The following is a 57671-nucleotide window of genomic DNA, read 5'->3' as shown; positions in this document are numbered from 1 at the left end:
CAGGATTCCGCGAAGACCCTCGCTGACAACCTGAAGTTCGGCGCGCTGCCCATCGGCTTCACCGTGCAGAGCAACGACTCCGTCTCGGCGACCCTCGGGTCGTCACAGCTCCTCAGCGGGCTCATCGCCGGTCTGATCGGGCTGATCCTCGTGGTCATCTACTCGCTCTTCCAGTACCGCGCACTCGGCCTCGTCACAGTCGCCTCGCTCGTGGTCGCCGGCGTCATGACCTATCTCGTGATCGCCCTGATGTCGTGGCGCATCGACTTCCGCCTCTCACTAGCCGGGGTGGCGGGTCTCATCGTGGCGATCGGATTCACGGCCGACTCGTTCATCGTCTACTTCGAGCGAATCAGAGACGAACTCCGCGACGGCAAGGGGCTCGCATCAGCGGTCGAGGCAGGATGGCGCCGCGCCAAGCGCACCATCTACGCGGCCAAGGCGGTCAACCTGCTTTCTGCTGTCGTGCTGTACGTGCTCGCCGTCGGAAACGTGCGCGGCTTCGCACTCACCCTCGGCGTCACGACCGTCATCGACGTGCTCGTCGTGATTCTCTTCACTCACCCCGTGCTGCGACTTCTTGCGTCGACCAAGTTCTTCTCGAGCGGGCACAAGGCATCCGGTCTCGACCCGACAGCGCTCGGAGCGATCTATCGCGGACGCGCCGAGTTCCGCAAGCCGGTCGACTCGATCGCGGCCAAGAAGGCAGGCGCCGGGCGCGAGGCAGAACGTCGGCAGACCATCGCGGAGCGCAAGGCGGCCCAGCTCACGGCTGATAAACCCGCCGATACCAAGAAAGACGGGAAGGATTCCTGATGGCCAGTTTCGCGCAGTTCGGAAATGACCTCTACACAGGCAAGCGATCCTTCGACTTCATCAAGCACCGCCGCATCTGGTATTCCATCGCCATCGTGCTCATGATCGCGTCCGTCGCTATCCCGCTCGTCAAGGGCGGGTTCAACTTCGGCATCGAGTTCCGCGGCGGTTCGCAGTTCGTGGTGAGCGACGTTGCCAACACGCCGCAGTCCGCTGCTGAAGACGCCGTCGCCTCCGTCGTGCCTCAGGCCGTCGCCCGCGTCTCGACGCTGGGCGCTTCCGGTGTGCGCGTGCAGACCGATCAGCTGACGACTGCGGAGACCAACGAGGTCCGCACCGCACTCGCCGCGGCCTACAAGGTTCCCGAGACGGAGATCACGGCCTCGTTCATCGGCGCATCGTGGGGATCCGACGTGACCGGTCAGGCGATCCGAGGTCTCGTCGTCTTCCTGATCCTCGCCGGCATCGCCATGGCGATCTATTTCCGCACCTGGAAGATGTCAGCCGCCGCGATGCTCGCGCTTCTGCACGACCTCGTGCTCACCGCCGGCGTATACGCCGCGACGGGGTTCGAGATCACTCCCGCAGCTGTGATCGGTTTCCTCACCATCCTCGGGTACTCGCTGTACGACACCGTGGTCGTGTTCGACAAGGTTCGTGAGAACACCGCGCGCCTCGGTAAGGATTCGCATCTCACCTTCGGCGAGGCTGTGAACCTGGCAGTGAATCAGACGCTTGTACGCTCCATCAACACGGCTGTGGTCGCGGCATTGCCGGTGGCCGCGATTCTTTTCATCGGTGCCTTCGTTCTGGGCGCAGACACGCTGCGCGACATCTCCCTGGCTCTTCTGGTGGGAATCCTGGTCGGAACCTACTCCACGATCTTCGTCGCGGCCCCCCTCTACGCTCAGTTGCGCGAGCGCGAGCCGAAGATTGCGAAGCAGAACGAGCGGACCCTGGCCGAGCGCGCACGTGCCTCGTCCACTGCTCGGCCGACGGATGCCGTGGTGAAAGGTCAGCCCACGGCGTAACGTCCTGGTTCTCGACAGGGTCTGGCACGGGGGATAATTGACAGTGGAGGCCCCACTATGACGGACAGCACAACGACGTCGAATGCGAGCCTGCGCCGTCTCGTTCCCCGCATCTTCTCGCGAGCCCAGCCGACGGGTGCCGTCGATGCGCTGATCCGCACGGTGCGCCTGAATCATCCCAAGGCCGATCTCACTGTCATCGAGCGGGCGTACGCCGTCGCAGAGAAAGCGCACGACGGTCAGAAGCGGCGTAGCGGCGAGCCGTACATCACGCACCCTGTCGCCGTCGCGCAGATTCTGGCAGACCTCGGCATCGGATCGAAGACCGTGGCCGCAGCACTGCTTCATGACACCGTCGAAGACACGGAGTACTCGCTCGATCAGCTGCGCGTCGACTTCGGCGATGAGGTCGCCATGCTCGTCGACGGCGTGACCAAGCTCGACAAGGTCAAGTACGGCGACAGCGCGCAGGCCGAGACGGTGCGCAAGATGATCGTCGCGATGTCGCGAGACATCCGCGTTCTGATCATCAAGCTCGCCGACCGTCTGCACAACGCACGCACGTGGGGATTCGTGCCCGCGGCATCCGCTGAGCGCAAAGCCAAAGAGACGCTCGAGATCTACGCGCCCCTGGCCCACCGACTGGGAATCCAGACCATCAAGTGGGAGCTCGAAGACCTGAGTTTCGCCGTGCTGTATCCCAAGCTCTACGTCGAGATCGAGAACCTCGTGCGCCAGCGCACACCTCAGCGTGAGGCCTACGTTCAGCAGGTCATCGACTCTGTCAACGACGACCTCAAGAGCTCGAAGATCCGGGGAAAGGTTGTCGGCCGCCCGAAGCAGTACTACTCGATCTATCAGAAGATGATTCTGCGCGGTCGCGATTTCGATGAGATCTACGACCTCGTCGGAATCAGGGTTCTCGTGAACTCGCTTCGCGACTGCTATGCCGTCCTCGGTTCTATCCACGCTCGGTGGAATCCTATTCCCGGGCGCTTCAAGGACTACATCGCGACGCCGAAATTCAACCTCTACCAGTCGCTCCACACGACGGTCATCGGGCCCGACGGGCGCGCCGTCGAGATCCAGATCCGCACGCACGAGATGCACCGTCAGGCCGAGTACGGTGTCGCGGCCCACTGGAAGTACAAGGAGCGGATGAACGGCGGGCGCACAGCTCAGGTCGACCAGACCGCCGACAACGACATGGCGTGGCTCGCCCGCATTTCAGACTGGCAAGCAGAGACGGTCGACCCGGGGGAGTTCCTCGACTCGCTGCGCTTCGAGATCGGCGCCAAGGAGGTCTACGTCTTCACGCCGAAGGGCAAGGTCATCGGCCTTCCCGCGGGCGCGACACCGGTTGACTTCGCGTATGCGGTTCACACTGAGGTGGGGCACCGCACAATGGGTGCCAAGGTCAACGGCCGCCTCGTTCCGCTCGAGTCGACACTCAACAGCGGTGACTCCGTCGAGGTCTTCACCTCGAAGAATCCCGACTCCGGGCCCAGCCAGGACTGGCTCGCCTTTGTGCAGAGCCCTCGTGCCCGCAACAAGATCCGACAGTGGTTCACAAAGGAGCGACGCGACGAGGCGATCGAGCAGGGCAAAGATGCCATCGCTCGTGCCATGCGTAAGCAGAACCTGCCCTTGCAGAAGCTTATGAGCCAGGATTCCTTCGCCGAAGTCGCCTCTCAAATGAGATACGACAGTGTGTCGGGACTCTACGCGGCCGTCGGCGAAGGCCATGTGTCCACCCAGTCCGTGATCGAGAAGGTGCTTGCCGGCCTGCAGAATGAGGCCATCAGCGAGGATTCCGATCTCGACGTCGTGGTGCACGGACGTCGTAGAAGCAAGCTGAGCGACTCCGGTGTGCTCGTCAGGGGTGCCCCCGACATTCTGGTGAAGCTGGCGAAGTGCTGCACTCCAGTGCCCGGCGACAAGATCGTGGGCTTCGTCACCCGCGGATCCGGTGTGTCGGTGCATCAGGCCGACTGCCACAACGTCGCTTCGCTGCTCAACGAGCCTGAGCGCATGATCGACGTGGAGTGGGCCCCGTCGTCGAAGAGTCTTTTCCTCGTGCAGATCCAGGTCGAGGCGCTCGACCGCTCAGGGCTGCTCTCCGATGTGACTCGCGTGCTGTCCGAGCACCACGTGAACATTCTCTCGGCCACAGTCAACACATCGAGCGACCGTCTCGCCATCAGCCGATTCGTCTTCGAGATGGGTGACACCACACACCTCGATCGTGTGCTCAATGCCGTGCGCCGCATCGACGCCGTATACGACGTGTACCGGGTCAGCGACGGCTGATCAGGCCGTCTTGCGGGTTGTCTTGCTTCACCGTGCCATCGCCTCGATGAGCAAGGCATCGGTGATGCGATGAAGGGCGCGCGCCTTATGGGGCAGATTGCGTACGGTGTCGAGGTAGGACCGGCACTCGGGCAGGCCTGACGAGGCTAAGAGCTTCGCGATCACGGGGGAGTCTCTCGAGGCCTCGAATGCTCGATCGCGAGCGAGGTCGACGGCAGTTCGCAGGGGAGTGGTTATCTCGATGCCGTCGATCATCATCGTGTCGCCTGGTCTCAGCGCAACCTCGCGCACCACGGCGAGGTGGCGGGAGGCACTCGACCTGTTGGCGTATCGCACGGCGATCGTGTGCACGCGAGGAGGCGTGGACAGCGCCCCGTGCACCCACGCTGCGCTGTGACGTTCGATGATGGTGCGACGAGCCATGACCGGATGGACGGCGAGCGCCCGAACAGCGGGAGTCTGCGGCACATCGGCGAAGGCGAACGCCGACGACGACAGCGGCACCAGTTCTCCGTCGCGACAGGCCGCCCACAATTCGCTCAACGGCAAGTCGTCTTCGGTGAGAACGGATTCGAGGCGCGTCATACGCCCAGTGTGACGACCGCACGACCGCACAAGCAGTCCCGCGGCAGATCTGTGGAGAACTCGAGACCGGGCGGCGTGTTAGCCCAGCGCGTCGAGCCAGACCTTGCGGGCGTCGAGAGACTCCTGCAGTTCTTTCGCCTTGCGGGTGTCTCCAGCCGCTGTTGCCGCAGCGATCTCTCCTTCGAGCTTCTCGATGGCATCGTGCAGCTGGCCGGCAAGGCCTTCGGCTCGTGCCTTCTTCTCTGGGTTGTTGCGCTGCCAGAAGTCCTCGTCGAGCTTGCGCACCGCCGCCTCGACCTTGCGAAGACGATCCTCGATTGGCTTCACCTGATCGCGGGGCACCTTGCCGATCTCGTCCCACCGGCGTTGGATGCCCGTGAGAAGTTCCTTGGCGCGCGTGCGGTCGGTCTCGGCCAGCAGAGGCTCCGCCTCGGTCAGAAGTGCGAGCTTCAGCTGCAGGTTTCCGGCGAACTCCTCGTCGTCTTTTGCGACGATCTCGCTGCGTGCGCCGTAGAGCACATCGCCCGCAGCCTTGAACTTCTCCCACAGGGAGTCGTCGTAGCGCTTGCCCGCCCGGCCGGCCTTCTTCCATTCGTCGAGGAGGTCGCGATAGGCGTTGACGCCGTCTGCCCCCTTCTCTGCCAGGGCCTCGGCCGCGGCGACGAGCTGCTGCTTCTTGGTGCGCGCATCACGGTGGGCGTTGTCTAGCTCGGAGAAGAACGCCTTGCGGTGCTGTTCGATGATCGTGCGCGCGTCGCGGAATCGCTTCCACAGTTCGTTGGCCTCGGCGCGGGGAAGACGTGGGCCCTCCTGCTGATGCTTCTGCCAGCGGGCGAACAACGATTCGAGCGTGCCGGTCACCTGCTTCCACTGAGCCTTGGCCGGATCTTCGGCGGCCAGAGCTTCGATCTCGGTGACGATCGCGGTGCGGTACTCGATGGCTTCGGCCAACTGGGCCTTGGCTTCGGCCGATTGCTGCTCGTTCAGGGCGCCGAGCGTCTCGGTAAGGGCTGCGAGACGAGTCGAGAGAGCCTCGAGGTTGCCAAGGGCGTTCGCGCTCGACACGGCCTCGCTGAGAGCCTTGACGGCCTTGCCGATATCGGCAGCCGACGCACCCCGCTTGGCGCGCTGCTCGAGCAGCGTCACCTGGCCGGCCAGATCGTTGTACTTGCGTTCGAAGTACCCGAGGGCCTCCTCGGCCGTGCCATCGGGATACTGCCCGATTACACGCTCGCCGGACGCCTCGCGAAGATAGACCGTTCCGGTCTCATCTACGCGTCCAAATGGATGCTCAGCACTACTGGTCACGAAATTCACCCTGTCGACGTTGTTCGGAATGCGCTATTCAACCCTATTGCACGGGGGCAGGAGGTTACTGAACCGCGATAGAGCCGATGGTAACGGGAATCGCCGGCTTGCCGTCGGCCGAACCGTCGGCCGTGCCCGAGTCGACGACCCCGGCCTTCAGCGCATCGAGCCCGCTCGTGACCTTTCCGAGCACCGTGTAGCCGCCCGCGGCATCCGACGGGATCGTGGTGTCTTCGTAGACAATGAAGAACTGGCTTCCCATACTGGAACCGTTGCCGCCCTGGCGTGCCATCGCGATGGTTCCGGCCGGGTACACGTCGCCCTCCGGCGCGTTCTCGATGGGACCGAAGCTGTAGCCGGGGCCACCCGAACCGTCGCCGTTCGGATCGCCGCACTGGAGCACGCCGAAGCCGGGGGAGGTGGTGAGTCTGTGGCAGGTGAGACCGTTGTAGAAGCCCTTCTGGGCCAGGGTCACGAAGTTGGCCACGCCCTGGGGAGCCGCGGCGCCGTCGAGGGAGATCCCCAGAGGGATGTCGTTCACGGTCATCTCTCCGGTCCATGCACGGCCCTCGGCGACGGCGGGGTCGGGCACGTCGGCCGAGTTCGGCGTCGATGTCGGTGCGGGCGTGTCGGTGGATGCCGCGGTCGAGCTGGGCGACGGTGTGGGCGTTCCCGGACCGCCGGAGAAGTAGAAGACCTGCACGACGACGGCAGCGGCGATGACGACGATGGCCACGAGCACGGCCACCACGTTGTCGCGACGGCGTCGGGCGATCTTCGAGGCGTGCATCGTCTGCCGCGCCTGGTAGTCGCGCAGACGCTGGCGCGCAGCGCGAGCTTCTCTGTCCTGATTCCTCGGTGCCACGGATCCTCCATCACCCGACAGATCGGGCGAACACTCGTTTATGGGTTCGACGGGATCTCATCGCACGCGTGAATCCCTCCTGAACTTTACGGGCCACAGGGCATCGTTCCCAACCCGGCGTTCCGAGACCGGTGTCGGATGCTGCCGGTAGCCTTGATCGATGGTCACCTCTCAGCCCGGTCTGCATAGCGGATCGGTTCCCCTCGCCGTGCGCATGCGCCCCCGCTCGCTCGACGAGGTGGCCGGGCAGAAGCATCTGTTGCGCCCGGGATCGCCCCTCGTGAACCTCGCGTCAGACACCGAGGGAACGCAGGGCTCGGTCTCCGTCATCCTTTGGGGGCCTCCGGGCACCGGCAAGACCACGCTCGCCCAGGCGATCGCGCACAGTTCCGGGCGCAAGTTCGTCGAACTGTCGGCGGTGACCGCCGGAGTCAAAGATGTGCGGCAGGTCATGGAGGAGGCGTTCCGCAGCCGCGATCTCTACGGGCTGTCGACAGTGCTGTTCCTCGACGAGATCCACCGTTTCACGAAGGCCCAGCAAGACGCCCTTCTTCCTGGAGTCGAGAACGGGTGGGTCATTCTGGTCGCAGCGACAACAGAGAATCCGTCGTTCTCCGTCATCTCGCCGCTCCTCTCCCGGTCGCTGCTCCTTACCCTCGAGCAGCTCAGCGACGACGATCTCGGCGTCGTTGTCGATCGTGCCGTTTCGGATGCCCGCGGTCTCGCCGGCCGCGTCCGTCTCGATCCCGACGCGCGCTCGGCCATCGTGCGTCTCGCATCCGGCGACGCGCGTCGTGCGCTCACGGCACTCGAGGCCTCCGCTGGCTCGATCCTCGCGTCATCAGGTTCTAAAACTTCAGGTTCTAAAACTTCCGACGAACCTCCACTCATCACCGAAGAGACCGTCGCGCAGGCCGTCGACCGCGCCCTTCTTCGCTACGACCGCAATGGCGACGAGCACTACGACGTCATCAGCGCCTTCATCAAATCGATCCGCGGGTCAGACGTCGATGCATCGGTGCACTATCTCGCCCGCATGATCGAGGCCGGCGAAGATCCGCGCTTTATATGTCGCCGACTCATCGTCTCTGCCTCTGAAGACATCGGCATGGCAGACCCCCAGGCGCTCGTCGTGGCAGTGGCAGCGGCCGACGCCGTTCAGTTCATCGGCATGCCCGAGGGCCGCATTCCCCTGGCGGAGGCCACCGTCTATCTGGCCACCGCACCAAAATCGAACGCGTCGTATCTGGCGATCGACCAGGCCATCGGCGACATCAGGGCCGGAAAGTTCGGACGCGTGCCGAAGCATCTTCGCGACGCGCACTACCCGGGCGCGAAAAGGCTGGGCCACGGCAAGGGCTATAGATATCCGCACGATGACGACAGGGGAGTGCTCACCCAGCAATACCTACCGGAGGAACTGGGCCGCACCGAGTACTACCGGCCCACAGAGCATGGCAACGAGCGAGACGTGTCGGCACGATTGGCCAAGATCAGGCAGATCATCCGAGGCCAATAGAAAGGCGGCCCCTCTTTGTTCCCTGTATCTGCAAGACCATGAGCGACTGTGGTAGTGTCGATACGCCTGTTCCGGGTGGCTTTCGTGCGGCTGCGAATCCATTCAGTGAAGACGGTCGTGTTCTGTAGCCGAACCGACCTTGGCACAATCCCCTCATTTTCCTCCGCCGACGAGGCTGATCTTCACGGGTCGAGTCTCAGATCGCGGTGAGTTCTCCGCGCGTGCAGACACTCTGTTCGCGCCTCATCCAGCACGACGATTCACTGAAAGGATGTACATGTCTACCAAGTCACGTACACGCAGCAAGACCCGCCTCTCGCGAGCCCTCGGCATCGCCCTGACCCCGAAGGCCGCCCGGTACCTCGAGAAGCGTCCCTACGCTCCGGGTGAGCACGGCCGCACCAAGCGCAAGACCGACTCCGACTACGCCGTGCGTCTGCGGGAGAAGCAGCGTCTGCGCGCCCAGTACGGAATCCGTGAAGCTCAGCTGAAGATCATCTTCGAAGAGGCTCGTCGCGCCAAGGGCCTGACCGGTGAGAACCTCGTCGAGCTCCTCGAGATGCGTCTCGACGCCCTCGTCGTGCGTTCGGGTCTGGCCCGCACCACCGCGCAGGCTCGCCAGCTCGTCGTGCACCGTCACATCCTCGTCGACGGCCAGCTCGTCGACCGTCCCTCCTTCCGTGTGAAGCCGGGACAGCTCATCCACGTCAAGCCCAAGAGCGAGGGAACCGAGCCGTTCCAGGTCGCCGCCGCCGGCGGACACCTCGACGTGCTCCCCAAGGTTCCGGGTTACCTCGAGGTCGAGATCGACAAGCTGCAGGCCCGCCTGCTCCGTCGCCCGCTGCGCGCAGAGGTCCCCGTGACCTGCGAAGTGCAGCTCGTCGTCGAGTACTACGCCGCACGCTGATTCATCGCGTGCCCATTGGGTACGCTGAGGGCGGGTCACCGATTGTTCGGTGCCCCGCCCTTTTTCATTGCGATGGATGCCCATGGCCGGCATCTGCTAAGGAGCTCACTCATGTCAGGTGGAGATATCGCCGGGCTCATCGCGGCCGGAGTCTTCGCGATACTCGTGGCGTTCCTCGCGCTGCCGCTCATCAAGCTGGGCGGCGTCTTTGACGAGACGCGTGCCGCGATCAAAGAGCTGAGTGACAATGTCACCCCCATCCTCGAGGAATCGACAGTGACGATTCAGGAGGCGAACAAGCAGATCGCCCGCGTGGACACGATCACGAAGAACGTGGCCGAGGTGACCGGAAACGTCACCAGCCTGGTCGCACTCTTCGCCGCGTCGGTCGGCGGACCCTTGATCAAGATCGCGGGATTCAGTGCCGCCGTGAGGGCGGGCATTCTGAGCTTCCGGGGCCCCAAGGAGCCGTCGTCGCGCCGGCGCCGGTCGAAGTAGTCGGCCCGTGGAGTTCTTTCTGATCGTTCTCGCCATCGGATTCGCCGTAGGCCTGTTCTTCATCGTGCGCTCCACGGTGCGCTACATCCGCTATACCGATGCCTCCTCCGACCCGGATGTGGGGGTGAACCCCCAGGCCGACTACATATTCGGGCGCGTGGGAGCCCAGGGCACTCCTGCCGAGACCGGTCCCGTTCCGACCGTCGTCGACGCTCCGTTCAGCGACGCAGGGGCGCCGTCGATCGCGGCTATGCAAGTCGGAATGGTCTTCGGCAATCCCGGCGGTCGGCATCCCGTCACCCGCTACGACATTCCGGATGGGCTGCGCCTCACGCTGCCGGAGCTTCTGCAAGGCCTGCGTCGTGATCTCGTGGATGGCGACGAAGCATGCAGTATCGTCGCCGCAGGCAAGGCGGGTTCCAGCGACGCGCGCCTCGATTCCGCCGCGCGGGTTGCCGCGCTGCGTGACGACATCGGCGCGCTCGAGGGTGTCCTCACCGAGAGCGCAGGCGGCGACCCGGACGACGCCGTGCTCGACCAGGTGTGGATCTACGTGGTGCTGAACCGCATCGCCGTATCGTGGGAGAGCTACGCCGCTCCTCGCGACGTGCTGGCGGCATCCGTTCGTCAATTCGAGTGGCTCGACGCCGAGCTGTCGGCGTGGCTGACGATTCTCGACGACGAGACCGACGACTCCACGCTCGACGCCGTGTGGCGACGACGGCTCGACGATGACGTGTCCAGGCGGGCAACGGCCCTCGCCGTACGCGCCGACTAAACTTGACCTCATCCAACCCCATTCGCGTCTCGAGGAGAGAACAATGAAGAAAATCCTGTGGCTCGTTCTCGGAATCGCCGTCGGGTTCGTTGTCGCCCACCAGGTGAACCAGACCGCTGAGGGCAAGAAGTTCTTCTCCGATCTCGACAAGCGCACCAAGGGGTTCACCGAGTCCATCGTCGACGGATACCGCGAGCGGGAGTCCGAGCTCCGCGCCGTGCTCTCCGACACCGGCGACGCCCTCACCTCGAACGGCCGATAACACTTTTCACCTTCGCGTCGTGGGCTGCGATCGATCGCAGTCCGACGCGCCGAATGCAACGGACCTCATGAACACCGCCGATATCCGCCAACGCTGGCTCACCTTCTTCGCCGACAAGGGACACACGGTTGTTCCGAGCGCATCGCTCGTCAGCGACGACCCGACCCTGCTCTTCACTGTCGCGGGCATGGTGCCGTTCATTCCGTATCTCACGGGGTTGGTGCCGCCGCCGTACCCGCGGGCGACGAGCGTGCAAAAGTGCATCCGCACCCTCGACATCGAAGAGGTCGGCAAGACCACTCGCCACGGCACGTTCTTCCAGATGAACGGCAACTTCTCGTTCGGCGACTACTTCAAGGAGCAGGCGATCCGCTACGCGTGGGAGCTGCTCGTGACGCCGGAGGCCGACGGAGGTCTCGGCTTCGAAGAAAAAGATCTCTGGGTCACCGTCTACGAAGACGACGACGAGGCCATCGATTACTGGAAGAAGACGGCGGGCCTGCCCGACGAACGCATCCAGCGACTCGGCATGGACTCGAACTACTGGTCCACCGGCCAGCCCGGTCCCGCCGGTCCCTGCTCGGAGATCTTCTTCGATCGCGGCCCCGCCTACGGACGCGAAGGCGGACCGGCGGCCGATGACGACCGCTACATCGAGATCTGGAATCTCGTCTTTATGCAGTACCTGCGCGGCGAGGGCACCGGCAAGAACGACTTCGAGATTCTCGGCGATCTGCCCAGCCGCAATATCGACACGGGCATGGGCCTCGAGCGTGTCGCGTTCCTCAAGCAGGGCGTCGAGAACCTCTACGAGATCGACCAGGTGCGACCCGTGCTCGACACGGCGTCGCTGATCTCAGGCCGCCGCTACGGCGCCGATCACGAAGACGACATTCGGATGCGCGTGGTCGCCGACCACGTTCGAAGCGCGTTGATGCTGATGTCCGATGGCGTGACGCCATCGAACGAGGGCGGGGGATACATCCTGCGTCGTCTGCTGCGCCGCTCGGTGCGCTCCATGCGTCTCCTCGGTGTGGACACGGCCGTCTTTCCCGACCTCTTCCCGGCATCCCGCGACGCCATGAAGGCTGCCTACCCCGAGGTGGAGACCGACTTCGACCGCATCTCGCGCACCGCGTATGCAGAGGAGGAGTCGTTTCTGCGCACCCTCAGCGGCGGAATCAACATCCTCGACCTCGCGGTGAACTCCGCGAAGGACAAGGGCGCGAAGACGCTCGCAGGCGACACGGCCTTCCAGCTTCATGACACCTACGGATTCCCGATCGACCTGACCATGGAGATGGCCGAGGAGGCCGGACTCGCCGTCGACCGCGTGGCGTTCGAGTCGCTGATGAGCGAGCAGAAGCAGCGCGCGAAGGCCGACTCGAAGGCGAAGAAGCTCGGCATCACCGACCTGGGCGTCTACAGCCAGTTCCGTGCCATAGGCGAGACCACTTTCCTCGGCTACGACGAGCTCGTCACCGAATCGAAGATCCTCGGTCTCATCATCGACGGACAGTCGGTGACGAGCGCCGTCGCCGGCGAGACCCTGGAGGTCATCCTCGCGGAAACGACTCTGTACGCCGAGTCGGGTGGACAAGAAGCAGACTCCGGAATTATTCGAGGCGACGGCTTTGAGCTCGAGGTGCTCGACGTGCAGAAGCCCGTCAAGGGGCTTATCAGCCACCGGGTGCACGTCTCGAGCGGCCAGGTCTCGGTCGACGACGCGGCGACCACCGTGGTAGACCCCGAATGGCGCCGCGGCGCCACCCAGGCGCACTCGGGCACACACCTCGTGCACGCGGCACTCCGACAGACTCTCGGGCCGCAGGCTCACCAGTCGGGCTCGTACAACAAGGCCGGCTATCTTCGTCTCGACTTCTCGTGGAACCAGCCTCTCTCGGTGGAGACGCGCTCCGAGATCGAAGAGATCTCGAATCTCGCGATCCGCAGCGACCTCGAGGTGGTCACCCGAGAGCTTCCCCTCGACGAGGCCAAGGCGCTCGGAGCCATGGCTCTGTTCGGCGAGAAGTACGGCGACGTCGTGCGCGTCGTCGACATCGGCGGCCCATGGTCGCGTGAACTCTGTGCTGGAACGCACGTGAGGCACAGTTCCGAGATCGGCATGATCAACATCCTTGGTGAATCGTCAATCGGCTCGACCAACCGCCGAGTGGAGTCGCTGGTCGGAATCGAGGCATTCCGTCAGTTCGCGGCCGAGCGCAGCATTGTGACGCAATTGGCGACCACTCTCAAGGCTCCGCGCGAAGACGTGCCCGCACGCATCCAGGATCTCGTCGCGAACCTCAAGGCAGCCGAAAAGAAGCTCGCCGCCTACGAGGCGAGCGCGCTGAGCGCCCGGGTTCCGTCGCTGGTCGAGACCGCGCGCACAGTCGGCGAGCTCCGCCTCGTTGCCGCTGACGCGGGGGCACTCTCCTCATCTGATGATCTGCGGGCCCTGGTCACCGGGGTCCGAGAGCGGCTCGGATCTGCTCCGGCTGTCGTGGCACTCGCCGCAGTCGTCGCCGAGAAGCCTGTCGTCATCGTCGCGACGAATGACGCGGCTCGCGCCCTCGGCCATCGGGCCGGGGTTCTCGCCAAGCAGGCCGCATCCATTCTCGGCGGCGGCGGCGGCGGAAAAGATGACCTGGCGCAGGGTGGCGGCACGAACGCGGCGGCCATCGACAGCGCCCTCACGGCGGTGTCGCAGACGGTTCAGGGCTGACCGAGTGAGGTCGGGCGTGCGCCTCGGCGTCGACGTGGGCAAGGCCCGTATCGGCGTCGCGCGCAGCGATTTCCACGGAATGCTGGCGACACCGCTCGAGACGGTCGCACGGTCTGCCGGCGAGGGTACAGCAGACATCGACCGGCTGACGGTTCTGTGCGACGAGCTCGACTGTGCCGAGATCGTCGTCGGCCTTCCGCTGTCTCTGTCGGGAGGCACAACGCCCTCGACAGACGATGCGATCGCGTTTGCGGGCAGAATCGCCGCGGCAACGGGCAGGCCCGTGCGAATGATCGATGAGAGGCTCACGACGGTGTCAGCGCAGGCGGCACTGCACACCTCCGGCCGTGCTGTGAAAGGCTCGCGCCCCGTGATCGACCAGATCGCCGCGGTTATACTTTTGCAGCATGCCCTCGATTCGGAGGCGTCCACGGGAAACCCGCCCGGGATCGCCGCATCCGAGTTGGGACCCGATCCACAGGGGGATTTACCGTGACTGACCGTCAGCCACCAGAAGACCACCCGTTCTCCGAGTTCCTGCGCGAGCCCGCTTCGACGCCGAAGCCCGCGGCCCAGCCGCGGTCACGCAGAGAGCGGCGCGAGACGCACGGCACGGTTCAGCACTCGACGAAGCCTCCGCGGCGGCGGCGTGTGCTGACCGGCGTGATCGTGACTGTCATCATTCTCGGCCTCATCGGCGGCGGCGGCGCCTTCGTCTATTCGACGTTCGAGCCCCAGATCACCGCCATGCTGACACCGCAATCTACCGACGACTACAGCGGCGACGGCTCGGGCGAAGTCATGGTGAAGATCGCCGACGGCGAGTTCGGCGATGCCATCGGTGTGAAACTGCAGGAGGCCGGCGTCGTCAAGAGTTCCGACACCTTCTATTCGCTGCTGCTCAAAGAGGATCCGCAGCCCGTCTTCCAGACCGGCACGTTCAAACTCGCCCAGAAGATGAGCTCCAAGTCAGCGCTCGCTGCACTGCTCGACCCGGCGAACAAGGTCGACTACACCGTGACGATCCCTGAGGGGAAGACGGCGTCGGGCATCTACCAGTCGCTCGCCGATGTGACCGGGATATCGTTCGACGACTTCAAAGCCGCAGGAGCGGACTTCGTATCGCTTGGTGTGCCCGCCGAGGCGCCGAGCATCGAGGGGTTCCTGTTTCCCGCAACCTACGAGTTCCAGCCTGGGCAGACCGCCGCCGAGATGCTCAAGACGATGGTTGATCGCACCTATCAGGCCCTCGACGCCGCGGGCGTTCCCGTCGATCAGCGCTTTCACGTGCTGACCCTCGCAGGACTCATTCAGAGCGAGTCCGGAAGCAAGGACGACATGTACAAGGTGTCGCGGGTGTTTCAGAATCGCATCGCCCAGGGCATGAATCTTCAATCGGACGCCACCGTTCGTTATGGCGCCGGCGGCGGGGAAGTCGACACGACAGAGGCGGAACGAGAAGACGCGTCGAACCCCTACAACACGTATGCGAATCCAGGTCTGCCGGTCGGCCCGATCTCGAACCCGGGCGACGACGCCATCGATGCGGCTCTGCACCCGGCCGACGGAGAATGGCTCTACTTCGTGACCGTGAATCTCGACACCGGAGAAACGATCTTCTCTGTCACCCAAGAGGAGCACGATGAAGCCGTCCAGCAGTATCAGGCCAACCACTAGAAGACGATGACCCACTCGAGCATGCCCGCTGCATCGACGAGGCGCCTGGCCGTTCTCGGCTCGCCGATCGCGCATTCCCTTTCGCCACGCCTGCACGATGCCGCCTACGCCGTACTCGGGCTCGACTGGCGTTACGACGCCGTCGACGTTTCCGAAAACGACCTGGCCCCGTTCGTGGAGGAGCGGAGTGACGAGTGGCTCGGACTGTCGCTGACGATGCCGCTGAAGCACAGCATCGGACCCCTGCTCGATCACCGCGACGAGTTGAGTGTTCTCACCGGATCGACGAACACGGTGCTTTTCAGTCGCGCCGGAGGAGAACGACGACTCGACGGTTTCAACACCGACGTCGGCGGCATCGTGCGCGCGCTCGCCGAAAAATCGATCTCGACCGCTCGTCACGTCGCCATTCTCGGCGCAGGGGCGACAGCCGCATCCGCCATCGTGGCCGCGGCTCAGCTCGGGGCCGAGCACGTGACCATTCTCGCGCGAAGTCCGGAGAAGGCCGAAGGACTCCGACAGATCGCGCACACCGCGGGCACATCGGTCGCGATTCTTCCGCTCACCGCCTCGTCGTTCGATGTCATCGACGCTTCGCTGGTGATCTCGACGCTGCCAGGCACCGCTGAGCCCGCCGTGCTGCTCCGCGCCAGCACGCTTCCCGCCCGATCCGACCTGCTCGACGTGGCGTATCACCCGTGGCCCAGCGCGCTCGGCACGATCTGGACAGCGTCCGATCGCACGGTCGTATCGGGCCTGCGTATGCTCATCCACCAGGCGCTTCTCCAGATCCGCATCTTCGTGAACGCAGACCCGGCCCTGCCTCTGCCCGATGAGTCAACCGTGCTGGCAGCCATGGAGTCGTCTGTCTCAGACCCCGACGTGCCGCGGGCGCGATAGCTTCCGCCGAAGGCCGAAGGCGATCTATGGGAGGATCGAACGTCGGCTGTCCACACGCCGACACGTCTGCCAGCCGGTCACCGGCCGCCGGCGACCGTCCTGCCGCCTGAAGGAATCGCTTTATATGCTTCGTTGGATCACCGCCGGAGAATCGCACGGCCCCGAACTCATCGCCACCATCGAGGGGCTGCCCGCGGGTGTTCCCGTGCTGATGGACGACATCCGCGCCGACCTCGCGCGCCGCAAGCTCGGCTACGGTCGTGGCGCCCGCATGAAGTTCGAACAAGACGAACTCACGATCTCCGCCGGTGTCCGGCACGGATTCTCGCTCGGCAGCCCTGTCGCGATCCGCATCGGCAACACCGAGTGGCCGAAGTGGGTCGAGGTCATGAGCCCCGAGCCGGTCGATGCCGAGCAGGCGGGTCGCGGTCGCGGAGCGCCGCTGACGCGTCCACGCCCCGGCCACGCCGATCTGGTGGGCATGCAGAAGTATGGATTCGACGAGGCCCGGCCCGTTCTCGAGCGTGCGAGCGCGCGTGAGACGGCAGCACGAGTTGCCCTGGGCGCGGTGGCGAGGAGCTTTCTCTCGGAACTCGGAATCTCTCTGGTCAGTCACACACTGTCGATCGGCCCCGTGCGCGTTCCCGAGGCGAGCCCGCTGCCCCTGCCACGCGATGTCGCCGCACTCGACGCCGATCCTCTTCGCTGCTTCGACGAGACGACCAGCGCGTTGATGGTGGCAGAGGTCGATGCGGCGCACAAAGACGGTGACACCCTCGGTGGCGTCGTCGAGGTGCTGGCCTACGGCGTTCCATCCGGTCTCGGGTCCTACGTGCATTGGGACAGGCGTCTCGACTCGGCGTTGGCTGCCGCGCTGATGGGCATTCAAGCCATCAAGGGCGTCGAGGTCGGCGATGGGTTCCTCACCACGACGCGACGAGGATCGGACGCCCACGACGAACTCGTGCAGTCGGACGGCCGGATCGCACGTCTCAGCGACAAGGCCGGCGGCACCGAAGGAGGAATGAGCACAGGAACAGTCCTCCGCGTACGCGCGGGAATGAAGCCGATCGCGACGATTCCCCACGCCCTCCGCACCGTCGACGTCGCCACAGGCGAGGCTGCGGCAGCCCATCACCAACGTTCCGACGTCTGTGCGGTTCCCGCGGCCGGCGTCGTCGCCGAGGCCATGGTGGCGCTCGTTCTCGCAAACTCCGTGCTCGAGAAGTTCGGTGGAGACTCGGTGTCCGAAACCAAGCGGAACCTCGAGTCGTACCTGGCGCACATCCCCGAGCGTCTCGCATCCGCCGGCATCGACGGCACCGACTAAGGCCAGCTCAACCATGCTCCTCGTGCTGATCGGCGCGCCGGCCGCCGGAAAGTCGCGGATCGGCAAGAAGCTCGCCCGCACGCTGGGCGTGCCGTTCGTCGACACCGACACCGAGATCGTGCGACAGCACGGTCCGATTTCCGATCTGTTCGCCACCCACGGAGAAGCCCACTTCAGAACGCTCGAGCGCGTCGCCGTCGAGCATGCGCTGACAGGAACAGGCGTGGTCGCCTTCGGCGGGGGAGCGGTCCTCGACCCGCGGACCCAGAGCGATATCGCATCGCTGCCGGTAGTCCTGCTGACCGTCGACCCCTCGGCCGTCGCTGGTCGACTGGCAAACGGCAAGCGTCCCCTCATCTCATCGATCGAGTCGTGGCAGGCTCTCGTCGATTCACGCCGAGAGCTCTACGAATCCCTCGCGGACTTCTCCATCGACACGTCGCACCGCCCCACGGAGGTCATCGCGACCGAGATCGCTCAGTGGGCGCGTGCACGCCGACCCCAGAAAGACACGCTATGACAGACAGCACACCCGTCACCCGGATCCCCGTCTCGGGAACCGACCCATACGACGTTGTGATCGGGCGGGGGCTCGTCGACGATCTCTCCGAGTTCCTCGGCCAGGGCGTACGCAAGGTTCTGATCGTGCACGCTCCCACGCTCGCGGCGAAGGCCGCCGCGATGAGAGAGAGCCTGCTCGGTCGTTACGAGGTGCTTCTCGCCGAGGTTCCGGATGCCGAACAGGCGAAGCGCGTGGAGGTCGCGGCGTTCTGTTGGCAGGTCATGGGCCAGTCGGACTTCACGAGATCCGACGCCGTCATCGGCTTCGGCGGGGGAGCGATCACTGATCTCGCTGGATTCGTTGCCGCTACCTGGCTGCGCGGTGTGCGTCTGGTGCAGGTGCCGACCTCCGTTCTCGGCCTCGTCGACGCCGCTGTCGGCGGAAAGAACGGAATCAACACGGCCGAGGGCAAGAACCTCGTCGGCACGTTCTATGCACCGAGCGCCGTCGTCGGCGATCTAGACACGTTCGACACCCTTCCACGAAACGAGATTCTCGCCGGCTTCGCCGAGATCGTGAAGGCCGGATTCATCTCGGAGCCGGAGATCCTCGACATCGTCGAGGCCGACGTCGACCGCGCCACGGATCCGTCGACTCCCGAGTTCAGGCGGGTCGTCGAGCTCTCGATCGCGATGAAGGCCCGTGTCGTGGGCGAGGACTTCACCGAGCAGGGTCTCCGTGAGGTTCTGAACTACGGCCACACTCTGGGGCACGCGATAGAACACGCAGAGCGCTATCAATGGAGGCACGGCGCCGCGATTTCCGTAGGCATGGTCTTCGCCGCGGAGCTGGGGCGACTCACCGGATCGCTGTCGGACGAGGTCGTCGAACGTCATCGACGCATCCTGACCTCGCTGACTCTGCCCGTCAGCTACCCGGTCGGTCGGTGGCAGACCCTGCTGGCGACCATGCAGCGCGACAAGAAGGCACGCGCGGGAATGCTCCGTTTCATCGTTCTCGACGACCTCGCGAAGCCGTCGGTTCTCGCCGGCCCGGAGACGTCGCTTCTCTTCGCGGCCTACCAGGAGATCGGTTCCTGACAGAGGCTGTGCAGGAGGGGAGCGACGTTCTGGGGACAAGTCCACACGTCGCCCCCTGAAACGCACGAGGGTGTCTGCATGACGACCTTCGCCTCATCGACTCCCGGCCCAGACACGATCATCTCCACCGACGCCGATGCCAGAGAGCTTCTCTCGAACCTGCTCGGCCCTGCCCTTCGACGCCAGCTCTGGGCGTTCCTCCTGGCACCTGACGGCAGCCCGTTGCCCATCGTCATTCCGATTGACGGCATACCGGTCAGTCCGTCAGAAGAGGAGTTGCGCTCGATCGTCTCGAGTCTCGGACAGGTGCTCGACGAGTATGGACCGGGCGGCAGCATCCTCTTCGCACTCGAGCGACCCGGAGACGAGACTCCTCACGGGTTCGACGAGCTCTGGGCCGATGGCCTGCACGCCGCTGCTCAGGATGAGGCAGTCGACGTCTTCGCCATCTACCTTGTGCACAACGACGGCCTACGCATGATGAAAGCGCGGCTGTCCACTCGTCGCTAGAGTTAGGCGTCATGACCACTGTGCTCGTGCTGAACGGACCAAACCTCTCCAGGCTCGGCAGCCGAGAACCCGACGTCTATGGATCTCAGGATCTCGACGCCCTTCGCTCCGTGCTCGTCGCCGATGCTGCAGATCGCGCAACCATCGACCTGCGTCAAACCGATGACGAAGCGGAGCTCATCCACTGGCTGCACGAGGCCGTCGATTCCTCGACACCGGTGATTCTCAACCCGGCGGCCTTCACCCACTACAGCTACGGACTGCGCGACGCCGCGGCACTGGTGACCAAAGCGGGCATCCCTCTGGTCGAGGTGCATATCTCGAACCCTCATGCCCGCGAGACCTTCCGCCACACAAGCGTCATCTCCGGCATTGCGACCGGAGTGATCGCAGGCTTCGGGTTCGATTCATACCGGCTGGCGCTGAGGGCCGTCATCGGTCTCAACTAGGCCGCCGGCCGTCAGACGGTACACTCGCTGAGGGCCATTTTTCGCGCCCGCATAATTCTTCACTCGAACGGAACAGTTTTTCCATGGCTTCAACCAGCGACATCAGAAACGGCGCCGTCCTCAAGATCGACGGCCAGCTCTGGGCGGTCATCGACTTCCAGCACGTCAAGCCTGGCAAGGGCGGCGCATTCGTGCGCACCAAGATGAAGAACGTGCTCACCGGCAAGGTCGTCGACAAGACGTTCAACGCAGGCGCGAAGATCGAGACGGCCAACGTCGACCGTCGCGACTTCCAGTACCTCTACAAAGACGGCAACGACTTCGTCTTTATGGACACGGCCGACTACGACCAGCTCACCGTGACCGAGGCCGTCGTCGGCGATGCTGCCAACTTCATGCTCGAGAACCAGGCCGTGACGGTCGCCCTCAACGAGGGGCTGCCGCTCTACGTCGAACTTCCCGCGAGTGTGACGCTCGAGATCACCTACACGGAGCCGGGCCTGCAGGGCGACCGCTCCACGGGTGGCACCAAGCCCGCCACCGTCGAGACCGGCTACCAGATCCAGGTTCCGCTCTTCCTCGAGCAGGGCACTCGAGTCAAGGTCGACACGCGCACGGGGGATTACCTCGGCCGCGTGAACGACTGACCTCGGGGCGGTAAAACGCAATGAGTGCACGCACCAAAGCTCGCAAGCGCGCCCTCGACGTGCTGTACGTCGCCGATGTGCGGCAGATCTCGATCAACGAGGCCCTCGCCGCCGAGGCCACCCGGGCACTGAGCGAACCCGCTCGCGAAGCATCGTGGCTCTACGCCCGTGAGATCATCGACGGTGTCGTCGATCACGGTGACGAGATCGACGAACTCATCGAGACCTACGCTCAGGGCTGGACGCTCGCGCGTATGCCGATCATCGACAGGGCACTCCTGCGCATCGGCATCTGGGAGGTCCTCTTCAACGACGACGTTCCCGACGGCGTGGCGATCAATGAGGCTGTCGACGCGGCCAAACTGCTCAGCACCGACGACTCCGGCAGCTTCCTGAATGGAATCCTCGGCCGCGTGCAGCAGTCCAAAGGCTGAGCGGTCCCCGCGATATCCGGGTGTGCCCCCGGGCATGCCGAATCGGCTGATAGGCTCGTCGGCGGAACAGACATCCTTTAACCATCCGTCCTGTGAGGCGGGGAAGGAGGTCAGGCTCGTGGCTCGAATAGTGCTGCAGAACTCTGACATAACCCGGGCGTTGACTCGGATCTCCCACGAGATCCTCGAGTCCAACCGGGGAGCCGACGATCTCGTGATCCTGGGGATCCCGACCCGCGGAGTAGTCCTCGCGGAGAGGATCGGCGCGCAGATCCGCCAGATCGAGCCAGGAGCGCCGGTCGATATCGTTGGATCACTCGACGTGACCATGTATCGCGACGATCTCGCGCATCACCCGACCCGGGCACCGCAACGCACACGAGTTCCCTCCGACGGGATCGACGGAAAGACAGTCGTTCTGGTCGACGACGTTCTCTACTCAGGGCGCACGATCCGTGCCGCCCTCGACGCCATCGGAGACCTCGGCCGGCCGCGCGCGGTGCGCCTCGCAGTTCTCGTCGACAGGGGGCATCGTGAACTGCCCATCAGAGCCGACTTCGTGGGCAAGAACCTGCCCAGCTCCACCGATGAGCGCATCAACGTGCGTCTTGCGGAGATCGACGGCAACGAAGAGGTCAGCCTAGATCTGGCGACGGGAGCCATCTCATGAGGCACCTGCTCTCGACCCGAGATCTGCTCCGCGAAGACGCTATCGGACTGCTCGACATCGCAGAAGACATGAGCGAGGTGCAGAACCGCGAGGTCAAGAAGCTTCCCACTCTGCGCGGCAAGACGGTCGTGAACCTCTTCTTCGAGGACTCCACCCGCACCCGTACCTCGTTCGAGGTCGCGGCCAAGCGCCTGTCTGCGGATGTCATCAACTTCTCCGCCAAGGGGTCGAGTGTGTCGAAGGGCGAGAGCCTGAAAGACACCGCGCAGACCCTCGCGGCGATGGGCGCCGACGGTGTCGTAATCCGGCACTCAGCGTCGGGCGCCCCGCAGGTGCTCGCTCAGAGCGGCTGGATCGACGCCGGCGTGGTCAACGCGGGCGACGGCACCCACGAGCACCCGACCCAGGCACTGCTCGACGCCTTCACGATGAGGCGACGCATCCACGGCGATGCCGCTCGCGGTCGCGACCTCGACGGGGTGAGCGTGATGATCGTGGGAGACGTTCTGCACTCGCGGGTCGCGCGTTCGAACCTCTGGCTCCTCGAGACTCTCGGCGCGCATGTCACGTTCGTCGCCCCGGCCACCCTCGTTCCCGTCGGAGCGTCGACGTGGCCGGTGGACATCCGCTACGACCTCGACGTGGCCCTCGCGGAGGTGCGGCCCGATGTGGTGATGATGCTGCGCATCCAGCAGGAGCGCATGAACGCCGCATTTTTTCCCACGACTCGCGAATACGCACGCCAGTGGGGGCTCGACGACGAGCGTCTGCTTGCGCTGCGCCCCGATAGCATTGTTATGCACCCCGGCCCCATGAACCGTGGACTCGAGATCTCGTCTCGGGCAGCCGACTCGGCGCAGTCCACCGTCATCGAGCAGGTGGCCAACGGGGTGTCGATCCGCATGGCCGTGTTGTATTCACTACTGTCCGGCGACCGGGAGGCCAGATCATGACAACGACCCTGATCAGCGGGGCGACACTGCCCGATGGAACCACGACCGATCTCGTGATCGCCGATGGCGTGATCGCCGAGCGCGGAGTCGGACTCTCGGCGCCCGCCGGCGCCCGCGTTCTGGATGCCACGGGCCTCGTCGCGCTTCCGGGTCTCGTCGACCTGCACACGCACCTTCGCGAGCCCGGATTCGAACAGAGCGAGACGGTGCTGTCGGGAACTCGGGCGGCAGCCGCGGGCGGATTCACCGCCGTCTTCGCGATGGCGAACACGATGCCCGTCTCGGACACGGCGGGTGTGGTCGAACAGGTGCAGACGCTCGGCGACGCGGCTGGCTATGCAACGGTGCGCCCGATCGGTGCCGTCACCGTGGGGCTCGCAGGCGAGCGCTTGTCGGAGATCGGAGCCATGGCCAAGTCCCGTGCCGCGGTGCGCGTCTTCTCCGACGACGGCAAGTGCGTTCACGATTCGCTCCTGATGCGCCGTGCCCTCGAATACGTGAAGACCTTCGATGGCGTCGTCGCCCAGCACGCCCAGGATCCACGACTCACCGAGAACGCGCAGATGAACGAGGGCGCCCTGTCGAGCGAGCTCGGCCTCAAGGGCTGGCCGGCCGTCGCGGAAGAGTCGATCATCGCCCGCGATGTTCTGCTCGCCGAGCACGTCGGAGCCCGGCTGCACATCTGTCACCTGTCGACCGCGGGCTCGGTCGACGTCGTTCGCTGGGCAAAAGCTCGCGGAATTGAGGTCACGGCCGAGGTCACCCCGCATCATCTGCTGCTCACAGAAGAACTGATCCGCAGTTACGACGCGCGCTACAAGGTGAACCCCCCACTGCGACGTGACGAAGACGTGCGTGCCCTCCGCGAGGGCCTGGTCGACGGCACGATCGACATCGTGGCCACCGACCACGCGCCGCACCCGGAGGAATCGAAGGACTGCGAGTGGGATCACGCGTCGTTCGGCATGGTCGGGCTCGAGTCCGCACTCTCGGTCGTGCAGGCAGCGATGGTCGACACAGGGCTCTTCGGCTGGGCGGATGTCGCTCGTGTCCTTTCGCAGACTCCGGCCGCGATCGGCCGACTCAACGGTCACAGCCACTCGTTCGGGGTCGGCTCGAACGCCAACCTCGCGTTCGTCGACCCCGCCTCGTCGAGCACGTTCTCGACAGACAGGCTCGCAGGCAAGAGCCATAACTCTCCTTATCTCGGCATGACCCTTCCCGGATCGGTGCGGCACACCTTCCACCGTGGCTACCCGACCGTTCTCGACGGTGTCGTCCTCGACGCATCCGAAGTCGCCGCAGCGCACGTCAAGGCGGGGGTATTCCGTGGATAGGATCCTTCCCGGCTCGATCATCCTCCTCGGCGTCGTCGGACTCCTGATTCTGATGGTGCTCGGCTGGCGCGCCCGCGGTCGCCGCCAGTCCGCCCTGTCGACGGCAGCGGTGCCGCCGGACGAGCTGCTTGGCGAACTACGGATCGCGGTCACCGGCCTCTACGTTTCGACCACGACCGCGGGGGCGCCCCTCGACAGGGTCACGCTCCGTGGTCTCGGTTTCCGCGGGCGTGCCACCGTCTCTGTGTTCGACGCAGGCGTTCTCATCTCTGTCACGGGCGAACCGCAGGTCTTCGTTGCGACCGAGCGCGTCCGCTCCGTCGGCACATCGACCTGGACCATCGACAGAGCCGTGGAGGAGGGCGGCCTCGTTCGCCTCGACTGGACCCTCGAATCCGAATCTTCTACGCCGGCCGCCGACGTCGAGAGCTTCTTCCGTATCGAGAACCCCGATCAGAGTTCGCGCCTCATCGAAGCGATCACCGCACTCACGCCGTCACCCGGCCCCGCCAACCCCGACCAGGAAGGATCCCTCGCGTGATCTCAACAGAACCCGCCGTCCTCGTACTCGAAGACGGCAAACGCTACGCAGGTCGAGCCTATGGCGCCCGCGGACGCACCCTGGGAGAGGCCGTCTTCGCCACCGGCATGACCGGATACCAGGAGACGCTCAGCGACCCTTCGTACGCGGGCCAGATCGTTCTGCAGACCGCTCCGCACATCGGCAACACAGGCACGAACGACGATGACCTCGAATCGGCGAAGATCTGGGTGGCGGGCTACGTGGTCCGTGATCCCTCCCGCATCGTCTCCAACTTCCGCGCGACTCGCAGCCTCGACGACGACCTCGTTTCCGGCGGTATCGTCGGCATCTCCGGCGTCGACACCCGAGCGATCACCCGCCACCTCCGCTCCCTCGGCGCCATGCGCGCGGGAATCTTCTCGGGAGCGGACTTCGAACTGAGCGACTCGGAGCAGCTCGCCATCGTGCGCGATGCAGAAGACATGAAGGGGCGCAACCTCTCGAAAGAGGTCTCGACCCCCGAGCGATACACGATCGACGCGGTGGGAGAACGCATCGGAAGCGTCGCCGTTCTCGACCTCGGCGTGAAGAGCTCGACGCTCCGCTACCTCGCTCAGCGCGGCTTCGACGTGATCGTGCTCCCCGAGTCCGTCACGACAGACGAGGTCGTGGCGCTCAAACCGAGCGCCCTCTTCTACTCCAACGGCCCCGGCGACCCGGAGGCATCCGAACGGCACGTGCAACTCCTCCGCGATGTGCTCGCTGAGAAGATCCCGTACTTCGGAATCTGCTTCGGCAACCAGCTGCTCGGTCGTGCTCTCGGCTTCGGCACCTACAAGCTGCCCTTCGGCCACCGGGGCATCAACCAGCCTGTGCTCGACAAGACCACCGGCAAGGTCGAGATCACGAGCCAGAACCATGGCTTCGCCGTGGATGCGCCGCGCGAGGGCGTCGTCGACAGCCCGGCCGGCTTCGGCCGCGTCGAGGTCAGCCACCTCAGCCTGAACGACAACGTGGTGGAGGGCATCCGCTGCCTCGACATCGACGCCTTCTCGGTGCAGTACCACCCCGAAGCGGCTGCCGGCCCGCACGATTCGATGTACCTCTTCGATCGCTTCCGCGACATGGTGCTGGCGATCGACAAGGGCGAGCCGCAGACAGAGATCCACTCCATCATCGACGGAAAGAACCAGTAATGCCTCGCAGGGAAGACATCAAGAGTGTCCTGGTCATCGGCTCCGGCCCGATCGTCATCGGCCAGGCGTGCGAGTTCGACTACTCCGGCACCCAGGCGTGCCGTGTGCTCCGCGAGGAGGGCGTGCGCGTCATCCTCGTGAACTCGAACCCGGCCACGATCATGACCGACCCGGACTTCGCCGACGCCACCTACATCGAGCCCATCACCTGGCAGGTCATCGAGACGATCATCGCCAAGGAAAAGCCCGACGCGATCCTGCCGACCCTCGGCGGCCAGACCGCCCTCAACGCGGCCATCGACCTGCACAAGCACGGAATTCTCGAGAAGTACGACGTCGAGCTCATCGGCGCCTCGTTCGAGGCGATCAACAAGGGTGAAGACCGCCAGATTTTCAAGCAGCTCGTTCTGGATGCCGGTGCCGACGTCGCGCGCTCCTACATCGCGCACACGGTCGACGAGGCCGTGGAATACGCGAAGGATCTCGGCTATCCGCTGGTCGTGCGCCCGTCGTTCACCATGGGCGGACTGGGATCCGGCTTCGCCTACACGGAAACCGAGCTGCGCCGCATCGTCGGCGACGGCCTGCACCAGAGCCCCACCACCGAGGTGCTGCTTGAGGAGTCGATCCTCGGCTGGAAGGAATACGAGCTCGAGCTCATGCGCGACACGGCCGACAACACGGTCGTGGTCTGCTCGATCGAGAACGTCGACCCCGTCGGTGTTCACACCGGCGACTCGATCACGGTGGCGCCGGCGCTCACGCTGACCGATCGCGAATACCAGAACATGCGCAACATCGGCATCGACATCATCCGGGCCGTCGGCGTCGACACGGGTGGTTGCAACATCCAGTTCGCCATCGACCCGTCGAACGGCAGGGTCATCGTCATCGAGATGAACCCGCGTGTCTCGCGCTCCAGCGCACTCGCATCGAAGGCCACCGGGTTCCCGATCGCGAAAATCGCGGCGAAGCTGGCCATCGGCTACCACCTCGACGAGATCCCGAACGACATCACGAAGGTGACGCCCGCGTCGTTCGAGCCGACGCTCGACTACGTGGTCGTCAAGGTTCCCCGGTTCGCGTTCGAAAAGTTCCCGGCTGCCGACACCACGCTGACGACCACCATGAAGTCGGTTGGCGAGGCGATGGCGATCGGCCGCAACTACACGCAGGCGCTGCAGAAGGCCCTCCGTTCGCTGGAGAAGCGCGGCTCGTCGTTCCACTGGGAGCCGCTCGACGCATCCAAAGACGAGCTGCTGGCCCTGGCCAGCGTGCCCACCGACGGGCGTATCGTGACCGTGCAGCAGGCGCTCCGCGCCGGCGCCACGGCCGAAGAGGTCTTCGAAGCGACCAAGATCGATCCCTGGTTCATCGACCAGATCGTTCTGATCAACGAGGTCGCCGAGGCCATCGCCTCCAGCGAGAACGCCGATACGAACATGTTCCTTCTGGCCAAGGAGCACGGATTCTCCGACGCCCAGATCGCCGCCCTTCGCGGCTTCGGCGAGAACGACGTACGTGAGGTCCGGCACATCCTGGGCGTGCGTCCCGTGTTCAAGACGGTCGATACCTGCGCGGGGGAGTTCCCGGCGCTCACTCCCTACCACTACTCGAGCTACGACCAGGAGACGGAGGTCGAACCCTCCGACCGCCGCAAGGTCGTCATCCTCGGCTCCGGCCCGAACCGCATCGGCCAGGGAGTCGAGTTCGACTACTCCTGCGTGCACGCCTCGTTCGCCCTCTCGGACGCGGGCTTCGAGACGATCATGATCAACTGCAACCCCGAGACCGTGTCGACAGACTACGACACCAGCGACCGGCTCTACTTCGAGCCGCTCACTCTGGAAGACGTTCTCGAGGTCATTCACGCCGAGAGTCAGTCCGGTGAACTCGTCGGCGTCGTGGTGCAGCTGGGCGGCCAGACCGCCCTCGGCCTCGCCAAGGGTCTGAAGGCGGCGGGAGTCCCGATCCTCGGCACCACGCCCGAGGCCATCGACCTCGCCGAAGAGCGCGGGCTCTTCTCGAAGATCCTCGACGACGCGAATCTCCTCGCCCCCAAGAACGGAACCGCGAGTGACTTCGACGGCGCCGTCACGATCGCCGAAGACATCGGATACCCGGTTCTCGTGCGCCCCTCGTATGTGCTGGGCGGGCGCGGCATGGAGATCGTCTACGACTCGCCCTCGCTCGAGGACTACTTCTCGCGCATGGCAGGTCAGGGCATCATCGATCCGACCCACCCGCTGCTCGTCGACCGATTCCTCGACGACGCGATCGAGATCGATGTCGACGCACTCTACGACGGACACGAGCTCTACATCGGCGGCATCATGGAGCACATCGAGGAGGCCGGTATTCACTCGGGTGACTCGAGCTGCACGCTGCCCCCCGTCACGCTGGGCCGGGAGGTCATCGACCGGGTGCGCATCGCGACGCTCGCGATCGCCGAGGGCATCGGGGTGCAGGGCTTGCTCAACGTGCAGTTCGCCATCGGCCAGGGCATCCTCTACGTTCTCGAGGCCAACCCGCGCGCCTCGCGCACCGTTCCGTTCGTGGCGAAGGCGCTGGGCATCCCGCTGGCCAAAGCCGCATCGCGCATCATGGTGGGGTCCACGATCGCCGAGCTGAAGTCCGAAGGCATGCTGCCCATCGTCGACGGCTCGATCGTGCCCATGGACTCGCCGATCGCCGTCAAGGAGGCCGTGCTGCCGTTCAAGCGCTTCCGCACGAAAGACGGGCTCATCGTCGATTCGCTGCTCGGTCCGGAGATGCGCTCGACGGGCGAGGTCATGGGCATCGACCGCGACTTTCCCCGCGCGTTCGCCAAGAGCCAGGAGGCTGCGTACGGCGGTCTGCCGACCTCGGGCACGGTGTTCGTCTCCGTCTCCGATCGCGACAAGCGCGCCATCGTGCTTCCGGTCCTTCGCCTGCTCGAGCTGGGCTTCGACATCCTTGCCACGGCCGGAACCGCCGAGGTTCTGAACCGCAACGGCATCACCGCCCGCATCGTACGCAAGTTCAGCGAAGGAGCCTCGACCGACGGCGACGAGCCGACCGTGGTCGATCTCATCAACCGCAACGAGGTCGACATCGTCGTAAACACCCCCAGCGGGTCGAGCGCACGAGCAGACGGCTACGAGATCCGGGCTGCGGCCGTGGCGGCCGACAAGCCGCTGTTCACGACCATCGCCCAGCTCGGCGCGGCGGTCGCCTCGTTCGAGGCCACTCGCGAGGGCTTCGACGTGTCGAGCCTTCAGGAGTACGCCATCGCCAGGGCCGGGCGCCTGTGACCCGCACGTTCGGCCAGCGGCTGCACGAGAGCATCGAGCGGTACGGCCAGCTGTGCGTCGGCATCGACCCCCACGGCTTCCTTCTGGATGCCTGGGGCCTGCCCCGCACGGCCGCCGGGTTGCGCGAGTTCGGGCTGAGGGTGGTCGATGCCGCGAGCGGCACGATCGGCATGCTCAAACCACAGGTCGCCTTCTTCGAGGTGTTCGGCTCGACAGGATTCGCGGCACTCGAAGAGGTGCTCGCGGCCGCCCGCACCGCCGGGTTGATCGTTATCGCCGATGCGAAGCGCGGAGACATCGGATCGAGTGTCGACGCATACGGGGATGCCTGGTTGACGCCGGGTTCTCCGCTCGAAGCCGACGCTGTGACCCTCGCGGCATATACGGGAACGGGATCTCTCGCGGGAGTCTTCGATCTCGCCGAGCGTCATGACAAGGGCGCCTTCGTGCTCGCAGCCACATCGAACCCGGAATCACAGGTCCTTCAGACCGCAACGGTGCCCGACGGAGGACGACTCGGGTTGACCGTTGCTGGCCTCGTCGCGACCGAGATCGACGAGTGGAACCGGTCGCGCGCATCCGTCGACAACGCGGAAAGCCCTGCACTCGGTAGCATCGGAGTCGTGCTCGGTGCGACGAAGAACCTTCTCGACTACGGCGTCGATGCGCGTTCGCTGGGCGCGTCCGCTCCGCTGATGCCCGTGCTCGCGCCGGGGTTCGGGCACCAGGGTGCCCGCTTCGACGACATCCGCTCGATCTACGGACCGCTGACCGCCGGCACCATCGTGAGCACATCGAGGTCCGCCCTCGCCGCCGGGCCGTCCGCCCTCAGAGACACGCTTGCCGCCCAGGCAGCCCAACTAGCCGGAGCCCTGTCATGACCGTTCCCGATGTCGACCGCGCCGCGGGTTCCCGGGCGGCAATCGCCGCCCGACGCGCTCGAGCTGCCATCAAGAAGGCCGTCACCGAGCAGCGTCGCAGCGCGACGGGCGTTCTCGATCGTGCGTCGTCGCATCCGGACAGCCTCGAGGCCGGCATGCGGGTGACAGAGCTGCTCCAGGGCATCCCCGGCCTCGGTCGCGTGCGCATCGAACGCGTCATCGAACGCCTGTCGATCTCTCCCAGCAAGCGTTTGGGCGGGCTGGGCACCCTGCAACGCGATCGTCTTCGTGAGTATCTGCAGAAGCGGGCCCCGTTCGCGGGCGATGAGAAGGCCTCGCGACTTGTGGTGCTCGCCGGCCCGACGGCGGTCGGCAAGGGGACGGTGTCGACCTGGATCCGCGAGAACGTGCCGGGGGTGCTTCTCTCGGTGTCCGCGACGACGCGGGCTCCTCGCCCGGGCGAGATCGACGGCGTCAGCTACTACTTCGTCGACGACGCCGAATTCGACCGCATGATCGAGGCCGGGGAGTTCCTCGAATGGGCCGTTGTGCACAACTCGTCGCGTTACGGCACCCCGCGTGCGCCGATCGACGAAGCGCTGGCAGACGGCAAAAGCGTGCTGCTCGAGATCGACATCCAGGGCGCTCGTCAGGTGCGCGAGGCCATGCCGGAGGCCCGACTGGTATTCCTGCTGCCGCCCAGCTGGGCGGAACTCGTTCGTCGGCTCACCGGCAGGGGAACCGAGACGGCCGAGGAACAGGAGCGTCGACTGGCGACGGCAGAGGTCGAACTGGCCGCTCAGAACGAGTTCGACTACCTCATCGTCAACAACGACGTCGAGACGGCCGCACGCGACGTCGTGGAGCTCATGAAGTGATAAGCGGCTAATCCGAGTGATTAGCGGCTAATCCAAGGTAGACTTGTCTACTTGTGCACGGTGAACCCCGCACGATCACCGCACGATCTTTTCTCAATCCGGCCGGCGAGGCCAATCAAGGAGTATCACCATGGTCAACAGGGCACAGGGCATCATCGATCCCCCCATCGACGAACTGCTGTCGAAGGTTGAATCCAAGTACGCGCTCGTGATCTTCGCGTCGAAGCGCGCCCGACAGATCAACGACTACTACGCCGACCTTCACGAGGGAAGCCTCTTCGACAACGTCGGACCGCTGGTCGACTCGACGATCGACGACAAGCCCCTTTCTGTCGCGATGCACGAGATCAACGAGGACAAGCTCACGGTCAAGCCCATCGCGGCCACCGAGTAGCAGCAGCGAATGCAGGTCCGTTCCCCGGGCTGTCGTCGGGCAAGCGCCCGCACAGCGGGGGAGCGGATTCGTTCGTTAACGGCAGAGGCATGCATGGCGGAGGGGCAGGACTGACGTGACACAACCGCAGAAGCGACTGCGCATCGTGGTGGGAATCACGGGAGGCATCGCAGCGTACAAAGCCGTCGGCGTCGTACGTGCTTTCGTGCTGGCCGGCCACGATGTGCAGGTCGTCGCCACAGAGCACGCTCTGCGCTTCGTCGGCAAACCCACGCTCGAAGCGATCTCCCGCAACGTCGTGCATACCGACCTCTATGAGGCGGTGGCGGAGGTGCGGCATGTGTCGATCGGCCAGTCCGCCGATCTCATCGTCATCGCCCCGGCCACGGCGAACTCGCTCGCCAAGATGGCAGCCGGTCTGGCCGACGATCTTCTCGGCAACACCGTCCTCGCCTCGAAGGCACCTATCGTGGTGGCGCCGGCGATGCACACCGAGATGTGGCAGAACGCCGCCACCGTGGCGAATGCCGCCCTGCTCGCGTCCCGCGGCATCCATTTCGTCGGGCCGACGAGCGGCCAGCTCACCGGCGCCGACTCCGGCGCCGGTCGGATGGCCGAGGTCGACGACATCGTCGCCGCATCGCTGGCCGTCGCTGCGGCCGCACACCCGGAGCCCCGCCGGGACCTCGACGGCGTTCGCCTGCTCATCACCGCCGGCGGAACCCGAGAGCCGCTCGACCCTGTGCGGTTCATCGGCAATCGCTCGAGCGGTCTGCAAGGAGCAGCGCTGGCGGAGTCGGCGGCCGTGCGTGGCGCGCAGGTCACCCTGATCGCGGCGCATGTCGAGGTGCCGCTTCCACAGAACGTCACGACCGTCTCTGTCGAGACGACCGCTCAGCTGGCCGCCGCGGTCGAGGCGCACGCCCCAGCGAGCGACGTCATCATCATGGCGGCGGCGGTGGCCGACTACAGGCCGGCCACGATTTCGAACGCCAAGATCAAGAAAGAGACCGTCGGCGACACGCTGACTCTCGAGTTGGTGAAGAATCCCGACATCCTCGCCGGCATCGCGGCCCGTGCCGGTGCCGACCAGCTCGTCGTGGGCTTCGCTGCCGAGACGGCGGACACCGACGAAGCCCTCCTCGAGCTAGGCAGAGCCAAGATCGCTCGCAAGGGCTGCGACTTTCTCGTGGTCAATCGAGTCGGCTGGACCGAGGGCTTCGCCACTCAACGAAACACCGTGACGGTCCTCGACCGGGCCGGGTCTATAGTGATCGAGGCCCAGGGCAGCAAGCTGTCGGTGGCCGATGAGATCCTGTCCGTACTGGCCGAGCGACTGCTCGCAGACAGGCACCGCACCCCCTCAGAATTCCCTGGAGCACCATGACGAGCCTTCGCCTCTTCACGTCCGAGTCCGTCACCGAAGGACACCCCGACAAGATCTGCGACCAGATCTCCGACAGCATCCTCGATGCCCTGCTCGAGGTCGATCCGGCGAGTCGCGTCGCCGTCGAGACTCTCGTGACCACCGGCCTCGTGCACGTCGCCGGTGAAGTCACGACGTCCGGCTACGTCGACATTCCCACGATCGTGCGCGACAAGGTGTCGTCGATCGGCTACACGTCGAGCGACGTCGGGTTCGATGGAGCGAGCTGCGGCGTCTCGGTCTCGATCGGCGCTCAGTCGCCCGAGATCGCTGCCGGGGTCGACAACGCGTGGGAGAACCGCCAGGGCGAGACCCGCACCGATCCGTTCGACCTGCAGGGGGCCGGCGACCAGGGAATCATGTTCGGTTTCGCTACCACCGAAACGCCTCAGCTCATGCCGCTGCCCATCTGGCTCGCGCACCGCCTGGCCGAGCGCCTCGCCGAGGTGCGCAAGTCGGGCCAGCTCGGCTACCTGCGGCCCGACGGCAAGACCCAGGTCACCATCGGTTACGACGGCATCGTGCCGAAGACCATCGAGACGGTGGTGCTGTCGACCCAGCACACGGAGTCGGTGACGAACGCCGATCTCTTCCACGACATCGAAGAACTCGTCATCAAACCGGTTCTCGCAGACAGCGATCTCGACTCCCGCTCCGCGGACTTTCTCATCAACCCCACAGGCAGGTTCGTCGTCGGCGGCCCCCAGGGCGACGCCGGCCTCACCGGCCGCAAGATCATCGTCGACACCTACGGGGGCGCGTCGCGCCACGGCGGGGGAGCCTTCAGCGGCAAAGACCCGTCGAAGGTAGACCGCTCGGCGGCCTACGCCATGCGCTGGGTCGCGAAGAACGCGGTCGCCGCCGGATTCGCCGACAGGCTCGAGGTGCAGGTCGCCTATGCCATCGGCAAGGCCGCGCCCGTCGGACTCTACGTCGAAACGTTCGGAACAGGAAAGCTCCCAGACGAGCGCATCATCGAGGCGATCAACGCGGTCTTCGACCTCCGCCCGGCGGCCATCATCCAGCACCTCGATCTGCTGCGCCCCATCTACGGCGCGACGGCCACCTACGGTCACTTCGGTCGTGAGCTTCCCGATTTCACCTGGGAGAAGCTCGACCGTGTCGCAGACCTGCAGGCCGCTGCACGCATCTAGGTGATGGCAGCGCAGGCCGCGCCGGAGCAGCTGCTCATAGCGCGGGTGATGCTCGAATCACCCCTCCCGCAGCTCGACCGACTCTTCGACTACGCCGTACCGGCCGCGTTGCGCGGGCAAGCGACACCGGGGGTCCGCGTCAAGGTTCCTCTCCGGTCGGCAGGACGCATCGCACGCGGGTACATCGTCGAGACCACAGAGGCGGTCGAGTACTCCGGTACCCTCAGCGAGATCGATGAGGTCACCTCGTCGGTGCCCGTTCTGACGCCGGCCGTCTGGAATCTCGCCAGGCGAGTGTCGGAGCGCGCCGCGGGCAGTGCAAGCGATGTGGTGCGGTTGGCCGTTCCCCCTCGTCAGGTGCGCGTCGAGAAGGCGTGGCAGCTCGAGCAGCAGTCGGAGAATCCGCCTGTCGAGTACCGGGCGAACCCCACGGTGACCGGCTACGGGGAGCGCATCATCGACTCTGCTCTCGATGCGGGCAAACGCGTGGCCGTCGCCGCGATCCCAGCCGTGCACGAGGTTTCTCCCGGTGTCTGGGTCGGCCGCTGGGCCGTCACCCTCGCCGAGGCGGCTGCACGCACGCTCGCATCCGGGCGCAGCGCCATCGTCGCCGTGCCCGACTACCGCGACCAGCAACAACTGATCGAAGCCCTCGCCGTGCTCGTGCCGCTCGACCGCATCTCGCAGCTCGATGCACGCCAGCCGAACGCCGACCGGTACCGCGCATTCCTCCGCTGTCTCGAGGCGGCTCCGCGCGTGATCGTGGGCAATCGCTCCGTCGTCTACGCACCCGCAGAGAACCTCGGGCTGATCGCTGTCTGGGACGACGCCGATCCGCTGCACAACGAGCCGCTGAGTCCGTACGTCTCCACGCGTGACGTCGCGCTGGTGCGCCAGGAACAGTCCGGCTGCGCCCTGCTCTTCGCCTCACACTCGCGCAGCACCTGGCTCGAGCGGCTGGTCGAGATCGGCTATGTCGCGCCGTTCGCACCCGATCCCGCTGTGCTCCCTCACGTCATTCCCACCGCAGACCAGCCGGGGGCGGATGCCGCGGCACACGCCCGCATCCCCTCCGCGGCCTGGAACACCGCTCGGCGGGCCCTCGAAGACGGGCCTGTTCTCGTGCAGGTCGCCCGGCCCGGCTACGCTCCGGTGCTCGCATGCCAGGATTGCCGCACTCCCGCACGCTGCCGCGTCTGCGAAGGCACCCTCCGTCTCGGCGGCGCCCACCAGACTCCGTCGTGCGAGCTATGCGGGGCCATCGCCGCCGACTGGCACTGTCGGCACTGCGAATCGACGCGCATCCGGCTCGTTACCGCCGGCACCGGCCGCACGGCCGAGGAGCTCGGCCGCGCGTTCCCGGGCGTCCGCGTCATCGTCTCCGACGGCGAGAGGCCGCGTCTCACCGTCGACGCCCGACCCGCGCTCGTCGTCGCCACTCGAGGGGCCGAACCCGTCGCAGCCGGCGGATACCGGGCCATCCTGCTGCTCGACGGTGAGCGCATGCTCGCCCGCGAGTCCCTCACCGTCGCCGAAGATTGCCTGCGCTGGTGGTCGAATGCCATCGCTCTGGCTGCGCCGCGCGCACCCGCCATCATCGTCGGCGTCGGGGGAGCACTGGCTCGCGCACTGGTCACCTGGAGCCAGCACCGATTCGCGGCGGCCGAGCTGCCCGACAGGCGAACTCTGCGGTTTCCTCCCATGGTGCGGCTCGCCACGGTCACGGGGCGTCCAGAAACAGTCGAACAGGCCATCTCCTCCCTGCCCGATTCGGTGGAGGGGCACGAATCGGCGACAATTGACGTACTCGGCCCGGTCGATGCCGGCGATGGCCTCGTTCGTGCCACGATCCGATTCGACTACGCGTTCGGCTCCGAGGTCGCCCGAAGTCTGCGCTCATCGATCATCCGCAATTCCACGGGACGAACGAAGCGTCAAACGAGCAAGGCTACCGGCACCAAGACCAGCTTCAGACCTCCGCCTGTGCTGAGGGTTCGATTCGACGACACGGAGATCCTGGAATGAAACTCGTCTTCGCCGGCACTCCGGCCGTTGCCCTGCCCACGCTCGAGACTCTCGCCGTGCGTCATGAGATCGTGTCAGTCATCACACGAGAAGACGCGCCGCAGGGGCGCAAGCGCGTACTGACTCCTTCTCCGGTCGCGTCCAGGGCATCCGAACTCGGCATTCCCACGATTCGAGCGAACAGACTAGACGACGTCGTCACGAAGCAGGTCGCCGATCTGCAGCCCGACCTCGGTGTCATCGTCGCCTACGGCGGGCTCGTGCGCAGCCCGCTCCTCGAGACGCCGCGCCTCGGATGGATCAATCTGCACTTCTCGTTGCTGCCTCGCTGGCGAGGCGCAGCACCGGTGCAGTGGTCGATCATGAGCGGCGACAGCGAGGGCGGCGCGTCTGTCTTCCAGCTTGTGGCCGCCCTCGACGCCGGGCCTGAGTTCGCCCGCGTCGTGCGACCGATCGGTGCCCACGAGACAGCCGGTCACCTGCTCGAGGCGCTGTCCCACGAGGGAGCGGCACTCACACTGAAGGTAGTCGACGAGCTCGACGCAGGAACCGCCCGATCCACCCCTCAACAGGGTGAGGTCACGCTGGCTCCGAAGATCACGCTCGAACACGCCCACATCGACTGGCACGACGACGCCGATGTCGTGTTCCGTCGCATCCGGGCCACGACACCCGAGCCTGGCGCTTTCACGATCATCGACGGCCTCAGGCTCAAGGTTCTCCAGGCCGCGCCCGCCTACGACACGGCCGCGCTCCGCCCCGGCGCGCTCAACACCGACGGCGGCAAAGTCCTGATCGGCACATCAACGACGCCCATCGAACTACTCCGCGTTCACCCCGCCGGCAAGAAGCCGATGTCGGCGGCCGACTGGTGGCGCGGTCTCGCCGCAGATCAGCCTCATGGCGCAGACAGCCCAGCCACCGACAGATGAGACACACCATGAACTCCAGGCCCCGCTCCTCTCAGATCGTGCAGCCGGCGCGCCGCATCGCCCTCGAGGTGATCACCGCCGTGCGTGAAGACGACGCATACGCCAATCTGCTTCTGCCGACGAAGCTGGCGAGGGCGAAGCTGCAGACCAACGATGCCGCCCTGGCCACCGAGCTCACGTACGGCACTCTTCGCATGCGCGGCTACTACGACAGAGTCATCTCCCTGGCGGCCGGCAGGCCGGTCGAGAAGATCGACCCCGTCGTTCTCGATGTGCTCGAGCTGGCGACCCACCAGCTGCTGGGCATGCGCACGGCCAGTCACGCCGCCGTCAACGAGTCCGTCGAGCTCGCCCGACTCGTGAGCTCCCGCTCGGCGACCGGATTCGTCAACGGTGTGCTGCGCAGCATCACCCGCAGCGACCCCGACGCGTGGCGCGACCGTGTGATCGCGGATGCCAAAGACGACGACTCCCGACTCGCGGCCGAGTATTCGCACCCCACCTGGATCATCCGCGCGTTTCGTCGCTCATTGTCAGCGTCGGGGGTGTCGCCAGACGCGTTGGAGGACGAGCTGCGCGACCTCCTCGAGGCCGACAATGTGCCGCCGAGGCTAGGCCTTGTCGCTCTTCCCGGCCTGGCCGATCGCGGCGATATCGGCATTCCCGGGCGCGCGACACGCCGTTCGCCCATCGGCTTCTCGGCCACCGGGGGAGACCCCAGCGACATCGCCGAGGTGCGCGCCGGCACCGTGCGGGTGCAAGACGAAGGATCGCAGCTCGCGGCTCTCGCTCTCAGCCGCGCCGCGTCGATCGCCCCGGGCGAGAAATGGCTCGACCTCTGCGCCGGCCCCGGCGGAAAGTCCGCCCTCCTCGCGGCCGAGGCACGATTGGGCGGAGCCGTTCTCACCGCCAACGAGCCAGTTCCGGCCAGGGCCCAATTGGTGCGCAACGCCCTCGAGGCCATCGATGATCCTCCCGAGGTTCTGCAGCTCGACGGCACGACCATCGGTGCCCTTCACCCGCAATCGTTCGATCGCATCCTGGTCGACGCGCCATGCACCGGCCTGGGCGCCCTCCGGCGCAGACCGGAGGCCCGCTGGCGCAAGAGCCCGCGCGACGTCGCCGATCTGGTTCAGTTGCAGGAGCGACTCATCGACTCGGCCGTCGAGGCTCTGCGGCCCGGAGGCATCCTGGCCTACGTCACCTGCTCGCCCCACGTGGCCGAGACACGTGGGCAGGTGGTAGGCGCCCTCTCGCGATGGGGAGAGCGGCTCACCGCCATCGACACTCGATCCGTCGTCGCGGCGATCGCCGGCGAGAATGCCGAGCAGGAGCAGCACGCGTCGCAGGTGCAGCTGTGGCCCCACATCGACGCGACCGACGCCATGTTCATCGCCCTGTTCCGCAAAACAGCGTGAGCTCGTGACCCGATGCCGACCGCTCCGCCGCGCTGGATAAGCTGATGACCATGCCCGTGCGTATCAACCCCAGCATCCTGGCCGCAGACTTCGCGCACCTCGCGACGGAGCTCGACCGCATCTCGTCGGCCGATGCCGTGCACGTCGACGTGATGGACAACCATTTCGTGCCAAACCTGACTTTCGGCATCCCGGTGGTCGAGCGTCTCCTCCAGGTCACCGAACTGCCCCTCGACATGCACCTGATGATCACCGACGTCGACCGTTGGGCCCCGACCTTCGCAGAGCTCGGCGTCTTCTCCGTCACGTTCCATGCCGAGGCCACCGACGAGCCCGTCGCGCTGGCCCGCCGCCTGCGGCAGATCGGAGCGCGAGCGGGCCTCGCGATCAAGCCAGGCACGCCCGTCGAGCCCTACCTCGAGGTGCTCGCAGAGTTCGATCAGCTGCTGGTCATGACCGTCGAACCGGGCTTCGGCGGGCAGTCGTTTATGCCGGAGACGATGTCGAAGCTCGTCGCGGCGCGCGAGGTGGCGTCGCGCAGCGGACTCGACGTGTGGCTGCAGGTCGACGGCGGCATCAACGAGCAGACCATCGAGGTGGCCGCCAGGGCCGGTGCCGACACCTTCGTCGCCGGGTCGAGCGTGTTCGGCGCCGACGACGCGGGCGCGCAGGTGCAACTGCTCCGCCAGAGGGCGCTCGAGCACACCCATGTCGCCTAAACTGCTCAGGTGAAGACTTTCGATGAGCTGTTCTCCGAGCTGAGCGCCAAGGCGCTCGAGCGCCCAGACGGTTCCGGCACGGTCCGCGAGCTCGACGCCGGCGTCCACTTCATCGGCAAGAAGATCGTCGAAGAGGCCGCCGAGGTCTGGATGGCGGCCGAATACGAGTCCGATGACGAGATGGCGGCCGAGATCTCCCAGCTGCTCTATCACCTTCAGGTCCTCCTGATCGCCAAGGGCCTGACCCCGGCCGACGTGTACCGACATCTCTGAGCACGGTCGCATCCGTTCGTTCTCATAGCTGCCCAGACTGACGCCGGTTCTCACCCGCCAGTCGACAATTCGAAAGACTCTTATGCTCAAGATCGCGGTGCCCAACAAGGGTTCCCTGTCCGAAACCGCCGTGCAGATGCTCGCCGAGTCGGGATACCAGACCCGTCGCGACACGCGCGAGCTGCACCTCGTCGATGAGCGCAACGGAGTGGAGTTCTTCTACCTCCGCCCCCGCGACATCGCCACCTATGTGGGCAGCGGTGCTCTCGACATCGGCATCACGGGGCGCGACCTGCTCCTCGACTCGGAGTCTCCCGCGCGTGAGATCGCGTCGCTGCAGTTCGGTGAGTCGACGTTCCGCTTCGCGGGTCCGGATGGCGGCTTCGCCGGCGTGTCCGAACTCGAGGGCCGGCGGGTCGCGACGAGCTACCCGGGTCTGGTGAAGGCATTCCTGGCTCAGCACTCCGTCTCTGCGACGCTCGTGCGCCTCGATGGCGCGGTCGAGTCGGCCGTGCGCCTCGGGGTGGCCGACGCCGTCGCCGACGTGGTGTCCACCGGTTCTACGCTGAAGAAGGCCGGCCTCACGATCTTCGGCCCGGTGATCCTCGAGTCCTCCGCAGTCGTCATCTCGTCGGGCATCGACAAGCCTGGGGCCGATACGCTTCTGCGTCGACTGCAGGGCGTCCTGGTCGCCCGTCAGTACGTGCTGATGGACTACGACGTGCAGCTGGCGAAGCTCGATGCCGCGGCGGCGATCACTCCGGGCCTCGAGTCTCCTACCATCTCGCCGCTCCGTGACCCCGAGTGGGTCGCCGTGCGGTCGATGGTGCCACTGGCCGACACCAATCAGGTGATGGACGCTCTCTACGACGTTGGCGCGCGCGCGATCCTCGTCAGTCCCATCCACGCCGCTCGGATCTGACCGTGAGCGTCGCCATCCGTGTGATTCCCTGTCTCGACGTGGCCGCGGGTCGCGTGGTGAAGGGAGTCAACTTCGAGAATCTCCGCGATGCGGGTGACCCGGTCGAGCTCGCCCGCATCTACGCCGAGCAGGGGGCCGACGAGCTCACGTTTCTCGATGTGACCGCCACAGTCGACGATCGCTCGACGACCTACGACGTGGTCAGGAAGACCGCGGAGCAGGTCTTCATCCCGCTCACCGTCGGTGGGGGAGTTCGCTCGAGCGACGACGTGGCCAGACTCCTCGCATCCGGGGCCGACAAGATCGGCGTGAACAGCGCGGCGATCGCGAGGCCCACCCTGATCGACGAGATCGCCGACAGGTTCGGCGCGCAGGTGATCGTTCTGTCGCTCGACATCAAACGGAGCGACAGCGTGCCGTCCGGCTTTGTCGTCACGACGCACGGCGGTCGGCGCGAGACGACGCTCGACGCCCTCGACTGGGCCGCCGAGGCAATCAGACGGGGGGCCGGCGAACTTCTGGTCAACTCGATCGATGCCGATGGAACGAAGGACGGCTTCGACCTGGAGCTCATCGGCGTGATGCGCTCGATCAGCCGCGTGCCCGTAATCGCGTCGGGTGGGGCCGGTCGTCTCGAACATTTCCCCGAGGCCATCCGCGCCGGCGCCGACGCGGTGCTCGCCGCGAGCGTATTTCACAACCGTGAACTGACCATCGGCCAGGTCAAAGACGAACTGAGACAAGACGGAGCATTGATCCGATGACACAGACAGCAGACGATGTCGAGGCCGTTCTCGCTCGCGCGAATTTTGCCGCAGACGGCCTTCTCCCGGCAATAATCCAGCAGTGGGACACGAAGGACGTTCTTATGCTGGGATATATGAATTCCGAAGCCCTGCGCCGCACGCTCACCGAGGGCCGAGTCACGTTCTGGTCTCGCTCACGCCAGGAATTCTGGAGAAAGGGCGACACCTCAGGTCACGCACAGTACGTGCGCGGGGCCGCCCTCGATTGCGACGACGACACCCTTCTGGTGCAGGTGGAGCAGATCGGTGCGGCCTGCCACACGGGGGCCCACGCATGCTTCGACGTCGATCCTCTCGATCCCGTCATCGGCGGGGTCGGAGAGCCGGCATGATCGGCGGGCGCGTCGCATCGACGACGAGGCAGGAATTCGACGAGTTGCTCGGCACCCACCGCGTTCTGCCGGTGCTTCGAACTCTCTTCGCCGATGGCGAGACGCCCGTTGGTGTCTATCGCAAGCTCGCTCGGGGCCGAGCCGGCTCCTTTCTGCTCGAGTCCGCGGGCCAGGGCGGCGTCTGGTCGAGGTTCTCGTTCATCGGCGTATCGAGCTACGGGGTCCTCACCAGTGACGACGACCGTGCCGTGTGGGTCGATCTCGGCCTGCCCGAGTCCGAGGCGTTCCCCGACGGGCTGCCCGAGCAGCCCCTCGCCGCCCTTTCCTCCCTCTTCCACACGTGGCAGACGCCGATGATTCCCGGTCACCCGCCGTTGACAGGTGGACTCGTGGGCTTCATCGGATGGGAGACCATCAGGCAGATCGAGCATCTGCCTCACCGCCCGCCGGCGGACTACTCGGTTCCCAGCCAGGCCATGGGGTTCGTTCGCGACCTGATTGTGATCGACCATCTGACGGGCACCGTGCAGCTGATCTCCGCCGTGCTGGCCGATCCCCTCGGCGACTCCGATGCTCAGTGGAGCGAGGCGCAGGAACGTCTCGACGCCATGCAGGCCGAGCTGGCGAAGCCCACCGAGGCGAGGCTTGACGACGCCGACTTCGACACGGTCGGCCAGCCGGTCGCACGCACGGAACGAAGCGACTTCCTCGACGCCATAGAACGGGCCAAGGTGCATATCCGTGACGGCGACGTATTCCAGGTGGTCATCTCGCAGCGCTTCGATCTCGAGACCTCGGCGGAACCCATCGATGTCTACCGGGTGCTGCGCACGCTGAACCCCAGCCCGTATCTCTACCTGCTGGCCCTCGAACGCCCCGATGGAACTCCCTACACGATCGTCGGCTCCAGCCCCGAAGCACTGGTCAAGGTCGACAACGGTCGGGCCTTCACGCACCCCATCGCCGGGTCGCGCCCGCGTGGAGCGACGGTCGAACGCGACATCGAGTTGGAGCACGAACTCCTCGGCGACGAGAAAGAGAAGTCGGAGCACCTCATGCTCGTCGACCTGGCCCGTAACGACCTGCTCAAGGTATGCGTGCCGGGCACCGTCGAGGTCACCGAGTTCATGCGCATCGAGCGCTTCAGTCACATCATGCATATCGTCTCGTCGGTCGAAGGGGCGATCCGGCCCGGAGTCACCGCGATCGACGTCTTCAGCGCGACGTTCCCCGCCGGAACGCTGTCGGGCGCACCCAAACCTCGGGCCCTCCAGATCATCGATGATCTCGAACCCGCGCAGCGCGGCGTCTACGGAGGTGTCGTCGGCTACTTCGGATTCGCGGGCGACGCGGATCTTGCCATCGCCATCCGCACGGCCACGATCGAGTCCGGCGTTGCGCATGTACAGGCGGGCGGAGGACTGGTGGCAGACTCCGACCCCGACTCCGAGTTCCTCGAGTCGCAGAACAAGGCGGCGGCGCCTCTTCGGGCGGTCGCCATCGCGAACGCCATGCGGCGGATCGTATGACGAGCGAAGACCACGCGTCCGCCTCGCCGTCGAGACAGGGATCGGCGCGACTCAAGGGTCTGATGATTCTCGGTGTGCTCGCGGTGAGCGCATTGGTCTTCCTTGCCTGGTCGCAGTCGTGGGGAACACTCACCGTGACGGCCGACGGGGCATCCGGCCACGCTCTCGATGTGCCCGGCTCAACCGCGGCGCCGGCGTTGGCCGCACTCGGACTCGCCGGACTCGCGAGTGCCGCCGCCCTGGCCATCGCCGGGCCTGTCATCCGCATCGTGCTCGGAGCGCTCCAGGTTTTGCTGGGCGCGAGCATCATTCTCTCCGGCACCGGGCCGCTCGTCGATCCGGTGTCCGCCGGAGCGCCCATCGTGACCGCGGCGACCGGCGTCGCCGGAACCGAGTCGATCCGCACGATCGCGCGCAGCGAGGCCGTGACCGCGTGGCCGGCCGTCGCCATCCTGCTGGGCGCTCTGCTCGCGCTTCTGGGCATCGCCGTGGCCGCCACGACGACCCGTTGGCCTGCTTCCGGCCGCCGATACCAGGCGGTTCGCTTCGCCTCCGAAGACGGCCGTGTGCTCGGCGCCGACGAACTCGTCGATCTCGGCGGCGACGATTCCGAGAACCACGGCGTCGATGCGGTCGTGCCCGACGCCGACGAGAGTCCGGACGACGCCGCGGTGCGCCGCAAGGCGGCATCCGTCGACAACTGGGACAGCCTGAGCCGGGGAACAGACCCCACCGCGTAGCCCACGGGCACAGGAACGCGTATTCGTTTCGACTACTATTGACCCCGAACAAGAGGAGTTCCATGAGCAACGTATCTGAAGAACCGGGACACGGTCACTCGCCGGCGGCCTGGACCGCTGTGATCGTTATGCTGATCGCTTTCAGCATCGGCACCGTCGCCTTTTTCTTCGACGTGCAGTGGCTCGTCTGGGCGTCCGCCGGTCTTCTCGTCGTGGGCGCGATCCTCGGCAAGGTGCTGGCCGTCGCAGGTTTCGGCGCCTACAGCCCGCGCTACGCCGGTAAAGGACACTAGAGGGTGCTCGCACAGCTCCTCGCCGGCGCAATCGAGGATGCAGAGACACGACAGCAGAGCGCGAGTCTCGCATCTGTCGAAGCCGCCGCGCTTTCCGCGCCCGCGCCCCTCGACGTGCTCTCCTTTCTTGCACCCGCCGAGCACGTCAAGGTGATCGCAGAGATCAAGCGCTCGAGCCCGTCCAAAGGTGCCCTCGCCGAGATCGTCGATCCTCAGGCTCTCGCCCGTGAATACGAGGCGGGCGGCGCGAGCGCCGTCAGTGTGCTCACCGAGGGTCGCCGCTTCGGCGGATCACTTGACGACCTGCGCGCCGTGCGCGCGGCAATCGGCATCCCGGTTCTGCGCAAAGACTTCATTGGCCTCGAGTACCAGGTGTTCGAGGCGCGCGCCGCGGGTGCCGACCTCGTTCTGCTCATCGTCGCCGCGCTCGACCAGGCGACGCTCGTACGGTTGCACGCGCTCATCACCGAGCTCGGCATGACCGCGCTCGTCGAGACGCACTCGGCCGACGAACTCAGCCGCGCAATCGATCTCGGTTCCCGCGTGATCGGTGTCAACGCACGCAACCTCAGCACGTTCGAGCTCGATCCCGACCTCTTCGGTCGGCTCGCTGGCAGCATTCCCGACGGCACCATCCGCATCGCGGAGTCCGCGGTGAAGACCGCCGCCGATGTCGCCCACTATCGCCGGGCTGGCGCCGACGTGGTGCTCATCGGAGAGGCGTTGGTCACCCATGGCAGTCCTCGCGAGACCCTCACAGAATTCCTGAGCGTAACCTCATGACCGTAGAAGCGCCCCCCACCCACCTGCGCGATGAGCAGGGTCCGTTCTTCGGCGAGTTCGGTGGACGGTTCATGCCGGAGTCGCTCATCGCTGCTCTCGACGAGCTCTCCGCCGCATACGACGACGCGAAGGCAGACCCCGAGTTCCACCGCGAGCTCACCGAGCTGCACCGCACCTACACGGGGCGGCCCTCGATCATCACCGAGGTCCCTCGCTTCGCAGAGCACGCCGGTGGCGCCCGTATTCTGCTGAAGCGAGAAGACCTGAACCACACAGGCTCGCACAAGATCTGCAACGTGCTCGGGCAGGCCCTCATCGCCAAGCGCATCGGCAAGACCCGACTGATCGCCGAGACGGGCGCCGGTCAGCACGGCGTCGCCACCGCGACCGCCGCGGCTCTCTTCGGCATGGAGTGCGTCGTCTACATGGGCGAGGTCGACACCGAGCGGCAGGCGTTGAACGTCGCCCGCATGCGACTCCTCGGAGCGGAGGTCATCCCCGTGACCACCGGCACACGCACTCTGAAAGACGCACTCAACGAGGCCTTCCGCGACTGGGTCGCCAACGTCGAGAACACGCACTACCTGCTGGGCACCGTTGCCGGCCCTCATCCGTTCCCCGTCATGGTGCGCGACTTCGTCAAGATCATCGGTGAAGAGGCGCGTCAGCAGGTCATCGACCTGACCGGGTCGCTGCCGGATGCCGTGGTCGCCTGCGTGGGCGGCGGATCGAACGCAATCGGCATCTTCCACGCGTTCCTCGACGACCCCGAGGTCGCACTTCACGGCTTCGAGGCCGGCGGCGACGGTGTCGACACGCTGCGCCACGCGGCCAGCATCACCATGGGTCGCCCCGGCGTGCTGCACGGATCGCGCAGCATCATGCTGCAAGACGAAGACGGCCAGACCATCGACTCCCACTCCATCTCGGCCGGCCTCGACTACCCGGGCGTCGGTCCCGAGCACGCGTGGCTCGCCTCTATCGGCCGCGCCACCTACACGCCGGTCACCGACGCGGCCGCCATGCAGGCGTTCAGGCTGCTCTGCCAAACCGAGGGCATCATCCCCGCCATCGAATCGGCACACGCTCTCGCCGGCGCTATCGAGCTCGGTCGCACGCTGGGTGAGAAGGCGACCATCCTCGTGAACCTGTCCGGCCGAGGAGATAAAGACGTCGAGACCGCGGGCGCCTACTTCGGCGTTCTGGATGCCGGGGCCGGCGCATGACCGCCATCGGCGTCATCGAGTCTCCCGTCGCATCCGCAATCGAGGCCAGCCGTCGGTCGCGAGCTGGAGCCCTCATCGGCTACCTTCCCGTCGGCTTTCCGACTCTCGATGAGAGCATCGACGCTGCCGTCGCACTGGTCGAGAACGGTGTCGACGTTCTCGAGCTCGGCATCCCGTATTCCGATCCGGTCATGGACGGCCCGGTCATCCAGAAAGCGACGCAGGCATCTCTCGACGCGGGCTTCCGACTTCGTGACGCCTTCACGGCTGTCGAGAAGATCAGGGCCAGGGTCGACGCGCCCATTCTGCTCATGACCTACTGGAACCCTGTCGTGCAGTACGGCGTCGCGCGATTCGCAGACGACCTCCGCTCCGCCGGGGGAGCCGGGCTCATCACACCCGACCTCACGGTCGACTCCGGCGCCGACTGGCTGGCCGAGAGTGACCGAACCGGTCTCGACAGAGTCTTCCTCGCCGCGCCGACGTCGACAGACGAGCGTCTGCGTCTTGCCGTCGAGAACAGCCGCGGATTCGTCTACACGGTCTCCACGATGGGAACGACGGGTGCGCGCGCCGAATTAGGCCTGGCAGCAGAGAAGCTCGTCGCACGCCTGCGCTCCGTCGGATCAACCAGCGCCTGCGTGGGCATCGGCGTCTCTACCGCGGAGCAGATCGCCGAGATCCTGGGCTATGCCGACGGCGCCATCGTCGGGTCGGCGCTCGTCCGCGCGCTTGCCGAAGACGGCGTCGACGGGGTGGCCCGCCTCGCCGCGCAACTGGCCACCGGCACCGGTCGCTGACCGGCTCTCCCTCCGTCCTACAATAAGCATCAGCCCCTCTACGTCTGAACTCCCGCTTCGGCGAGCGAACAGACTTCCGCATGAGCACAACACGATGAAAGGTCGAAACCGTTGGTCTTCGCCCCCACAAGCATCCCCAGCCCTACGTGGCAGGGCTTCAGTATCGACATCAGCGGATTCACCGGGTGGCTTCATAGCCTCGGGCTTCCGCAGTATGCAAGCACGCTGGAGATTCGCGCGTATGCGCTCTGCATCCTCACGGGAATCGTGCTCGCCACCATCTTGACCTCGCGTCGGCTGACCGCGCGTGGAGCCGAGCCGGGCGTTGTGCTCGACATCATCCTCTGGGCGATCCCTTTCGGCATCATCGGGGCGCGCATCTACCACGTGCTCACGCACCCGGGCGACTACTTCGGTGAGGGCATCGAGTGGTGGAAGGTCTTCGCCGTCTGGGAGGGTGGCATCGCGATCTTCGGCTCGCTCATCGGAGGCGCGGTCGGCGCCTACATCGGGTGCCGACTGAGCGGCATCCGATTCTGGACCTTCGCCGACGCCCTCGCGCCGGGCATGCTGCTCGCGCAGGCTGCCGGTCGGTTCGGAAACTACTTCAACCACGAGCTCTTCGGCACCCCGACCGATCTGCCGTGGGGTCTCGAGATCCCGCAGCCGAACGACGCAATCCCGGTGGGTCTCGCCGATGGCACGCTGTTCCAGCCCACCTTCCTCTACGAGGTCATCTGGAACCTGGCCGGCGTCGCCGTCATCCTGCTGCTCGAGCGCAAGCTCCACCTGCAGTGGGGCAAGGTCTTCGGCGTCTACCTGATCTGGTACGGCATCGGCCGCGCCGTCTTCGAGACGATGCGCGTCGATCCGAGCGAGATCTTCTTCGGCGTGCGCACCAATGTCTGGGGAGCATGGGCCGCGATTCTGGTCGGCCTTCTCATCATTCTGATCCAGCGCCGCGAGCACCCCGGTGCGGAACCGGGGCCGTACCGACCGGGCGCAGAGTGGGTGCCCGCGGGTGCTGGGGTAGAATCGAGCGACACTTACTCGGATGACGAGCTCAGGGGCGATGGAGCCACCGATTCTCCCGAGAAAGAACCCGTCGCATCAGGCGCCACAAGCGTTGTCGGTGCGAAATCCACGAACTGAACATGACAGTCGCGCAACTCGCGTCCTCAGCTTCCGAACACCCCTACAGCCGACACGACCCGACAGGGCATCACGGCATTTCCCTTCATGGGCCAGCGGCGTCCCAGATCCTTAAGTAATCACGTAGAGGACGGCACTTCCTTGTCCCAGCAGCCACGGTCCGAGCAGCCCCCGCATTCCCGTTTCAGTTCCGTCCCCGCAGCACAGGGGTTGTACGACCCCGCAGCGGAGAAAGACGCCTGCGGCCTTGCCATGGTCGCCACTCTGCGAGGCACGGCAGGGCACGACATCATCGACACCGCCCTCGGCGCGCTTCGCAATCTCGAACACCGTGGCGCGATCGGCTCCGACGCCGGAACGGGCGACGGTGCAGGAATCCTCACGCAGATCCCGGACGAGTTTCTCCGTGCCGTCGGCCCGGCCGAGCTTCCTCCGGTCGGCCACTACGCGGTAGGCAACGCGTTCCTTCCGACGGATCCGTCCGAGCGAGAGACGATCGTGTCGCGCATCGCCGACATCGCCGAGTCCGAGGATCTGCGCATCCTCGGATGGCGCGAGGTGCCGATCCGTCCGGATGAGCTCGGTCGTCTCGCCCGCGCCGCGATGCCGGCGATCTGGCAGCTCTTCGTCTGCAGTGTCAACCACGACGCCGAGGGCGCTCCCCTCAGCGGACTCGTCCTCGACCGACTGACCTATCGCCTGCGCAAACGAGCGGAACGTGAGCTCGAGGTGTACTTCATGTCGCTCTCGTCGCGAACCCTCACCTACAAGGGCATGGTCACGACGCTCCAGCTCGAGCCCTTCTATCCCGACCTCTCCGACGAGCGCTTCGCCTCGAAGCTCGCGCTCGTGCACTCGCGTTACTCCACCAACACCTTCCCGTCATGGCCTCTGGCCCAGCCACTGCGCATGATGGCGCACAACGGCGAGATCAACACCGTGCAGGGAAACCGCAACTGGATGCGCGCACGCCAGTCCCAGCTGGAGTCGGAGGTCATGGGCGACCTGACGCCGCTTCTGCCGATCGTCACGCCCGGGGCCAGCGACTCCGCGTCGTTCGATGAGGTCGTCGAACTGTTGACCCTCGCGGGTCGATCGCTTCCGCACGCCATCATGATGATGGTCCCCGAGGCGTGGGAGAACCAGACCGACTTCGATCCCGAACGCAGGGCATTCTACGAGTACCACTCGATGCTGATGGAGCCATGGGACGGCCCCGCCGCGCTCGTCTTCACCGACGGCGACCTCGTCGGAGCGACTCTCGACCGCAACGGCCTCCGTCCCGGACGTTACCTGGTGACCGACGACGACCTCGTTGTGCTGGCCAGCGAGATCGGCGTCATCGACGTCGACCCTGCCAAGGTCGTGCGCAAGGGACGTCTGCGTCCCGGCAACATGTTCCTCGTCGACACTGCCGCCGGTCGCATCATCGAGGACGAGGAGATCAAGGACACACTCGCCGCCACCGGGCCCTACGCCGAATGGCTCGATGCGGGCCGCATCAACCTCCGCGACCTTCCCGAGCGCGAGCACATCGTGCACACGCCCGCGTCTGTGACCAGGCGTCAGCGCACCTTCGGCTACACCGAGGAGGAGATTCGCATCCTCCTGATGCCGATGGCCAAGAACGGCGCTGAGCCGCTGGGCGCCATGGGCTCGGACACGCCCATCGCCGTGCTGAGCGAACGGCCTCGACTGCTGTTCGACTACTTCACGCAGCAGTTCGCGCAGGTGACGAATCCTCCGCTCGACTCGATCAGAGAAGAGGTCGTCACCTCGATGCGCCTCGGACTCGGGCCCGAGCGAAATCTCCTCGCCGCGACTGCCGAGCACACGCGCCAGGTCATTCTCGACTTCCCGGTCATCGACAACGACGAACTTGCGAAGATCCAGCACATCGATCCCCATTCCGGCAGTCGCATCACAACGACGATCCGGGGTCTCTACAGGGTCGAAGACGGGCCGCTCGCCATGCAGGAGCGCATCGCCGAGATGTGCCGCGAGGCCGATCAGGCCATCAATGACGGCGCCGCCTTCATCGTGCTCTCAGACAGGGACTCTAACAAAGACCTGGCTCCCGTTCCGTCGCTGCTGATGCTCTCTGCGGTGCACCACCACCTCATCCGCCAGGAGACCCGTATGAAGGTCGGCCTGATCGTGGAGGCCGGAGACGTGCGCGAAGTGCACCACGTCGCCCTCCTCATCGGATATGGCGCATCTGCGGTCAACCCGTACCTGGCCATGGAGACCTGCGAGAACCTCGTGCGCAGTGGTCGCCTGACCGGTCTGACTCCGGAGAAGGCGGTCAAGAACGTCATCAAGGCGCTCGGCAAGGGCGTTCTCAAGATCATGTCCAAGATGGGCATCTCAACCGTGTCGAGCTATGCGGGCGCACAGGCGTTCGAGGCCGTCGGCCTCGGAACCGACTTCGTGCGCGAGTACTTCACCGGAACCACCACCAAGCTGGGTGGAATCGGAATCGACGTCGTCGCATCCGAAAGCGCCAGCAGGCACCGCGCCGCGTATCCCGAAGACGAGGCGGCGTCGGCACATGAACCGCTCGCGACCGGCGGCGAGTACCAGTGGCGCCGAGAAGGTCCGCCGCATCTGTTCAACCCCGAGACCGTCTTCCGGCTGCAGCATTCGACGCGCAACCGTCGCTACGACATCTTCCGCGACTACACGCGGTTGATCGACGAGCAGGCAGAGAATCTCATGACTCTGCGAGGACTCTTCAAGCTGCGCCACGGCGCCCGCCCGGCTGTTCCCCTCGACGAGGTCGAACCGATCGAGTCGATCGTCAAGCGATTCTCGACCGGTGCCATGAGCTACGGCTCCATCTCGCAGGAGGCCCACGAGACGCTGGCGATCGCGATGAATTCCATCGGTGCCAAGTCGAACACGGGAGAGGGCGGCGAAGACACCGACCGTCTCCTCGACCCGCGCCGGCGCAGTGCGATCAAGCAGGTCGCATCCGGCCGTTTCGGCGTCACGAGCATGTATCTGACGCACGCCACCGACATCCAGCTGAAGATGGCTCAGGGAGCGAAGCCCGGTGAGGGCGGCCAGCTCCCTCCGACCAAGGTCTACCCCTGGGTCGCACGCACACGTCATGCGACCGCCGGAGTCGGACTGATCTCACCGCCCCCGCACCACGACATCTACTCGATCGAAGACCTCAAGCAGCTGATCTTCGACGTCAAGCGCGCCAACCCGCTGGCCCGCGTGCACGTCAAGCTGGTCAGCCAGTCGGGCATCGGCGCGGTTGCCGCGGGCGTGACCAAGGCTCTCGCCGACGTCGTGCTCGTCTCCGGCCACGACGGAGGCACGGGCGCGAGCCCGCTGAACTCGCTGAAGCACGCGGGAACCCCGTGGGAGATCGGACTCGCCGAGACGCAGCAGACGTTGATGCTCAACGGTATGCGTGACCGAGTCGTCGTTCAGGTCGACGGCCAGATGAAGACCGGCCGCGACGTGATCATCGGCGCCCTGCTCGGTGCGGAGGAGTACGGCTTCGCCACGGCGCCGCTCGTCGTCGAAGGCTGCATTCTGATGCGTGTCTGCCACCTCGACACGTGCCCCGTCGGAGTCGCGACGCAGAACCCCGAACTCCGAGCCCGCTTCACCGGAAAGCCGGAATTCGTCGTGAACTTCTTCGAGTTCCTGGCGCAAGAGGTGCGCGAGTACCTCTCCGAGCTCGGTTTCCGCTCGCTCGAAGAGGCGATCGGACACCACGAACTGATCGACATGAACGGCGCGATCGAGCACTGGAAGGCTGACGGTCTCGACCTGAGCCCGATCCTCGTCGGACCGGAGTTCGCCGATGACGAGCCGCGCTCGAATCGGCGCCAGCAAGATCACGAGCTCGAGAAGCACTTCGACAACCGCCTCATCCGTGAAGCGCAGTCAGCACTCGAGCTCGGCGAGCCCGTCGCCATCACACTTCCGATCCGCAACACAGAACGCGCGGTGGGAACGATGCTCGGCAACCAGGTCACCCTGAAGCACGGCGAGGCCGGGCTTCCCGAGGGCACGATCCAGGTCACGCTGCTGGGTTCGGCCGGTCAGTCCTTCGGCGCTTTCCTGCCGTCGGGAATCACCCTGCGACTCGAGGGGGACTCGAACGACTACGTCGGCAAGGGTCTCTCGGGCGGGCAGATCATCGTTCGACCCGACCGCCGGAGCCAGTTCGCGGCGGAAGACAACGTGATCGCGGGCAACGTGATCGGCTACGGAGCAACTCGCGGCAGCATGTTCATCCGCGGAATCGTGGGGGAGCGTTTCCTCGTCCGCAACTCCGGAGCGACCGCCGTCGTCGAAGGCGTCGGCGACCACGCGCTCGAATACATGACCGGTGGCCTGGCGCTGATCCTCGGCTCGACAGGCCGCAATCTCGGCGCCGGCATGTCCGGCGGAACCGCCTACATCCACCGCCTGCGCACTGAGAGCGTCAACCGCGACTCGCTCGCGACCGGCGAGCTGTCTCTGCTTCCTCTGGGAAGCGCCGACGCGGAGATCGTTCGCGATCTCCTCACCCGTCATGAACTCGAGACAGGATCGACGCGTGCCGCGGCGATGCTGGCCGATTTCGACACGACCGTGACGGAGTTCGTCAAGGTTCTTCCCCGCGACTACGCCGCGGTGCTGGAGACCAGGCAGACGGCCGTCGATGAAGGACTCGACCCCGACGGCGAAATCGTCTGGGGACGCATTTTGGAGGTTACCGGTGGCTGATCCCAAGGGATTCCTGAAGGTTCAGGAGCGTGAGCTGCCCAAGAGACGACCGGTCTCGGTGCGGCTCATGGACTGGAAAGAGGTCTACGAGCAGGGCGATCCGTCCGAGCTTCGCCGTCAGGCGGGCCGCTGCATGGACTGCGGCATCCCGTTCTGCCATCAGGGATGCCCGCTGGGCAACCTGATTCCGGAGTGGAACGACCTGATGTTCCGCGGCGAGGGCCGACAGGCGATCGAACGTCTGCACGCCACGAACAACTTCCCGGAGTTCACCGGTCGACTCTGCCCGGCGCCCTGCGAGAGTTCCTGTGTTCTCGGGATCAACCAGCCGGCCGTCACCATCAAGCAGGTCGAGGTCTCGATCATCGACCAGGCCTTCGCCAACGGATGGGTGCAGCCGCACCCGCCCGAGCGCCTGAGCGGCAAGACAGTCGCTGTCGTCGGATCGGGCCCTGCCGGCCTGGCCGCAGCACAGCAGCTGACCCGAGCGGGCCACACCGTCGCCGTCTACGAGCGCGACGACCGCATCGGCGGGCTGCTGCGCTACGGCATCCCCGACTTCAAGATGGAGAAGAAGCAGCTCGAGCAGCGGCTGAACCAGATGATGGCGGAGGGCACACGATTCCGCGCCGGAATCACCATCGGCGTCGACATCTCCTGGGCCGACCTGCGGGCTCGCTACGATGCCGTCATCGTCTGCACCGGCGCGACCGTTCCCCGCGACCTTCCGATCCCGGGCCGCGACCTCTCCGGTGTGCACTTCGCCATGGACTACCTGGTGCAGCAGAACAAGATCGGCGCGGGCGACACCATCGCCGACCAGATCACGGCAGAAGACAAGCACGTGGTGGTTCTGGGCGGCGGAGACACGGGCGCAGACTGCATCGGAACGGCCCACCGTCAGGGAGCCCGCTCGGTCACCAACCTGGCCATCGGAGCCCAGCCGCCGAGCGAACGCCGACCCGATCAGCCCTGGCCGACGTTCCCCACCCTGTTCGAGGTCTCCAGCGCCCACGAAGAGGGCGGCGAGCGGCAGTTCCTCGCCTCAACGGTCGAGTTCCTGTCGAACGAGTCAGGCGAGGTGCGCGCAATCCGCGTGGCCGAGACAGAGTTCGTCGACGGTCGACGTGTGCCCAAGGCGGGCACGGAGCGTGAGATCCCGGCCGACCTGGTTCTTCTGGCTCTGGGATTCACGGGTGCTGAGCACGCCGACCTCACCAGTCAGCTCGGAACGCAGTTCGACGATCGCGGAGCAGTCGGCCGCGCCAACGACTACCAGACGAGCGTGCCCGGTGTCTTCGCGGCCGGCGACGCCGGTCGAGGTCAGTCGCTGATCGTCTGGGCGATTGCTGAGGGACGTGCTGCGGCATCGGCCGTAGACGAGTACCTTGAAGGTGCCACGGAACTCCCGTTCCCCGTCAAGCCCACCGACCGCTCGATCTCGATCTAGCTTTCCACCCCGTTCCATCCTTCATCCGATTCAGCCACTGATCCCGATTGCGCCCTGCTTGGGCGCAGAGAACACGGAGTACCACTACACGATGAGACGCGCAAAAATCGTCGCCACCCTCGGCCCGGCAACCTCAAGCTACGAAGACATCCGGGCGATCATCGACGCCGGTGTCGACGTCTGCCGCATGAACCTGAGCCACGGCACCTATGACGTGCACGAGGGCATCTACGCCACCGTGCGCCAGGCTGCAGCCGACTCGGGTCGAGCTGTCGCCGTGCTGGTCGACCTGCAGGGTCCGAAGATCCGCCTGGGAAAGTTCGAAGGTGGCCCCTACTACCTCAACGAAGGTGACATCTTCACCATCACGATCGATGACGTGCTCGGAACGAAAGAGCTCTCCGGTACAACATTCAAGGGCCTGCCTCAGGACGTGAAGCCGGGCGATTTCCTGCTGATCGACGACGGCAAGGTCAAGGTCGAGGTCATCGAGTCCGACGACCGCACGGTCACCACGAAGGTCATCGTGGCGGGCAACGTCTCGAACAACAAGGGAATCAACCTCCCGGGCGTCGCGGTCAACGTGCCGGCCCTGTCGGAGAAAGACGAGGCCGACCTGCGCTGGGGCCTGAAGCTGGGCGCCGACCTGATCGCCCTATCGTTCGTTCGTGACGCAAAAGACGTCGAGCGTGTGCACGAGATCATGGCCGAGGAGAACCGCCGCGTTCCCGTCGTCGCCAAGATCGAGAAGCCTCAGGCCGTCGACAACCTCGAAGAGATCATCGACGCGTTCGACAGCATCATGGTGGCTCGCGGCGACCTGGGCGTCGAGCTTCCTCTCGAGGCCGTTCCTATCGTGCAGAAGCGCGCGATCGAGCTGTCGCGTCGTATGGCCAAGCCCGTCATCGTGGCGACGCAGATGCTCGAGTCGATGATCTCCAGCCCGATCCCCACCCGCGCAGAGACGTCCGACGTCGCGAACGCCGTTCTCGACGGCGCCGACGCGGTGATGCTGAGCGGCGAGACCAGCGTCGGTGAGTACCCCGTCATCACGGTTCAGACCATGGCGCGCATCGTCGAGTCCACTGAGGTTCACGGGCTCGACCGCATCCCTGCGCTCGGCACGAAGCCGCGCACTCAGGGCGGTGCCGTCACGCTGGCCGCCGAAGAGGTGGCCAACTTCGTCGAGGCGAAGTTCGTGGTCGTCTTCACCGAGTCGGGCGACTCGGTGCGTCGTATGTCGCGCCTCCGCTCGAAGATCCCCATGATCGGGCTCACTCCTGAAGAGGGCATCCGCAACCGCATGGCCCTCACCTGGGGCGTCGAGTCGTACCTCACAGAGCGTGTCAAGCACACCGACCAGCTCATGGTGCAGGTCGACGAGGTGCTTCTCAGCAAGGAGTTGGCAGAGGCGGGCGACAAGGTCGTCGTCATCTGCGGATCCCCTCCCGGAAAGTCGGGCACGACGAACGACATGCGTATCCATGTCGTTGGGTCAGCCCACAACCCCTCCAAGGCCGAGGTCGTCTAGAGCTAGAGCTCACCATCTCGCCTGCACGAAGCGCCTCCTCGCGATCATCGCGAGGAGGCGTTTCGGGTGTTCGGGCCCTACACCTCGACCCTGCTTCTGGCAATGGTCGGCCTCAGCTCTGTCGCCCCTCGTCTACCCGGCATAGTGTCAGCACATGACAGACACATCGAACGACGAAGTTCATGGCGGAGCAACACCGTCCAATGCATCCACCGGCCCCGATGGCAAGACGATCGGTGACTGGACGGATCTCGGACGAGAGATGTGGTCGTATCTCACGGGCCGCGGCGCCGCGGTCAACTACAGTTTTGTCGACATGGTCGTCGAAGTGCCGCGAGACATCGGCCCGGACGCCCCGAGAGCAATCTGGAAGTTCAACGGAACCCTGAGAATCACGACGAGCGACGACCAGGCGCCCGGCTCAGACCCGCTCCGCTCCTGACGATCATGGCCGCATCGATCCGTTTCGACATCGACCTGACGTTTCAGCTCGACGACGGTGACGGCAACACCATCGAGGGCTCGATCACTGCCGGCGGTTCCACCATCGAGATTCTCGTGTCGCGCCCCGAAGCATTCGTGGACCGCACGCGAGTGTCGCTGGCACGCATCCGGGATCTCGCCGGTGGGCTCGCCCGTCGGGGCGTGACCGTTCAGCTGTCCGGTCCTACGGGCATGGTGGGGGAGTTGGGCTCCGTCAAGACGTCGATCGCGCAGCGAGTCGCCTCGGGCTCACCGCATATCCGCCTGGGTAAGCCGGGCGTCGTCACATCGCTGCTGATGCGTCGCGCCGATGCCGCACGACGCGTTGCCCTTCCGCCATCGACGCTGCTCCCTCTCCTGCCGACGTTCGACCGTCGCGCTCGGTTTCGTCCGACCACAACCCACGCCGCACCCGGATCCGGTCGACCTCGGCTGATCTTCGTGATCGGTTCTGAGAACTGGGATGGATCACCGCCGAAGGAATTCGAGCTCCTCGACGGAGTGACGGTCATCGGTTCTGGTCCCGATGCCGATCTGCAACTCGACGGGCTCGAACCCGTGCACGCCACCATCACGCACACCGCCGACGACGAGTACACCCTGAGGCTCAACTCCGAGACGCCCGGCGACATACCGCTCCTCGATCGGGATTCCCCGCGTCGTCCGCTCGGTCGTGTCTTGCGCACGGGCGCACGCATCGAACTCGGCGCGTGGCGGCTCGGGTACTTCCGGGCGGAGTTCGCCGACCACGGGCGGCCGTTCGGTGGCCGACTGGGCGGAGAACTCTCCCGGCAGAAGCCGCAGCCGCCTCGACCGGGTGCCCGACGCGATGGGTCTGGCACAGTAGTGTCCTGAACAAGTGAGGCGTCCGGGGTGGAGATCGATCTGATTCCTGTCTACGGCACGACTCACTGTTATGCGGTTGATGAGTCAACTCGGTTCTATACTGCACGCCGCAATCCTCGGGTCAGCCGACCACGGATCGACCTCCTCTCGTCAGTCAGAAGACGATCACTGAACGCCTCCGCGGAGCCATCGGCGACGCGGCTCAGGCGCTCGATCTTCGGAACGGCACGGATGATCTCCAGTGGAGCACATACAGGGACCTGACCGCAGCGGATGCTGCGCACGCGGCCGTCGAGACTCTCGAGGTCAGATGGGAACACGTGGGAGGCCAAAGTCCGCTTCGCGGTGGGCGGTCATATACGTGGCGAATGACCTCTGGGCTGACAAGCATCGGATCTGGAGATGAACAGGTGGCGTCGCTTTTCAGTGCAGAACCTCGGTCAGTAGATTGGATCGATCAGATGCCAGAGCAGCACTTGTCCTGCGATATAAGGCAGACGGTCCTGATCATCTCAATGATCCTGAGACGGAACAGACTTGTTTTCGGGCAAGAGACACGGCGGCCCCTTGGAAGCGGCCTGGACCGTCCGTATCCCTCGAGGTCGATGGCCGGTGAAATTGGATTTCGCCGCGTTTGGAAGCATAGGCACTGATGGTGCGATGAGGTCGGTCGTATCTGCGTCTCGCAGGGTCTAGATGAGTGAGTCCGATTCGTTTCAGTGGTCGTAGGCGATGAGGGAGCGTTTGGCGGGGGCATTGATGAGCCAGTTGTGCCAGATCCCGGCGGCGAGGGCGAGGAGTCTCGCGGCGACGCGGGAG

The 57671-nt window shown here is 65.5% G+C and carries 53 protein-coding genes and 1 pseudogene (1 of these 54 running past the window's edge); 50 read left to right on the top strand and 4 right to left on the bottom strand.

What is annotated here, in order from left to right; translation table 11 throughout:
* The 3 genes in view from secD to TZ00_RS00255 are tightly spaced (at most 57 nt apart) and all read left to right on the top strand, a layout consistent with a single transcriptional unit that may run on beyond the window.
* Positions 1-816, top strand: partial view of a protein translocase subunit SecD gene (gene secD / locus TZ00_RS00265; protein ID WP_044438412.1) — the 3' end only. Its footprint begins 900 nt before the window's first position; 816 of the gene's 1716 nt are visible here — the last part of the coding sequence; its start codon lies beyond the left edge, outside the window; the stop codon is at positions 814-816.
* Positions 816-1847: a protein translocase subunit SecF gene (gene secF, locus TZ00_RS00260; RefSeq protein WP_044438411.1), complete on the top strand. Its 1032-nt coding sequence runs from the start codon at positions 816-818 to the stop codon at positions 1845-1847. Before secD ends, secF begins: the two co-directional genes overlap by 1 nt.
* A gap of 57 nt (positions 1848-1904) precedes the next feature.
* Positions 1905-4157, top strand: coding sequence for a RelA/SpoT family protein (locus TZ00_RS00255; RefSeq protein WP_044438409.1), 2253 nt, complete (start codon positions 1905-1907; stop codon positions 4155-4157).
* A 27-nt stretch (positions 4158-4184) separates the two neighbouring features.
* Here TZ00_RS00255 and TZ00_RS00250 read toward each other — a convergent pair whose 3' ends face one another.
* The 3 genes from TZ00_RS00250 to TZ00_RS00240 all read right to left on the bottom strand — a co-directional run bounded on the left by TZ00_RS00250 (position 4185) and on the right by TZ00_RS00240 (position 6915).
* The gene (locus TZ00_RS00250; protein WP_052521168.1) at positions 4185-4742 is read right to left on the bottom strand and encodes a type IV toxin-antitoxin system AbiEi family antitoxin; all 558 of its coding nucleotides are present in this window, start codon (positions 4740-4742) and stop codon (positions 4185-4187) included.
* Between the two features lie 78 nt (positions 4743-4820).
* Positions 4821-6050, bottom strand: coding sequence for a DUF349 domain-containing protein (locus TZ00_RS00245; protein WP_044439199.1), 1230 nt, complete (start codon positions 6048-6050; stop codon positions 4821-4823).
* 64 nt (positions 6051-6114) lie between these two features.
* A complete protein-coding gene (locus TZ00_RS00240) occupies positions 6115-6915 on the bottom strand; it encodes a peptidylprolyl isomerase (protein ID WP_044438407.1) in 801 nt (266 codons plus the stop codon).
* A gap of 160 nt (positions 6916-7075) precedes the next feature.
* Between TZ00_RS00240 and TZ00_RS00235 the strand changes: the two genes are divergently transcribed.
* The 47 genes from TZ00_RS00235 to TZ00_RS00005 all read left to right on the top strand — a co-directional run bounded on the left by TZ00_RS00235 (position 7076) and on the right by TZ00_RS00005 (position 56861).
* A complete protein-coding gene (locus TZ00_RS00235) occupies positions 7076-8434 on the top strand; it encodes a replication-associated recombination protein A (protein ID WP_084605823.1) in 1359 nt (452 codons plus the stop codon).
* A 277-nt stretch (positions 8435-8711) separates the two neighbouring features.
* Positions 8712-9341 (top strand): 30S ribosomal protein S4, encoded by a 630-nt coding sequence (rpsD, locus tag TZ00_RS00230; protein WP_044439195.1) that lies wholly within the window; start codon positions 8712-8714, stop codon positions 9339-9341.
* A 111-nt stretch (positions 9342-9452) separates the two neighbouring features.
* Positions 9453-9839, top strand: a complete 387-nt coding sequence (locus TZ00_RS00225; RefSeq protein WP_044438406.1) for a DUF948 domain-containing protein — start codon at positions 9453-9455, stop codon at positions 9837-9839.
* Between the two features lie 7 nt (positions 9840-9846).
* Positions 9847-10617 carry a hypothetical protein gene (locus tag TZ00_RS00220; protein ID WP_044438405.1) on the top strand — a complete coding sequence of 257 codons (771 nt, stop codon included), beginning with the start codon at positions 9847-9849 and terminating at the stop codon, positions 10615-10617.
* Positions 10618-10660: 43 nt separating this feature from the next.
* Positions 10661-10879: a hypothetical protein gene (locus TZ00_RS00215; protein WP_044438403.1), complete on the top strand. Its 219-nt coding sequence runs from the start codon at positions 10661-10663 to the stop codon at positions 10877-10879.
* A gap of 67 nt (positions 10880-10946) precedes the next feature.
* Complete coding sequence (gene alaS / locus TZ00_RS00210) at positions 10947-13604, top strand: alanine--tRNA ligase (RefSeq protein WP_044439193.1); 2658 nt, start codon at positions 10947-10949, stop codon at positions 13602-13604.
* A gap of 4 nt (positions 13605-13608) precedes the next feature.
* A complete protein-coding gene (gene ruvX, locus TZ00_RS00205; protein WP_174436050.1) occupies positions 13609-14100 on the top strand; it encodes a Holliday junction resolvase RuvX in 492 nt (163 codons plus the stop codon).
* The gene (gene mltG / locus TZ00_RS00200; RefSeq protein ID WP_238579523.1) at positions 14097-15281 is read left to right on the top strand and encodes an endolytic transglycosylase MltG; all 1185 of its coding nucleotides are present in this window, start codon (positions 14097-14099) and stop codon (positions 15279-15281) included. The genes ruvX and mltG overlap by 4 nt, the downstream gene beginning before the upstream one ends.
* Positions 15282-15287: 6 nt before the next feature.
* Positions 15288-16181: a shikimate dehydrogenase gene (locus tag TZ00_RS00195; protein WP_238579522.1), complete on the top strand. Its 894-nt coding sequence runs from the start codon at positions 15288-15290 to the stop codon at positions 16179-16181.
* A 124-nt stretch (positions 16182-16305) separates the two neighbouring features.
* Entirely contained in the window at positions 16306-17511 is a 1206-nt protein-coding gene (gene aroC, locus TZ00_RS00190) for a chorismate synthase (RefSeq protein ID WP_044438400.1), read from the top strand.
* Between the two features lie 13 nt (positions 17512-17524).
* Positions 17525-18031: a shikimate kinase gene (locus TZ00_RS00185; protein WP_044438398.1), complete on the top strand. Its 507-nt coding sequence runs from the start codon at positions 17525-17527 to the stop codon at positions 18029-18031.
* Complete coding sequence (gene aroB / locus TZ00_RS00180) at positions 18028-19113, top strand: 3-dehydroquinate synthase (protein ID WP_044438397.1); 1086 nt, start codon at positions 18028-18030, stop codon at positions 19111-19113. The genes TZ00_RS00185 and aroB overlap by 4 nt, the downstream gene beginning before the upstream one ends.
* Positions 19114-19191: 78 nt before the next feature.
* A complete protein-coding gene (locus TZ00_RS00175; RefSeq protein WP_044438395.1) occupies positions 19192-19623 on the top strand; it encodes a hypothetical protein in 432 nt (143 codons plus the stop codon).
* Positions 19624-19634: 11 nt separating this feature from the next.
* The gene (locus TZ00_RS00170) at positions 19635-20072 is read left to right on the top strand and encodes a type II 3-dehydroquinate dehydratase (protein WP_044438394.1); all 438 of its coding nucleotides are present in this window, start codon (positions 19635-19637) and stop codon (positions 20070-20072) included.
* 83 nt (positions 20073-20155) lie between these two features.
* A complete protein-coding gene (gene efp, locus TZ00_RS00165; protein WP_044438393.1) occupies positions 20156-20719 on the top strand; it encodes an elongation factor P in 564 nt (187 codons plus the stop codon).
* Between the two features lie 20 nt (positions 20720-20739).
* On the top strand, positions 20740-21153 hold the full coding sequence (nusB, locus tag TZ00_RS00160) for a transcription antitermination factor NusB (RefSeq protein ID WP_044438391.1): 414 nt from the start codon (positions 20740-20742) through the stop codon (positions 21151-21153).
* 118 nt (positions 21154-21271) lie between these two features.
* Positions 21272-21823: a bifunctional pyr operon transcriptional regulator/uracil phosphoribosyltransferase PyrR gene (gene pyrR, locus TZ00_RS00155; RefSeq protein WP_044438389.1), complete on the top strand. Its 552-nt coding sequence runs from the start codon at positions 21272-21274 to the stop codon at positions 21821-21823.
* On the top strand, positions 21820-22776 hold the full coding sequence (locus TZ00_RS00150) for an aspartate carbamoyltransferase catalytic subunit (protein WP_044438387.1): 957 nt from the start codon (positions 21820-21822) through the stop codon (positions 22774-22776). Before pyrR ends, TZ00_RS00150 begins: the two co-directional genes overlap by 4 nt.
* A complete protein-coding gene (locus tag TZ00_RS00145) occupies positions 22773-24113 on the top strand; it encodes a dihydroorotase (RefSeq protein ID WP_044438385.1) in 1341 nt (446 codons plus the stop codon). The genes TZ00_RS00150 and TZ00_RS00145 overlap by 4 nt, the downstream gene beginning before the upstream one ends.
* Positions 24106-24654 (top strand): PH-like domain-containing protein, encoded by a 549-nt coding sequence (locus TZ00_RS00140; RefSeq protein ID WP_052521167.1) that lies wholly within the window; start codon positions 24106-24108, stop codon positions 24652-24654. Before TZ00_RS00145 ends, TZ00_RS00140 begins: the two co-directional genes overlap by 8 nt.
* On the top strand, positions 24651-25832 hold the full coding sequence (carA, locus tag TZ00_RS00135) for a glutamine-hydrolyzing carbamoyl-phosphate synthase small subunit (protein ID WP_152631041.1): 1182 nt from the start codon (positions 24651-24653) through the stop codon (positions 25830-25832). The genes TZ00_RS00140 and carA overlap by 4 nt, the downstream gene beginning before the upstream one ends.
* The gene (carB, locus tag TZ00_RS00130; RefSeq protein ID WP_044438383.1) at positions 25832-29125 is read left to right on the top strand and encodes a carbamoyl-phosphate synthase large subunit; all 3294 of its coding nucleotides are present in this window, start codon (positions 25832-25834) and stop codon (positions 29123-29125) included. The genes carA and carB overlap by 1 nt, the downstream gene beginning before the upstream one ends.
* A complete protein-coding gene (gene pyrF, locus TZ00_RS00125) occupies positions 29122-30006 on the top strand; it encodes an orotidine-5'-phosphate decarboxylase (protein ID WP_044438381.1) in 885 nt (294 codons plus the stop codon). Before carB ends, pyrF begins: the two co-directional genes overlap by 4 nt.
* The gene (gene gmk, locus TZ00_RS00120; RefSeq protein WP_044438379.1) at positions 30003-30884 is read left to right on the top strand and encodes a guanylate kinase; all 882 of its coding nucleotides are present in this window, start codon (positions 30003-30005) and stop codon (positions 30882-30884) included. The genes pyrF and gmk overlap by 4 nt, the downstream gene beginning before the upstream one ends.
* A 130-nt stretch (positions 30885-31014) precedes the next feature.
* Entirely contained in the window at positions 31015-31278 is a 264-nt protein-coding gene (gene rpoZ / locus TZ00_RS00115) for a DNA-directed RNA polymerase subunit omega (protein WP_044438377.1), read from the top strand.
* Between the two features lie 136 nt (positions 31279-31414).
* Positions 31415-32665: a bifunctional phosphopantothenoylcysteine decarboxylase/phosphopantothenate--cysteine ligase CoaBC gene (gene coaBC / locus TZ00_RS00110; RefSeq protein ID WP_044439188.1), complete on the top strand. Its 1251-nt coding sequence runs from the start codon at positions 31415-31417 to the stop codon at positions 32663-32665.
* Positions 32662-33858 carry a methionine adenosyltransferase gene (gene metK, locus TZ00_RS00105; protein ID WP_044438375.1) on the top strand — a complete coding sequence of 399 codons (1197 nt, stop codon included), beginning with the start codon at positions 32662-32664 and terminating at the stop codon, positions 33856-33858. Before coaBC ends, metK begins: the two co-directional genes overlap by 4 nt.
* A 3-nt stretch (positions 33859-33861) precedes the next feature.
* Positions 33862-35883, top strand: coding sequence for a primosomal protein N' family DNA-binding protein (locus TZ00_RS00100; RefSeq protein ID WP_044438374.1), 2022 nt, complete (start codon positions 33862-33864; stop codon positions 35881-35883).
* Positions 35880-36815 carry a methionyl-tRNA formyltransferase gene (gene fmt / locus TZ00_RS00095; protein WP_044438372.1) on the top strand — a complete coding sequence of 312 codons (936 nt, stop codon included), beginning with the start codon at positions 35880-35882 and terminating at the stop codon, positions 36813-36815. The genes TZ00_RS00100 and fmt overlap by 4 nt, the downstream gene beginning before the upstream one ends.
* 8 nt (positions 36816-36823) lie before the next feature.
* Positions 36824-38233: an RsmB/NOP family class I SAM-dependent RNA methyltransferase gene (locus TZ00_RS00090; RefSeq protein ID WP_044438371.1), complete on the top strand. Its 1410-nt coding sequence runs from the start codon at positions 36824-36826 to the stop codon at positions 38231-38233.
* Positions 38234-38283: 50 nt separating this feature from the next.
* On the top strand, positions 38284-38952 hold the full coding sequence (gene rpe / locus TZ00_RS00085) for a ribulose-phosphate 3-epimerase (RefSeq protein WP_044439187.1): 669 nt from the start codon (positions 38284-38286) through the stop codon (positions 38950-38952).
* Between the two features lie 9 nt (positions 38953-38961).
* The gene (locus TZ00_RS00080; RefSeq protein WP_044438370.1) at positions 38962-39225 is read left to right on the top strand and encodes a phosphoribosyl-ATP diphosphatase; all 264 of its coding nucleotides are present in this window, start codon (positions 38962-38964) and stop codon (positions 39223-39225) included.
* A gap of 82 nt (positions 39226-39307) precedes the next feature.
* Positions 39308-40147, top strand: coding sequence for an ATP phosphoribosyltransferase (gene hisG, locus TZ00_RS00075; RefSeq protein WP_044438369.1), 840 nt, complete (start codon positions 39308-39310; stop codon positions 40145-40147).
* 2 nt (positions 40148-40149) lie between these two features.
* Positions 40150-40911 carry an imidazole glycerol phosphate synthase subunit HisF gene (hisF, locus tag TZ00_RS00070; protein ID WP_044438367.1) on the top strand — a complete coding sequence of 254 codons (762 nt, stop codon included), beginning with the start codon at positions 40150-40152 and terminating at the stop codon, positions 40909-40911.
* On the top strand, positions 40908-41285 hold the full coding sequence (gene hisI, locus TZ00_RS00065; protein ID WP_044438365.1) for a phosphoribosyl-AMP cyclohydrolase: 378 nt from the start codon (positions 40908-40910) through the stop codon (positions 41283-41285). Before hisF ends, hisI begins: the two co-directional genes overlap by 4 nt.
* The gene (locus TZ00_RS00060) at positions 41282-42814 is read left to right on the top strand and encodes an anthranilate synthase component I (protein WP_044438364.1); all 1533 of its coding nucleotides are present in this window, start codon (positions 41282-41284) and stop codon (positions 42812-42814) included. Before hisI ends, TZ00_RS00060 begins: the two co-directional genes overlap by 4 nt.
* The gene (locus TZ00_RS00055; protein WP_044438362.1) at positions 42811-43554 is read left to right on the top strand and encodes a Trp biosynthesis-associated membrane protein; all 744 of its coding nucleotides are present in this window, start codon (positions 42811-42813) and stop codon (positions 43552-43554) included. Before TZ00_RS00060 ends, TZ00_RS00055 begins: the two co-directional genes overlap by 4 nt.
* A 62-nt stretch (positions 43555-43616) precedes the next feature.
* Entirely contained in the window at positions 43617-43847 is a 231-nt protein-coding gene (locus tag TZ00_RS00050; RefSeq protein ID WP_044438359.1) for a DUF6704 family protein, read from the top strand.
* A gap of 3 nt (positions 43848-43850) precedes the next feature.
* Positions 43851-44630 (top strand): indole-3-glycerol phosphate synthase TrpC, encoded by a 780-nt coding sequence (trpC, locus tag TZ00_RS00045; protein ID WP_044438358.1) that lies wholly within the window; start codon positions 43851-43853, stop codon positions 44628-44630.
* The gene (trpB, locus tag TZ00_RS00040) at positions 44627-45856 is read left to right on the top strand and encodes a tryptophan synthase subunit beta (protein WP_044438356.1); all 1230 of its coding nucleotides are present in this window, start codon (positions 44627-44629) and stop codon (positions 45854-45856) included. Before trpC ends, trpB begins: the two co-directional genes overlap by 4 nt.
* Positions 45853-46656, top strand: coding sequence for a tryptophan synthase subunit alpha (gene trpA, locus TZ00_RS00035; RefSeq protein ID WP_044438354.1), 804 nt, complete (start codon positions 45853-45855; stop codon positions 46654-46656). The genes trpB and trpA overlap by 4 nt, the downstream gene beginning before the upstream one ends.
* Positions 46657-46824: 168 nt before the next feature.
* Positions 46825-47808 carry a prolipoprotein diacylglyceryl transferase gene (lgt, locus tag TZ00_RS00030; protein WP_044439186.1) on the top strand — a complete coding sequence of 328 codons (984 nt, stop codon included), beginning with the start codon at positions 46825-46827 and terminating at the stop codon, positions 47806-47808.
* A gap of 87 nt (positions 47809-47895) precedes the next feature.
* The gene (gene gltB, locus TZ00_RS00025) at positions 47896-52542 is read left to right on the top strand and encodes a glutamate synthase large subunit (protein WP_084605820.1); all 4647 of its coding nucleotides are present in this window, start codon (positions 47896-47898) and stop codon (positions 52540-52542) included.
* The gene (locus TZ00_RS00020; RefSeq protein WP_044438348.1) at positions 52535-53992 is read left to right on the top strand and encodes a glutamate synthase subunit beta; all 1458 of its coding nucleotides are present in this window, start codon (positions 52535-52537) and stop codon (positions 53990-53992) included. The genes gltB and TZ00_RS00020 overlap by 8 nt, the downstream gene beginning before the upstream one ends.
* Before the next feature lie 91 nt (positions 53993-54083).
* A complete protein-coding gene (gene pyk / locus TZ00_RS00015) occupies positions 54084-55523 on the top strand; it encodes a pyruvate kinase (protein ID WP_044439185.1) in 1440 nt (479 codons plus the stop codon).
* Positions 55524-55677: 154 nt separating this feature from the next.
* Positions 55678-55965, top strand: a complete 288-nt coding sequence (locus TZ00_RS00010) for a hypothetical protein (protein WP_044438346.1) — start codon at positions 55678-55680, stop codon at positions 55963-55965.
* A 5-nt stretch (positions 55966-55970) separates the two neighbouring features.
* Complete coding sequence (locus tag TZ00_RS00005; RefSeq protein WP_044438344.1) at positions 55971-56861, top strand: FHA domain-containing protein; 891 nt, start codon at positions 55971-55973, stop codon at positions 56859-56861.
* 707 nt (positions 56862-57568) lie between these two features.
* On the opposite strand, the pseudogene TZ00_RS19550 reads toward TZ00_RS00005, so the two are convergent.
* Positions 57569-57671 (bottom strand): annotated as a pseudogene (locus TZ00_RS19550) (IS982 family transposase); the annotation flags it as partial.

The sequence above is a fragment of the Agreia bicolorata genome, from assembly GCF_000938265.1.
Lineage (GTDB): Bacteria > Actinomycetota > Actinomycetes > Actinomycetales > Microbacteriaceae > Agreia > Agreia bicolorata.
This window is presented reverse-complemented; position numbering and strand designations above follow the sequence as displayed.

Excerpts from the sequence above, each read along its gene's own strand:
- rpsD (WP_044439195.1), top strand. The coding sequence starts at position 8,712 with ATGTCTACCAAGTCACGTACACGCAGCAAGACCCGCCTCTCGCGAGCC.
- alaS (WP_044439193.1), top strand. The coding sequence starts at position 10,947 with ATGAACACCGCCGATATCCGCCAACGCTGGCTCACCTTCTTCGCCGAC.
- TZ00_RS00145 (WP_044438385.1), top strand. The coding sequence starts at position 22,773 with ATGACAACGACCCTGATCAGCGGGGCGACACTGCCCGATGGAACCACG.
- TZ00_RS00100 (WP_044438374.1), top strand. The coding sequence starts at position 33,862 with ATGGCAGCGCAGGCCGCGCCGGAGCAGCTGCTCATAGCGCGGGTGATG.
- trpB (WP_044438356.1), top strand. The coding sequence starts at position 44,627 with ATGACCGTAGAAGCGCCCCCCACCCACCTGCGCGATGAGCAGGGTCCG.
- TZ00_RS00050 (WP_044438359.1), top strand. The coding sequence starts at position 43,617 with ATGAGCAACGTATCTGAAGAACCGGGACACGGTCACTCGCCGGCGGCC.
- TZ00_RS00005 (WP_044438344.1), top strand. The coding sequence starts at position 55,971 with ATGGCCGCATCGATCCGTTTCGACATCGACCTGACGTTTCAGCTCGAC.
- TZ00_RS00250 (WP_052521168.1), bottom strand. The coding sequence starts at position 4,742 with ATGACGCGCCTCGAATCCGTTCTCACCGAAGACGACTTGCCGTTGAGC.
- TZ00_RS00235 (WP_084605823.1), top strand. The coding sequence starts at position 7,076 with ATGGTCACCTCTCAGCCCGGTCTGCATAGCGGATCGGTTCCCCTCGCC.
- gltB (WP_084605820.1), top strand. The coding sequence starts at position 47,896 with ATGGGCCAGCGGCGTCCCAGATCCTTAAGTAATCACGTAGAGGACGGC.
- metK (WP_044438375.1), top strand. The coding sequence starts at position 32,662 with ATGACGAGCCTTCGCCTCTTCACGTCCGAGTCCGTCACCGAAGGACAC.
- rpe (WP_044439187.1), top strand. The coding sequence starts at position 38,284 with ATGCCCGTGCGTATCAACCCCAGCATCCTGGCCGCAGACTTCGCGCAC.
- hisI (WP_044438365.1), top strand. The coding sequence starts at position 40,908 with ATGACACAGACAGCAGACGATGTCGAGGCCGTTCTCGCTCGCGCGAAT.
- nusB (WP_044438391.1), top strand. The coding sequence starts at position 20,740 with ATGAGTGCACGCACCAAAGCTCGCAAGCGCGCCCTCGACGTGCTGTAC.
- hisG (WP_044438369.1), top strand. The coding sequence starts at position 39,308 with ATGCTCAAGATCGCGGTGCCCAACAAGGGTTCCCTGTCCGAAACCGCC.
- efp (WP_044438393.1), top strand. The coding sequence starts at position 20,156 with ATGGCTTCAACCAGCGACATCAGAAACGGCGCCGTCCTCAAGATCGAC.
- TZ00_RS00175 (WP_044438395.1), top strand. The coding sequence starts at position 19,192 with ATGACGACCTTCGCCTCATCGACTCCCGGCCCAGACACGATCATCTCC.
- TZ00_RS00225 (WP_044438406.1), top strand. The coding sequence starts at position 9,453 with ATGTCAGGTGGAGATATCGCCGGGCTCATCGCGGCCGGAGTCTTCGCG.
- aroC (WP_044438400.1), top strand. The coding sequence starts at position 16,306 with ATGCTTCGTTGGATCACCGCCGGAGAATCGCACGGCCCCGAACTCATC.
- TZ00_RS00195 (WP_238579522.1), top strand. The coding sequence starts at position 15,288 with ATGACCCACTCGAGCATGCCCGCTGCATCGACGAGGCGCCTGGCCGTT.
- rpoZ (WP_044438377.1), top strand. The coding sequence starts at position 31,015 with ATGGTCAACAGGGCACAGGGCATCATCGATCCCCCCATCGACGAACTG.
- TZ00_RS00010 (WP_044438346.1), top strand. The coding sequence starts at position 55,678 with ATGACAGACACATCGAACGACGAAGTTCATGGCGGAGCAACACCGTCC.
- gmk (WP_044438379.1), top strand. The coding sequence starts at position 30,003 with ATGACCGTTCCCGATGTCGACCGCGCCGCGGGTTCCCGGGCGGCAATC.
- TZ00_RS00055 (WP_044438362.1), top strand. The coding sequence starts at position 42,811 with ATGACGAGCGAAGACCACGCGTCCGCCTCGCCGTCGAGACAGGGATCG.
- TZ00_RS00170 (WP_044438394.1), top strand. The coding sequence starts at position 19,635 with ATGACCACTGTGCTCGTGCTGAACGGACCAAACCTCTCCAGGCTCGGC.
- carB (WP_044438383.1), top strand. The coding sequence starts at position 25,832 with ATGCCTCGCAGGGAAGACATCAAGAGTGTCCTGGTCATCGGCTCCGGC.
- aroB (WP_044438397.1), top strand. The coding sequence starts at position 18,028 with ATGACAGACAGCACACCCGTCACCCGGATCCCCGTCTCGGGAACCGAC.
- trpA (WP_044438354.1), top strand. The coding sequence starts at position 45,853 with ATGACCGCCATCGGCGTCATCGAGTCTCCCGTCGCATCCGCAATCGAG.
- fmt (WP_044438372.1), top strand. The coding sequence starts at position 35,880 with ATGAAACTCGTCTTCGCCGGCACTCCGGCCGTTGCCCTGCCCACGCTC.
- TZ00_RS00255 (WP_044438409.1), top strand. The coding sequence starts at position 1,905 with ATGACGGACAGCACAACGACGTCGAATGCGAGCCTGCGCCGTCTCGTT.
- pyk (WP_044439185.1), top strand. The coding sequence starts at position 54,084 with ATGAGACGCGCAAAAATCGTCGCCACCCTCGGCCCGGCAACCTCAAGC.
- TZ00_RS00090 (WP_044438371.1), top strand. The coding sequence starts at position 36,824 with ATGAACTCCAGGCCCCGCTCCTCTCAGATCGTGCAGCCGGCGCGCCGC.
- TZ00_RS00185 (WP_044438398.1), top strand. The coding sequence starts at position 17,525 with ATGCTCCTCGTGCTGATCGGCGCGCCGGCCGCCGGAAAGTCGCGGATC.
- secF (WP_044438411.1), top strand. The coding sequence starts at position 816 with ATGGCCAGTTTCGCGCAGTTCGGAAATGACCTCTACACAGGCAAGCGA.
- TZ00_RS00215 (WP_044438403.1), top strand. The coding sequence starts at position 10,661 with ATGAAGAAAATCCTGTGGCTCGTTCTCGGAATCGCCGTCGGGTTCGTT.
- TZ00_RS00060 (WP_044438364.1), top strand. The coding sequence starts at position 41,282 with ATGATCGGCGGGCGCGTCGCATCGACGACGAGGCAGGAATTCGACGAG.
- TZ00_RS00150 (WP_044438387.1), top strand. The coding sequence starts at position 21,820 with ATGAGGCACCTGCTCTCGACCCGAGATCTGCTCCGCGAAGACGCTATC.